Source organism: Streptomyces sp. NPDC017056, assembly GCF_044332485.1.
Classification (GTDB): Bacteria; Actinomycetota; Actinomycetes; order Streptomycetales; family Streptomycetaceae; genus Streptomyces.
In genome coordinates this window covers 112,622-169,079 of the sequence record NZ_JBIRPD010000019.1, presented here as the reverse complement: position 1 = coordinate 169,079, position 56,458 = coordinate 112,622, and the positions used below count along the sequence as shown (strand labels likewise).

The following is a 56,458-nucleotide window of genomic DNA, read 5'->3' as shown; positions in this document are numbered from 1 at the left end:
GGGACGCCGCGCACGTGCCCAACGCCCAGTTGCGCAGCCGCGCGGCGACGACCTCGGCCGTCACGTCCGGTGTGCTCGCGCTGGAGCTGCGGGCCGCGAAGCTGGCGCTCCTGGAGGCTGGCGGCGACGAACCGAAGCGGCGGCTGCGACTGCCGCCGCCACCGCACCGGTACCTGGCCGTGGTCTGGCGCGACCTGCTGACGCTGCTGCGCACGCCCGGCCGGCTGGGGCGGGCGTGCGCCTGGACGGCCGCGGCCGCCGCGGCAGCGGGCCTCGGCGCCGGACCGGTCGCCGAACAGCGCGTGACCGGCCTGGTCGTGGGGCTGCTGTGCGGGTACGCCGCGGTCGGCGCCCTCGCCGAACCGGCGCGCCTGGAGACGGACAACGTACGGCGCGCGGCCTGGTCGCCGTTCCGGCTGCGGACGCTGATGCTGCACCACGCGATCGTCCCCGCGGTGCTCGGCGCGCTGCTGGGCCTGCTCGCCGCGGTGCCGTACGCGCTGGCCGGCGCGGCGTGGGCGCTGCTGCTGATGCCGCTGTGCGCGGTGCCGTTCGCGGCGGCCGCGGTGTTCGGCGCCTGCCGCGGTCCGGCGCGCACGGACCTGCTGTTCCTCGGCGGCGCGACCCCGATGGGCGGGCCGGGCCCGTTCCTGTTCGCCGCGTGGTACGCGGCCGGCCCGCTGGTCTCGGTCACCGGCCTGACCCTCGTACTGAACACGCCACTCGCCCACGGCCCCGGCGCCCGGTCCGTACTCCCCGTGGCCGTCATGGCGGCACTCCTCACGACCGGCCTCCTGCTCTTCGCCGCCCGCTCGGCGGACCGACTCCTGAGGCACTGAGCCCCGGGCCGGACGAAAACCGGCTGCCGCGCGCGGCGCGACCTGCGACGGTGCTCGTATGAACGCACCTGACCACCACCCCGTCGTCCGCGCGGCCGCCCCCGGCGACCTCCCCGCGCTGCGCGCCGTCGAGCGCGCGGCCGGGGAGGTTTTCCGCACCCTGGGCATGGACTCCATCGCGGACGACGAACCGCCGTCGCTGACGGAACTGGCCCGGTACCAGCGGGCGGGCCGCGCCCTGGTCGCCTGCGACCGGACGCGGGACGGTGCGCCGCTCGCGTACCTGCTCTGGGAACCGGTCGACGGCTGCGCCCACGTCGAGCAGGTCTCGGTCCACCCGGCCGCCGCACGCCGCGGCCTCGGGCGCGCGCTGATCGAGCGGGCGTGGCAGGACAGCGGCCTGCCGTCGCTGACCCTCACCACCTTCGCCGGCGTCCCGTGGAACGCCCCGTACTACGCCCGTCTCGGCTTCCGCGTCCTGCCGGACGCCGAATTCACCCCGGGCCTCCGGGAGATCCGCCACCGGGAACGGGAACTGGGGCTGGACCGGTGGGAGCGGGTGTGCATGCGGCGGGACGGTGGCCTGGTCGGGTGACCTCTGGGGCGCCCCGCTTGCCCGGTCTCCGGCCGCCGGGGACCATCGCCGGATGAACCCACCTCAACCGGCTTCCCAACCCGCCCCCGGCCCCGCCGTGACGGGGGCCGGCGACGAGGCGCCCGGTGCGGACGCGGCGCCCGCACGCCGATGGTCCGTCCGCCGGGTGTGCGCCGTGTTCGCAGCCGCCTGCGTCGCGGCTCTCGTACCGCTCCTCGGCACCGGGCTGGCGGTGGACGAGTCGGCCGAGATCCGATTACCCGGGGACGGGGGCGCCGCTTTTCTGCGGGCGGTGTTGGTTGCCGCGTTGTGTGTGCATGTGGGTGAGTTGGCCGGGGTGCGGCTCGCGCGGCGGGTGGGGGGTGCTTCGGCGGGGTTGCCGCGGGGCTGGGCCGTGCGGGCGGCGTGGCTCGGGGTGGTGGCGGCGGTGGGGCAGTTGTTGCTGGTGGCGGGGAGCGGGTCGCCGGTGGCCGGGGTGTCGGGGCCGGCGCTCGCCGCCGCGTACGGGACCCGGCCCGGCCTGCTGGCCTTGCTGGAGGCGAACGCGTTCGTGCTGGCCGCTCTGTGTGCCGCGTCAAGGCGGCCGGTGCTGGCCCTCGTTCCGCTGGCCGGTGTCGTGTTCGGGGAGGCGTTGCGGGCCCACCCCGAGGCCGGTACGCCGGAGGTCGGCGTCGCGCTCACTCTCGTGCATCTGACGGCGACGGCGCTGTGGGCGGGTGGCCTGGTGCACGTGCTGCGGACCCGGTGGCGGTGGCGGCACGACGCGGTGGCGGGGCGGGAGTTGCTGGTGCGGTACGCGCGGCCGGCGGCGCTGCTGTTCGCCGCGATCGCGGTGACCGGTGTGTGCAGTACGCTGCGCCGGCTGCCGCTCGGAGACGCGTTCGGCACGGCGTACGGGCGTGTGCTGGTGGCCAAGCTGGTGCTCGTCCTGGTCGTGGGCGGGCTGGCGCTGGCCGCCCGCGGACGGTTGCGGCGGGAGGCGGGGGTGCCGGGGGCGGCCACCGGGCCGGCCCGCGCCGAGGTGGTGGCGCTGGCGGCCGTGGTGGTGGTGTCCGCCGTGCTGACCGCCGTACCGCTGCCGCCCGCGCCGGGGTGAGAGCCGGTATGCGCTCGCGCGCGATAATGCCCGTATGTTCGATGCGAAGCGGCTGCGGGCCGTCTGCCTGGACTTCAACGGGGCGTTCGAGGAGTTCCCGTTCCCCGGGAACCGGGAGGTGGCCACGTTCAAGGTCGGCGGGAAGATCTTCGCGCTGAGCAGCCTGGACGCCGCGCCGCTGAGCGTGAGTCTCAAGTGCGACCCCGATCTGGCGGAGCGGCTGCGCGCCGCGCACCCGGAGATCGTGCCGGGCTACCACCTCAACAAGCGGCACTGGAACACCGTTTCGCTGGCGGGCGCGCTGGACGACCGGCTCGTCCTGGACATGATCGAGGATTCGTACGATCTCGTCGTGTCGCGGCTGCCGCGCGCGCAGCAGCTGGTGCTGGACTGGCCGGGCCGCGCCTGATCCCACGGCGCGCGACCCGGCCGTGGCGTTACGTCTGGGCCGCTTCGACGGGCCCGGTCTGCCCCGGCGTCGCGGCCGGCGGCTCCTGCCGCGCCGCCGCCAGCTGCGCGGCCAGCCGTTCCCGCAGTTCGACCTTCCTGACCTTGCCGCTGACGGTCATCGGGAAGGCGTCGAGGAGGTGCACGTACCGCGGCACCTTGTAGTGGGCCAGCCGTGAGCGGCAGTACCGTGCCAGCTCGTCGCGGGTGAGCCCGTCGGCGGGGTCGCGCAGGATGACGCAGGCGGCGATCTCCTCGCCGTACTTGGCGTCCGGGACGCCGACCACCTGTACGTCGGCGATCTTGGGATGGGTGTAGAGGAACTCCTCGATCTCCCGCGGATAGACGTTCTCGCCGCCCCTGATGATCATGTCTTTGATGCGGCCGACGATCCGCAGGTAGCCGTCGTCGTTCATCACCGCGAGGTCGCCGGTGTGCATCCACCGGTCCGCGTCGATGGCCTCGTCCGTGCGCTCCGGCTCCTCCCAGTAGCCCAGCATCACGCTGTAGCCGCGGGTGCACAGCTCGCCCGGCTCGCCGCGCGGTACCGTCGCGCCGGTCGCCGGGTCCACCACCTTGACCTCGATGTGCGGCAGTACGCGGCCCACCGTGCCGGTGCGGTGCGCCAGGTCGTCGTCGCGCCGCGTCTGGGTGGAGACCGGCGAGGTCTCGGTCATGCCGTAGCAGATGGAGACCTCGGCCATGTGCATCTCGGAGACGACCCGCCGCATCACCTCCTCCGGGCACGGCGAGCCCGCCATGATCCCGGTGCGCAGGGAGGTCAGGTCGTACGTGGCGAAGTCCGGGTGGTCCAGCTCGGCGATGAACATCGTCGGTACGCCGTACAGGGAGGTGCAGCGCTCCTCCTGGACGGCCCGGAGGGTGGCGGCGGCGTCGAAGGCGGGGGCCGGGATGACGATGCAGGCGCCGTGCGAGGTGGCGCCGAGGTTGCCCATCACCATGCCGAAGCAGTGGTAGAAGGGCACCGGCAGGCAGACCCGGTCGTGTTCGGTGTAGCCGACCGTCTCGCCCACCCAGAAGCCGTTGTTGAGGATGTTGTGGTGGGAGAGGGTGGCGCCCTTCGGGAAGCCGGTGGTCCCGGAGGTGTACTGGATGTTGACCGGGTCGTGCGCCGACAGTTCCTTCGCGACGTCGGTGAGCTTGGCGTACGGCACGCCGGCGCCGGCCGCCAGCAGGCCGTCCCAGGTGGGGTCGTCGATGTAGATCACATCGCGCAGTGCCTGGCTCTCGGCGCGCACCTGCTCGATCATCCGCCGGTAGTCGCTGGTCTTGTGGGCGACGGCGGAGACCAGGACGCTCATGCCGGCCTGCTTGAGCACATACGCCAATTCGTGCACACGGTAGGCCGGATTGATGTTGACCATGACGGCGCCGATGCGGGCGGTGGCGTACTGCACCAGGACCCATTCCGGGCAGTTGGGCGCCCAGATGCCGACCCGGTCACCCTTTCGCACGCCCTTGGCGAGCAGCCCGAGGGCCACCTCGTCCACCGCCCGGCCCAGCTCCGCGTACGTCCAGCGGCGGCCGCCCGCCACGTCGACCAGCGCCTCGCGGTCGCCGAAGAGCCGGATCGCGCGCTCCAGGTCGGCGCCGATGGTGCGGACGAGCAGCGGCTCGTCGGTGGCTCCGCGCGCGTACGACAGCCGTTCGCTCTGCACGGCGTCCTCCCTGGGTCCCGGTGGGTGGCCCGGCGGCCTGCTCATGTCGGTCATCGGTGGTCTTCCTCTCGGTACTCGGCGGCCCCGCCGCCCTCGGCGGCGGTGCGTTCGCGCAGTTCCACGCGACGGATCTTGCCCGAGACCGTCTTGGGCAGTTCCGCGAACTCCAGCCGCCTGACGCGCTTGTACGGGGCGAGCACCGCGCGGGAGTGCGCGAAGAGCACCGCGGCGGTCTCCGGTCCAGGCTCCCAGCCGGCGGCCAGCACCACGTACGCCTTGGGAACCGCCAGCCGGACGGGGTCGGGCGCCGGGACCACGGCGGCCTCGGCGACCGCCTCGTGCTCCAGCAGGGCGCTCTCCAGCTCGAAGGGTGAGATCTTGTAGTCGGAGGCTTTGAAGACGTCGTCGGCGCGGCCGACGTAGGTCAGGTAGCCGTCGCCGTCTCGACTGCCGATGTCGCCGGTGCGGTAGTACCCGCCGGCCATCGCCTCCGCGGTGCGCTCCGGGTCGCCGTGGTAGCCGGTGGTCAGGCCCACGGGGCGCGCCGACAGGTCGAGGGCGATCTCCCCCTCGTCGGCGGGCCGGCCGCTCACCGGGTCCAGCAGGACGACCTCGAAGCCCGGGGTGGGGCGGCCCATGGAGCCGGGCTTGAGGGGCTGGCCCGGGGTGTTGGCGACCTGGACGGCGGTCTCGGTCTGGCCGAAGCCGTCCCGGATGGTGACGCCCCACGCCTCCCGCACCCGTTCGATGATCTCCGGGTTGAGCGGCTCGCCGGCCGCGACGATCTCGCGCGGCGGGTTCCGCAACATCGTCAGGTCGGCCTGGATGAGCATCCGCCACACGGTGGGTGGCGCGCAGAAGCTGGTGACGCCCGCCCGGTCCATCTCCGCCATCAGCCGGGCCGCGTCGAAGCGGGTGTAGTTGTGGATGAAGACGGTGGCCTCGGCGTTCCAGGGGGCGAAGAGGTTGGACCAGGCGTGCTTGGCCCAGCCGGGTGAGGAGATGTTGAGGTGGACGTCGCCGGGTTTGAGGCCGATCCAGTACATCGTCGCCAAGTGGCCGACGGGGTAGGAGGTGTGGGTGTGTTCCACCAGCTTGGGGCGGGCCGTGGTGCCGGAGGTGAAGTAGAGCATCAGGGGGTCGTCCGCCCGGGTGGGTCCCGTGGGCTCGTACGTTTCGGGGGCGGTGTACGCGTCCTCGTAGGCGAGCCAGCCCGCGGCGGCCGTCGCGGCGTCGCCGCCGACCGCGATGCGGGTGTAGTCGCCCGCGACGTCCGCGAACTTGCCGGTGTCCGAGGCCCGTACGAGCACGTGCCGGGCCCGGCCGCGCGCGACGCGGTCGGCCAGGTCGAGCGGGCCGAGCAGCGGGGTGGCGGGGATGACGACGGCGCGCAGCTTCATGGCGGCGAGGGCGGTCTCCCACAGCTCGGCCTGGTTGCCGAGCATGACCACGATCCGGTCGCCGGCCCGTACGCCCTGTGCGGCCAGCCAGTTGGCAGCCCGGTTCGAGACGCGGCGCAGCTCGTCGAAGGTGCGGCGGGTGTGGGTGCCGTCCTCCTCGACGATGTGCAGGGCGGTGCGGTCGTTGCCCTCGGCGATGTGGTCGAACCAGTCCAGCGCCCAGTTGAAGTGCTCGGGGCGCGGCCAGACGAAGCCCTCGCGCACGCTGTCGTAGTCCTCGCGGTGGCGCAGGAGGAAGTCGCGTGCGGTGCGGAACTCCGTGGTGGGGTCCGGGGACGTCGCCGCACCCGGCACTTCCGTAACACCAGCAATCCCGCCCATACCGTCCGTACCGCCCGCCGCATCTGTCTCGCGCGTGTCCGCCATGTGTCCTCCTCATTGCCGCACCGCCTACCGCCATCGTGTAATCAGTGACGCAGGTCTCACCACCCCCGAACGGGGGGAAGCGGAGGTTTCGACGTGCGGGTCGAGTCAGAGTCCGGCGGGTCCGTGGACGTACGGGCGGCGCTGTTGCGGCTGCGGCGGGCCAGCGGCCTGCCCGTGGCGTTCGGGGGACTGCGGTCCGGCCCCGGCCGCTACCGCATCAGCGAGCTGACGGGCGCCAGAACCGGCTCGCTGCACGGGCTGGCCATCCGGCACGGCAACGGCCTCGGCGGCAAGGCGGCGGCGCTCACCCGCCCCTTCGCGGTGACCGACTACCGCTCCTCCCCCGTGATCAGCCACGAGTACGACGCGGCCGTGGCCGCCGAGGGGCTGTGCTCCGTACTCGCGGTGCCGGTGGTGGTGCGGCGGCGGGTGCGCGGGGTCCTGTACGGGGCGCTGCGCGACCCGGTGCGGATCGGCGACCGCCCGCTGTCGGCCGCGATGGAGGCCGCCCGCGAACTGGAGCAGGCGCTGCTGCTCCAGGACGAGGCGCAACGGCTGCTGTCGGTCGCCCGGCAGCCGACGGCCGCCGATCCGGCGATGTGGGAGGAGGTCCGGGAGGCGCACGGCGATCTGCGGGCGCTGGCCCAGCGGGTCGCCGACCCGGTGCTGCGCCAGGAGATGCTGGCGGCGTGCGGGCGGCTGGCGGCGGCGTCCGCTCCCGGGGGCGGCGCGGCGGACGGGACCGTGCTGGCGCCGCGTGAGGTGGACGTCCTGGCGTGCGTGGCCTCGGGCGCGACGAACGCGTCGGCGGCGGAACGGCTGGGACTGCGCCCGGAGACGGTCAAGAGCTACCTGCGGTCCGCCATGCGCAAGCTGGGCGCGCACTCACGGCTGCAGGCCGTGGTGGCGGCACGCCGGGCGGGGCTGCTGCCGTAGCGGCGCGCGGGCCGGGGCACCGGCGCCGGCGGGCGGGGCCGGTGCCCCGCCCGCCGGGCGTGGTGTCACTTGTGGTGCGGCTGGTAGTACGTGCCGAGCTGCTGGTGGTAGTCCGGGTTGCCGAGGTGCTTCTCCTTGTCGAACTCCGGGGAGTTCTTGATCTCCTCCTTGGTGCGGGAGACGTAGATCTTGCGCTCGGCGGTGTCCACCGAGGCGATGACGCCGGCGGGCAGCAGCACCTGCTTGCCGAAGATCCAGACACCGGTGTCGACCACGATCCAGGCGGCGCCCACCTCGTCGGAGTGCTTGTCGACCTTGCCGATGCCGCCGTCCGTGGCCTCGACCTTGAACCCGACGAGGTCCGTGCCCGCCGTGTGGCCGGCGGCGGCCGGGTAGCCCCAGATGTCGCTCATCGAACGCTCCTTCGCGCGATCGGGTCATCGGAACACGGCGCCGGGTGCCCGGCCGCACCGCACCCAAACGGCGGCACGGCCCGGCCCGGCCGCTTCCGGCCACGGAGACGGCAGTCCGCGCCGCCGAACGCGACGCCCACCCCCGTGAAAGGCACTCCCGCGGTGTGGCGCGGGGCCGTTCGTCAGTAGTCCTCGCCGGTGAACGGCAGGTACTCCGTCTCCAGGGCGGCGTCCAGCAGGCGGGCCGCGCCCGGCGTACGCTCCTCGGCCAGCCCTGCCCGCACCAGCCGGCGCAGCCGGGTGCCGCCGAGGTAGCAGGCCGCCAGTTCCCTGACGTCCAGCGCCAGGTCGGCCGGGGCGCCGGTGGGCTCGTACACGGCGCCGGACGGGCCCGCCACCAGCCGGAAGCGGCCCGCGTTGGCGGGCAGCGCGCGGTCGCGTACGTCCAGTACGAGGTCGGCCGGCGCGGCCCACGAGCGGGCGGTCAGGGCGGCGGCCACGTCCACCAGCCGCAGCCACAGCGCCGGCCACTGGCCGGTGACCCGCACCCGGTCGCGGTCGGCGGCGAAGAGCAGCAGCGGGTCGTCGGCGGGCACCGCCCAGGCGCGCACCTTGCGCGTCAGGTCGATGGACGCGAGGTAGGTCCAGAGGGCCGCTGCGGCCGGCGCGTCGGCCGCCTCCATCTCCTGGACGTTCACCGTGCCCTTGTCGCCTACCTGGTAGAGGGCGTAGCCGGCGGCCGGCGCGCCCTTCCCGCCGAGGACGACGACGCACGGAGGGCCGCCGCCGTCGCTGTCGCCGTCCTCGTCGTCGGCGAGCACCGAGCGCCGCCACCACGCCTCGTCGCGGGCGAGCCGGCCGCCGCGCCGTGCCCGGCCCGCCTCGTACAGCGGCCCGATCACGGGCACGGCGTCCTTCGGGTCCAGCAGCCGCAGCGGGCGGCCGTCGGGCGTGATGCGCAGGTCCAGCGGGCGGGTGGAGTCGATCTCGACGGTGTACGCCTCGGTGGCGGTGCCGAAGCCGAAACGGCCGTAGATCGCGTCCTCCGACGCCCACAGGCAGGCCAGCGGCTGTCCGGCGGCGGCGCAGCGGCGCCACAGTGCGCCCATCATGCCGGTCAGGGCGCCGCGCCGCCGGTGGGTGGGCGCCACCGACACGAAGTCCAGCCCGGCGGCGGGCAGTTCGCCGCCCGGTACGGAGAGGCGCAGCCGGTGCGCCGCGGTGAACCCGACGAGGTCCTCGCCGTCGTACGCGCCCAGCCGGTCGCAGTCCAGCATCGCTTCGCGGTGGCGCTTGCGGGTCGCGTCGCCGGCCTTTGCGTGGAAGGCGAGATAGGAGAGGTCGAGCGCCCGGTCGACATGTGCTTCGGGGAGGTCCCGGATGTCTGTCGTCACCTGTGGAAGCTAACCCGGGCCCCGCCCGCCGTCATCCGGTTTATTTCACACCCCGGCGGCGCCCGGCGCCCGGGCGCGGGCCGTCGTAGTCCTCCTCGGCGCCGTCCGGGTTGTTCACGACGGTCCAGCTCACGGCCGACACCGCGGGCTCCAGCGACAGCCTGCTGACGGCCTCTTCGAGCAGGCTGTCGTCGCGCCGCTCGGTGGTCAGCTCCGCGGCGACGGTGACCTTCGGCGCCGCCTCGCCGTCCCGTCCCGCGGCCCCGTCGTCCCGGCTGTGCACCGCCCGCAGCCGGAAGCCCGGCCGGCTGACGGCCTGGACGACCAGTGCCCGGATGTGCGCCTCCTCGGGTTCGGCGCACACCGCCTCGAAGTAGTAGTCGGTCGCCACTTCCGCGCCGCCGCCCGGCTCCCGGTCCATGCGCCGGCCCAGCGGCCGCAGCACCAGGTTGGCGCCGACCACGCCGGCCGTGCCCAGCGCCGCGACCACGTACAGCCCGGTCCCCGCCAGGGCGCCGACCGCGGCCGAGCACCACAGCGTCGCCGCGGTGTTCAGGCCGCGCACGCTCAGTCCGTCGCGCATGATGACGCCGGCGCCGAGGAAGCCGATGCCGGAGACGATCTGCGCGGCGACCCGAGAGCCGTCGTAGCCGGTGGTGCTGGTCGCGGCCGCGAAGCCGTACTGCGACAGCAGGACGAAGAGCGCGGCACCGGCGGCGACCAGCGCGTTGGTCCGCAGCCCCGCCATCCGGGCGCGCCACTGCCGCTCCAGGCCGATGACCGCCCCGAAACCCAGCCCTGCGGCGATGTTGCCCGCCAGCTGCCACTCGTTCACCATGATCCGCGCTCCTCCTCGATGCGCCGGTGCGGGGGCCGCCCGGGGCGGCCCCTCTCCATCGGCGGTTCACAGCCAGGTGTTGAACCGGCGGATGTACCAGGTCTTCACGCCCTGGGTCAGCAGGCAGTACGCCAGCAGCGTCCCGGCCAGCCACGGGAAGTAGCTCACCGGCAGTGCCGTCAGGCCGAGGGCCGGGGCCAGCGGTGAGAAGGGCAGCGCGATGCCGAAGGCCATGACCAGGCCGGTCATCAGCAGCACCGGCCAGGTGGCGCGGGACCGCAGGAACGGGATCTTGCGGGTGCGCAGCATGTGCACCACGAGCGTCTGCGTCAGCAGTCCCTCGACGAACCAGCCGGACTGGAACAGCGCCTGGTGCGCCTCGCCGTCCGCCCCGAAGACGTGCCACATCAGCAGGAAGGTGGTGATGTCGAAGACCGAGCTGGTCGGGCCCAGGACCAGCATGAAGCGCCCGATGCCCCGGGCGTCCCAGGTCCGCGGCTTGCGCACGTACTCCTCGTCCATCCGGTCCCAGGGCGTGGCGAGCTGCGAGATGTCGTAGCAGAGGTTCTGTACGAGCAGCTGGGTGGCCAGCATCGGCTGGAACGGCAGGAAGGCGGAGGCGGCCAGGACCGAGAAGACGTTCCCGAAGTTCGAGGAGGCCGTCATCTTGATGTACTTGATGGTGTTGCCGAAGGTCCGGCGGCCCTGGAGGACGCCCTGTCCGAGGACGGTCAGGTCCTTCTCCAGCAGGATGATGTCCGCGGACTCCTTGGCGATGTCGACGGCGGTGTCCACCGAGACGCCGACGTCCGCCTCGCGCAGCGCCGCGGCGTCGTTGATGCCGTCGCCGAGGAAGCCGACGGTGTGCCCCGCGCCCTGGAGCGCGCGGACGATCCGGGCCTTCTGCACGGGGTTGACCTTGGCGAACACGGTCGTCGTACGGACCAGCGCGGCCAGCTCCGCCTCGTCGAGGAGGTCGAGGTACGGCCCGGTGACGACGGTGCCCACCTCGATGCCGACCTCGTCGCACACCCGCGCCGCGACCAGCTCGTTGTCGCCGGTGACGACCTTGACGGCGATGCCGCTGCCGGCCAGCGCCCGCAGCGCCTCGGCGGCGTCCCGCTTCGGCGGGTCGAGGAAGGCGAGGAAGCCCCGCAGGGTCAGCCCGGTCTCGTCGCCGACCCCGTACGTCTCGCGGGTGGCGGGCAGCGTACGGGTCGCCACCGCCAGGACCCGCAGTCCCTGCCGGTTGTGGTTCTCGGCGGTCAGGGTGACCTGCCGGCGCAGCGCGTCGGTCAGCTCCACGCGCTGCCCGCCGTCGACGAGGTGGGTGCACAGCGCCAGGACCTCTTCCACGGCCCCCTTGGTGACGAGGAGGTGTTCCGGGGCCGGCCCTTCGAGGTCGTTGCGCCGCAGCACCACCGACATCCGGCGCCGCGCGAAGTCGAAGGGGACCTCGTCGACCAGCGTGAACCGCGCGTCGACGACCACCTCCTCGGCCTCGTGCACCCGGTCGACGACGGCCTGGTCCATGAGGTTGCGCAGCCCCGTCTGGAAGTGGCTGTTGAGGTAGGCGTACTCCAGTACCTCGCCGTCCTCGTGGCCGCGTACGTCGAGGTAGCGGTCCAGGACGACGCGGTCCTCGGTCAGGGTGCCGGTCTTGTCCGTGCACAGCACGTCCATCGCGCCGAGGTTCTGGATGGCGTTCAGGCGCTTGACGACGACCTTGCGCTTCGCCATGGCGACCGCGCCGCGCGCCAGGTTGGTGGTGACCACCATCGGCAGCATCTCGGGCGTCAGGCCGACCGCGACGGCCACACCGAAGGTGAACGCCTCGGCCCAGTCGCCCTTGGTGAGGCCGTTGACGGCGAACACCAGCGGCACCATCACCAGCATGAAGCGGATCAGCAGGAAGCTGACCTTCTTCACCCCCGCGTCGAAGCCGGTCTCGGGGCGCTCGCCCGCCAGCGAACCGGCCATCGAACCGAAGTAGGTGTCCGAGCCGGTGGCCACGACCACTCCGGCCGCGGTACCGGAGGTGACGGACGTGCCCGCCAGCACCAGATTGCCGGCCTCCACCGGGTCGGCGGTCGCGTGCCGGCCGTCGTCCTCGGCCCGGGTGTCGGCCTTGGCGACGGGCAGCGACTCGCCGGTCAGCGCGGCCTGGGCGACCATGAGGTCCTTGGCGGACAGCAGCCGCAGGTCGGCCGGTACGAGGTCGCCGGCGGCCAGCTTGACGATGTCGCCGCGCGCGACGTCCGCCACGGGGATCTCGACGGTGGTCGGCGCCTGCGCCCGACCGGCCCGGCGCTGTACGGCGGTGGTCGTGGTGACCAGGGCGCGCAGCGCGGCGGCTGAGCTGCCCGAGCGGTACTCCTGCCAGAACCGCAGCAGTGCGCTGATCAGCACCATCGCGCCGAGGATCGGGATCTTCGGGTCGAAGGGCTCCTCGTCGGCGACCTGGAGCCACTGCGCGTACATGACGGCCGCCAGGGCGGTGAGCACGAGGATGAACGGGTTCCAGAACGCCTTGGCCAGCTGCACGTACCAGCGCGGCGGGCGCTCGTGCGCGATGACGTTGGGCCCGTAGCGCTCCAGGCGGGCCACGGCGTTCTCGTGCAGCAGGCCGTCGCGGCCGGTGTGCAGGTCCTGGAGGACCCGGGACGCCGGGCGTGCGCTGATCGCGGCCAGGTTCTCGGCGACGGCGCGGGTACGGGCTGCCAGCTCGGCGGCCTTCCGCTCCCGGCGGCGGCCCGGCGGCGCGAGCTTCTCGGGGGTGAGCAGTTCGGTCATGGCAGAACCTCCCTCCGTACGAGGGCTCGGCGGCACCGGGGCATGACGGCATGAAGGCATGGCGGCACGACCCGGTGGCGCGGGGCCCCGGCACAAAGAAATTTCGTTTATCCGTGACGTGGAATCACGAGAAAGGGAAAAAGAAAGCACGCCGATATGCGTCACGGCACAGCCGTGCGCATTTCCGCGCGCGGCGGGTCGGGCGCGACGCACGGAAAAGAGCACGGAAAGACGGAACGCGGAGAAGAAACGGCCGGGGCGGCGGACGCCCGGTGGTTCTCAGCGGTATCGGCACACAGCGTGGCGGTACACCGGCCCCTGCGGGGCGCCGGTGTCAGCTCACGGTGAAATCAGCAGTCAGCACACTGCAACGCTGCGGCAAGGACTTCCTTCGGGACTCATCCCGATCACCTCCTTGCTCGCGCGGACACAAACCCGGGCGCCGCGCGTTCCGGCGCCCGCACCACCGAATAATGCCATACCCGGCCCGCCGACCCCTGCCTCTTTGGGCCAAGAATTCCCCAAACACCGGTGTGATCCGCCTCGCACCCACCGGCCGGTACGGCATCATCGCCCTATGGTGACGGGAAATGCCGCGGCCGCCGCGACCGGTACGGCACCACGACGGCGGCGGGCGGCCGTAACCGTCGCGTCCGCACTTCTCCTCGTCGCCACCGTTCCGCTCGTCTTCCGCGCCGCCGGTTCGGACGGCGTGACGCCCGTACCGCAACTGCTCGCCTTCCTGCCCTGGCTGCTGGTGCCCGCCGGGCTCGGCCTGGTCCTGTCCCTCGCGGCGCGCTGGCGGCCCGGCCTGTTCTGGGCCGCCGCCGTGCTGCTCGGTCTGACGGCGTTCGTCCGTCCGTACGGCGGCGACGGCCCCGCACCGCACGGTCCGCCCCTCGCCCGCCTCCGCGTCCTCACCGCGAACCTCGAATTCGGCCGGGCCACGGACGGGTTACTGGCCGCGCTGCGCCGGGAGCGTCCCGACCTCGTCGCGGTCCAGGAGTGCGATCCGGAGCGCTGCGCCGCTGCCCTGGCCTCCCCTGCCGTACGCGCCGCCTACCCCTTCCGCATCCTCGCCGGGCACGGCGCGTCCGAGGGCTCCGCCGTGCTGAGCCGGTTCCCGCTGCGTCCGGACGGCGCGGTGCCGGGCGAACTCGCCATGCCCCGCGCGGCCGTCACCGTCTCAGGCCGCCGCCTGCGCTTCCAGGTCGCCCACCCCATGCCCCCGCTGCCCGGTTCCCTGCACGCCTGGCGCACCGAACTGGGGCGCCTCCGCGACCTCGCCGCGTCCCGCGGCGCCGAACCGCTCGTCATGGCGGGCGACTTCAACTCCTCGCAGGACCACGCCGCCTTCCGGTCCGTCCTGCACACCGGCCTGCGCGACAGCGCCGCCGCGACGGGCAGTCCCCGGACCCCGACCTGGCCCGCCCGCACCGCTCCCGTACTGGGCGCCCAGATCGACCACATCCTGGTCGGCGACGCTCTGCGTCCGCGCACGGCCCGCTTCCTGGATCTGCCGGGCTCGGATCACCGGGGGCTGGTCGCGGACTTGGAACTGTATGCGGCACGCTGAGGTGTCCGCCCCTCCTCAGCCCTCGCCTTGCCCCTGGTCCCGTTCGCGGCTGTCGTACGCGGCGCGCGCCTCGGCGATCTCCCCCTGGTGCTCCTCGGTCCAGGTGACCAGCGCCTGGATGGTGTCGTGCAGGGTCGCGCCCAGCGGCGTCAGCTCGTAGTCGACCCGGGGCGGGACGACGGCGTGCACGGTGCGGCGCACGAGCCCGTCGCGTTCGAGCTGGCGCAGGGTGACCGTCAGCATCCGCTGGCTGATGCCGTCGATCTCGCGGCGCAGTGCGGTGAAGCGCAGCGTGCGGCGGTCCAGCAGCGCGATGACGAGCAACGACCACTTGTCGGCGACCCGGTCGAGGATCTGCCGGACCTCGCAGCCCTCCCGTACGTCCCACTGCCGGGCGTCGTAGTCGCAGTCGGTTACTTCCCCGTGCCCGGGTGACTTCAAAGTGCCTTCTTCCACGGTTGTCCACAGTGCCGCACGATGTGGTCGGTAACAAGAGGTAACCGACCAACGGCAGGGGAACCGAGCCATGCATCCGGACTCCGCGGGCCCACCGGGCACCGGCGAGCGCATGAGCGGCCGCGCCTGGGGCGTGCTGCTCGTGCTGTGCGGCGCGATCTTCCTGGAAGGCGCCGACGTCGCCATGCTGAGCGTGGCGCTGCCGTCGATCCGGGCCGGTCTCGGGCTGACCACCGGCGAGTTGCAGTGGGTGATGAGCGCGTACGTCCTCGGCTACGGCGGCTTCATGCTGCTCGGCGGGCGGGCGGCCGACCTGTTCGGACGGCGGCGGATGTTCCTGCTGCCCCTCGCGGTCTTCCTCGTCTTCTCCGGCCTGGGCGGCCTCGCGGGCGACGGCTGGACGCTCGTCCTCGCCCGCTTCGTGACGGGCGCGTGCGCCGCATTCATGACACCCGCCGGGCTGTCCGTCATCACCACCGGCTTCCCCGCGGGACGGCAGCGCACCAAGGCCCTGCTGGTCTACTCGGGCACCGCGGGCGGCGGCTTCTCGGCCGGCCTGGTCGTCGGCGGCCTGCTCGCGGCGGCCGGCTGGCGCTGGGTGTTCTTCGCCCCGGTCGTCGTGGCGGCGCTGGTCCTCGCCGCGGGGCTGCCGCTCATCCCCCGCACGCGGGGGCCGCGCCCGGCGCGTACGGGCCTGGACCTGTCCGGCGCGCTCACCGTGACCGGCGGCCTCCTCCTCTGCGTCCTGGCTGTCGAACGCGCCACGCACGCCCCGCTCGCGCAGACCCTGGCCACCCTCACCGCCTCCCTCGCCCTCCTGTTCGCCTTCGTACGGATCGAACGCCGGTCGCCGGCCCCGCTGGTGCGGCCCGGCATCCTCCGTACGCCCTCACTGGTCCGCGCCAATCTCACCGGGCTGCTGTTCTCCGCCGGGTTCTTCGGCTTCCAGTTCATCGCCGTGCTCTACCTGCGCGAACTGCGCGGCTGGTCCACACTGCACACCAGCTTGGCGATGCTGGCGATGGGCGCCGACGCGGTCCTCGCGCCCGTCCTCACGCCCCGGCTGGTGCGGAGGTTCGGCAACACGCGGGTGATCCTCGGTGGCCTGCTGCTGACGGTCGTCGCGTACGCCGCGTTCCTGCCGCTCGGCACGGACCGCGCGTACGCGGCGATGTTCCCCAGCCTCCTGCTGATCGGCGTCGCCTTCGCGCTGGTCCACGGGCCGCTGACCATCGTCGCCACGGACGGTATCGCCGCCCGCGAACAGGGCGTGGCCGGCGGGCTCCTGTACACGTCCTTCCAGTTCGGCGCGGCGCTCGGGCTGTCGGCGGCCACCGCGGTCGCCACGGCCGCCACGGGCGGCGGTGACCTGCTCGGCGCCTACCGGACCGCGCTCCTGGTCCCGCTCCTGGCCGCCGTGCTCGCCACCCTCGTGGCCCCCCGGAACCGCCCCCGCCGCGCCGCCCCGGAGCCCCGGGGCCTCACGCCACCGAAGCCGGCCCTATGCGGTCCAGGGACGCGGGCGCGTCGTGGTGGATGGGGGTGTGGGCGCCGGTGAGGGGGGCGCCGGTGCCGCCGCGGCGGTTGGCGACGATCTCGGCGGCGATGGACAGGGCCGTCTCCTCGGGGGTGCGGGCGCCGAGGTCGAGGCCGATCGGCGAGCGCAGGCGGTTGAGTTCGAGTTCGGTCAGACCGACGGCGCGGAGGCGGTCCAGGCGGTCCAGGTGGGTGCGGCGGGAGCCCATGGCGCCGACGTAGGCGACGGGGAGGCGCAGGGCGCGTTCCAGGAGGGGGACGTCGAACTTGGCGTCGTGGGTGAGGACGCACAGCACCGTGCGGGCGTCCAGGTCCTGGGTTTCGAGGTAGCGGTGCGGCCAGTCGACGACGATCTCGTCCGCGTCGGGGAAGCGGGCGCGGGTGGCGAAGACGGGGCGGGCGTCGCAGACGGTGACGTGGTGGCCGAGGAACTTTCCGGCGCGTACGAGGGCGGCGGCGAAGTCGATGGCACCGAAGACGATCATGCGGGGGGCGGGGACGGCGGACTCGACGAGGAGGAGCACGGGCTCGCCGCAGCGGGAGCCGTCCGCGCCGATCTCGACGGTGGCGGTGCGGCCCGCGTCCAGGAGGGCGCGGGTTTCGTGGACGGCGGTGCGGTCCAGTTCCGGGGGGCCGCCGAGGGTGCCGGTGACGCTGCCGTCGGGGCGTACGAGCAGCGCGCGGCCGAGGAGGTGCGCCGGGCCGCGGACGACCCGGGCCAGTGCCGCCGCCTCTTCCGAGGCGGCGGCGGCCAGGGCGGCGGTGACGGCCGCGGCGGCGTCCGCTTCCCGCCGTACCGGAGTGATCAGGATGTCGAGGACGCCGCCGCAGGTCAGGCCGACCGCGAAGGCGTCCTCGTCGCTGTAGCCGAAGCGTTCGAGGAACGTTTCCCCGGTGCGGAGCGCTTCCTGGCACAGTTCGTAGACCGCGCCTTCGACGCAGCCGCCGGAGACCGACCCGACCGCCGTGCCGTCGCTGTCGACGGCCAGTGCGGCGCCCGGCTGGCGGGGCGCGCTGCCGCTGGTGGCCACGACGGTGGCCACCGCGAAGGGTCGTCCCTGCCGGGCCCACCGGTGCAGCTCGTCGGCGATGTCCAGCATGTCGGTCTCCTTACGGGTGGATGCGGGAGGGGCGGGTGTTACTTGACGCCCAACCAGTTCTCGATGGGGTGCAGCGCGAAGTAGCCGAGGAAGATCAGAGCGAGTACCCACATGAAGGCGCCGACCTCCCGCCACTTGCCCTGCGCGGTCTTGATGGCGGTGTAGGCGATGACACCCGCACCGACCCCCGCGGTGATGTTGTACGTGAACGGCATCAGCGCCACGGTGAGGAACACCGGGATGGACACCGATCGGTCGCCCCAGTCCACGTGCTTGGCGGCACTCATCATCATCGAGCCGATGACGACGAGGGCGGCCGCCGCGACCTGGGCGGGCACGAGCTGGGTGAGCGGGGTGAAGAAGAGGCAGGCGGCGAAGAACAAGCCGGTGACGACCGAGGACAGGCCGGTACGGGCGCCCTCGCCGACGCCGCTGGCCGACTCGATGAACACGGTCTGTCCCGAGGCGCCCGCGACACCGCCGATCGCGCCGCCCGCGCCGTCGACGAACAGCGCCTTGGACAGGCCCGGCATCCGGCCCTTGTCGTCGGCGAGCTTGGCTTCCGTACCGACGCCGATGATGGTGGCCATGGCGTCGAAGAACCCGGCGAGCACCAGGGTGAAGACGATCATGCCGACGGTGATCGCGCCGATCCGGTCCCAGCCGCCGAACTCCACGTGTCCGAAGAGCCCGAAGTCGGGCCTGGCGACGGCGCTGCCGTGCAGCTCGGGCGAGGTGCCGCCCCAGTCCTTGTCGGTCAGGCCGCCGAGGGTGGTGGCGAGCACGGACAGGATGGTGCCGACGACGATGCCGATGAGGATGGCGCCGGGGACGTTGCGGGCCTGGAGCATGAAGATCAGCAGCAGGGTGACGGCGAAGAAGAGGACCGGCCAGCCGGCGAGCTCGCCGGTCGGGCCGAGCTGTACGGGGCCGCCGGTGCCTTTGCCGACGAAGCCGGCCTTCACCAGGCCGAGCAGGGCGACGAACATGCCGATGCCCATGGTGATGGCGTGCTTGAGGGCCAGCGGAATGGCGTTCATGATCATCTCGCGCAGCCCGGTGACCACCAGGAGCATGATGACCACGCCGTACAGCACGCACATCCCCATGGCCTGCGGCCACGTCATGTACGGCACGACCTGCGAGGTCAGCGCCGCCGAGACGTTCAGCCCGGCGGCCAGGGCCAGCGGCACCTTGCCGACGAAGCCCATCAGCAGGGTGCAGACCGCCGCGCCGAACGCCGTGGCCGTCACCACCCCGGCGCTCGCCAGAGTGTGCTTCTCCACGTCCGGCGTGGCCAGGATGAGGGGGTTGAGCAGGAGGATGTAACACATCGCCATGAAGGTGGTGATGCCGCCGCGCACCTCGCGCGCGACCGTCGACCCTCTGTCGGATATGTGGAAGTACCGGTCGAGCCAGGACCGGCCGGCGGGCTGGCGCGTGCCGGGGCCCGCGTCTTCCGCCGTGGTCTTCGGCTCCAGGGACTGCTGGGTCATGGTGCCTTACTCCCAAGGTTCATAGGGGCCCTCGCGTCACGCGCGCACCGCGCCGCGAGATTTGGGATGGAACGTCGGCTGCACGACCCGGGGGACGGCCCAGGTAGCGGCGGCGGGGCGGCGGTACGGCGGTGGGTGCACCGCGTACGGCCGCTCCGCCGGCGCGGCTATGTGCCGGTCAGGTGCTCCGGGCGGACCGGAGTCTTGTTCAGTTCCAGCCCGGTCGCGTTCCGGATCGCCGCGAGGACAGCCGGGGTGGACGACAGGGTGGGGGCCTCGCCGATGCCGCGCAGCCCGTACGGGGCGTGCTCGTCGGCGAGTTCGAGCACGTCGACCGGGATGGTCGGCGTGTCGAGGATGGTGGGGATCAGGTAGTCCGTGAAGGAGGGATTGCGCACCTTCGCGGTCTTCGGGTCGACGATGATCTCCTCCATCACCGCGACGCCGAGGCCCTGCGTCGTGCCGCCCTGGATCTGGCCGACGACGGAGAGCGGGTTGAGCGCCTTGCCGACGTCCTGAGCACACGCCAGTTCGACGACCTTGACCAGGCCGAGCCCGGTGTCCACCTCGACGACCGCGCGGTGCGCGGCGAAGGAGTACTGGACGTGGCCGTTGCCCTGGCCGGTGCGCAGGTCGAACGGCTCGGTGGGGCGGTGCCGCCACTCCAGCTCCAGGTCGACCGCCTCGTCCTCCAGGACGTCCGCCAGGTCGGCGAGCACCTCGCCGCCGTCGGTGACGACCTTGCCGCCCTCCAGCAGGAGTTCGGCGGTGGCCCACGCCGGGTGGTAGGTGCCGAACTTGCGGCGGCCCAGCTCCAGAACCTGTTCGCGCACGTGCTCGCAGGTGTTCTTCACCGCGCCGCCGGTGACGTAGGTCTGCCGGGAGGCGGAGGTGGAGCCCGCCGAGCCGACCCGGGTGTCGGCGGGGTGGATGGTGACCTGCTCGACGCCCAGTTCCGTACGGGCGATCTGCGCGTGGACGGTGACGCCGCCCTGGCCGACCTCCGCCATCGCGGTGTGCACGGTCGCGACCGCCTCGCCGCCGACGACCTCCATGCGGACGCGGGCGGTGGAGTAGTCGTCGAAGCCCTCGGAGAAGCCGACGTTCTTGATGCCGACGGCGTAGCCGACGCCCCGTACGACGTCCTCGCCGTGCGTGGTGTTGGACAGTCCGCCGGGCAGCGCGCGGACGTCGGCGCCCTCGGTGGTCTCCCACTGGTTCTCCGGCGGCAGCGGCATCGCCTTGACGCGGCGCAGCAGTTCGGCGACCGGCGCCGGGGAGTCGACCACCTGCCCGGTCGGCAGCAGGGTGCCCTGCTCCATGGCGTTGAGCTGCCGGAACTCGACCGGGTCCAGGCCCAGTTTCGCGGCGAGCTTGTCCATCTGTGCCTCGTACGCGAAGCACGCCTGGACGGCGCCGAAGCCGCGCATCGCGCCGCAGGGCGGATTGTTCGTGTAGAGGGCGATGGCCTCGATGTCCACGTCCTCGACCACGTACGGGCCGACGGACAGGGAGGAGGCGTTGCCGACGACGGCCGGGGAGGCGGACGCGAAGGCGCCGCCGTCCAGCACGATGCGGCACTTCAGGTGGGTGAGCTTGCCGTCCTTGGTGGCGCCGTGCTCGTACCAGAGCCTGGCGGGGTGCCGGTGGACGTGGCCGAAGAACGACTCGAACCGGTTGTAGACGATCTTGACGGGCTTGCCGGTGCGCAGCGCCAGCAGGCAGGCGTGGATCTGCATCGACAGGTCCTCGCGGCCGCCGAAGGCGCCGCCGACGCCGGAGAGCGTCATGCGGACCTTGTCCTCGGGCAGGCCGAGGACCGGCGCGATCTGGCGCAGGTCGGAGTGCAGCCACTGGGTGGCCACGTACAGGTCGACGCCGCCGTCCTCGCCGGGCACCGCGAGCCCGGACTCCGGGCCCAGGAACGCCTGGTCCTGCATGCCGAAGACGTACTCGCCGGTGACGATCACATCGGCGCGGCGGGCGGCCGCCTCGGCGTCGCCGCGCACGATGGGCTGGCGGTGCACGATGTTCGGATGCGGTACGTGCCCGGCATGGTGGTCGGTGCGGTGCTCATGGACCAGGGGGGCGCCCTCGCGGGTCGCGGACTCCTCGTCGGTGACCACCGGCAGCTCGGCGTACTCGATCCTGATCTTGGCGGCGGCACGGCGGGCGGTCTCCGGGTGGTCGGCGGCGACCAGCGCGACCGGCTCGCCGTGGTGGCGGACCTTGCCGTGCGCCAGTACGGGCGTGTCCTGGATCTCCAGCCCGTAGTTCTTCACGTCCGTGGGCAGGTCGTCGTAGGTGAGGACCGCGTACACGCCGGACTGGGCGAGCGCCTCGGAGGTGTCGATGGAGACGATCTCGGCGTGCGCGACGGTGGAGCGCAGGGTGAAGCCCCACAGCATGTCCTCGTGCCACAGGTCCGAGGAGTACGCGAACTCGCCGGTCACCTTGAGAGTGCCGTCCGGGCGGAGCGTGGAGGCGCCGATGCCCGCGTCGGCCTTGCCGCCCTGCGTCAGGTGGGTGGGTGTGCGGGTGACTCCCGTCATGGTCAGGCCCCCGTTCCGGTGGTCCGCGCGTCGCCGCGGGCGGCGGCGAGCCGTACCGCGTCGAGGATCTTCTCGTAGCCCGTGCAGCGGCACAGGTTGCCGGACAGCGCCTCGCGGATGTCCGCGTCCGACGGCTGGGCGTTGCGCTCCAGCAGCTCGTCGGCGGCGACCAGCAGGCCGGGCGTGCAGAAGCCGCACTGGACGGCGCCCGCGTCGATGAACGCCCGCTGGATCGGCGACAGTTTGACCTGCTCGCCGGTCTGCCCGTCGGCGCCGGCCGGCTTGGCCTGCCAGCGCTGCGCGGCGTCCACGCTCGTACCGGCGCCGCATGCGCCGGTGGCGCAGCCGCCGTGCTGCGCGCGCTGCTCGGCGTAGTCCGCCAGGCCCTCGACCGTGACGACCTCGCGGCCCTCGGCCTGGCCGGCCGCGACCAGGCAGGAGCACACCGGCACGCCGTCCAGGCGGACCGTGCAGGAGCCGCATTCGCCCTGCTCGCAGGCGTTCTTCGAGCCGGGCAGGCCCATCCGCTCGCGCAGTACGTACAGCAGGCTCTCGCCTTCCCATACGTCGTCGGCCTGCTGTTCGCGGCCGTTGACGGTGAAGTTCACGCGCACTGGGCGCTCCTCTCGTTGCCGCGGTAGGACTCCCAGGTCCAGCCGAGGGTGCGGCGCGCCATGATCCCTACTGCGTGGCGCCGGTACTTCGCGCTGCCGCGCACGTCGTCGATCGGGTTGCAGGCGCCGGCGGCCAGCTCGGCGAACTGCTTGGCCACGGATGGCGGAACGGGCCGCCCCGACTCCCAGAAGCCGCCCTCCTCCAGGGCCGCCGTCAGGAATTCCTCGGCGGCCCTGGCCCGTACGGGCGTGGGCGCGGCCGAGCCGATGCCGGTGCGTACCGTCCGGGTCCGCGGGTGCAGCGCGAGGCCGAAGGCGCACACCGCGATGACCATGGCGTTGCGGGTGCCGACCTTGGAGAACTGCTGCGGCCCGTCCGCCTTGGGCAGGTGCACCGCGCGGATCAGCTCGTCCGGCTCCAGGGCGTTGCGCTTGACGCCCAGGTAGAAGTCGTCGATCGGGATCATGCGGCGGCCGCGTACGGATTCCGCCTCGACCTCGCCGCCGGAGGCGAGCAGCGCCGGGTGTGCGTCGCCGGCCGGGGAGGCGGTGCCCAGGTTGCCGCCGACGCCGCCGCGGTTGCGGATCTGCGGGGAGGCGACGGTGTGCGAGGCGAGCGCCAGGCCCGGCAGCTCGGCGCGCAGGTTCTCCATGATCTGCGTGTACGGCACGGACGCGCCCAGCCGTACGGTCTCCTCGCCCACCTCCCACTCCCGCAGGTCGTCGATGCGGTTGAGGTCGAGCAGGTGCGCGGGGCGACGGTGGTCGAAGTTGATCTCGACCATCACGTCCGTGCCGCCCGCGATCGGCACAGCGGTGGGGTGCTCGGCCTTGGCGGCGAGCGCCTCCTCCCAGCTGGCGGGGCGAAGGAAGTCCATTCGAGGCTCTCTTCTGTGAATCTCCGGTGCGCCGGAGCGCCGGGGCGCCGGCTGCTGCGAAATCAGGTCGTCCGCCGCCTGCGGCAGGGACCGACGGCCCTCGGCCCGAGGGGGCTGTTCATGTCTTGTTCATGCGGTGGGGCCCAGTGAACGCGCCCCGTACCCACCGGGTGCAGTCACCGAAACCATGAAGCGGTTGGCTGGCCACGGCGCATGTCTTGTAGATTCGAACGAAAGGCGGGGCCCAGAAACCTCGCGGCATTCCACCGGCAACACAAGACAGCAAAGATCGGCGGGCGAGGTCATGCGGCTCCGCGCACTTTTGGACACCGGCACGCTCGGCCTGCGCCTGCTGGGCGGCGACGAGGAACTGGACCGCACGGTGCGCGGCGTGATGACCACCGACCTGCGCGACCCCAGCCGCTACCTGTCCGGCGGCGAGCTGGTGCTGACCGGGCTGGCCTGGCGCCGCGAGCCGGAGGACTCCGAGCGCTTCGTGCGCATCCTGGCCTCGGCCGGGGTGGCCGGTCTGGCCGCGGGCGAGGCGGAGCTGGGCTCGGTGCCCGACGATCTCGTTGTGGCATGCTCCCGTCATCGCCTCCCGCTCTTCTCCGTCGTCGAGGACGTCTCCTTCGCCTCCATCACCGAATACGTCGTGCGCCAGGTCTCCGGCGAGCGGGCCGGCGACCTGGCCGCCGTGGTCGACCGGCACCGCCGTCTGATGACCTCGGGCCCCGCCGGCGGCGGCCCCGAAGTGGTCCTCGACCTGCTCGGCTCCGACCTGGACCTGCGCGCCTGGGTGCTGTCCCCCACCGGCCGCCAGATCGCCGGTTCCACCCTGGCGGGCGCCGGCCCCGAACTGCCCGCCGACACCGCGGCCCGGCTGGCCGGCGAGCACCTGGCGGCCTCCCGCACCGGCCGCCGCGGGCCCTGCCGGGTCACCCTCGGCGGCACCACGTACTCCCTGTTCCCCATCCGCGGCAGCGGCCGGGACCTGCGCGAGACGGTGCTCTCCGACTGGCTGCTGGCCGTCGAGGCGGACGCGGGCGACTGGGCCGCGGAGCGCCTGGACCTGCTGCACGGCGTCACCCAGCTCATCGCCGTCGAACGCGACCGGCGCGACGCGGCCCGCACGGTGCGCAGACGCCTCGCACAGGAAGTCCTCGAACTGGTCCAGACGGGCGCCGCGCCCGCCGAGATCGCGGCCCGCCTGCGGGTGGCCGCGCCGGTACTGCTGCCGGGGCTGGGCACGGCGCCGCACTGGCAGGTCGTCGTCGCCCGCGTCGAGTGGTCGGGCGGGGACGTACCCGGCGGGCCGGTCGCCCAGACGCTCCTGGAAGAGGTCCTGGTCGACCCCGGCACGTTCGGACCCGACCCCTCCGACCGGATCGCCGTCGCGCACACCGGCGACGAGGCGGTGGCCCTGGTCCCGCTGCCTGCCGTACCGGACGACGACGGCGCGCGGGACGCCCGTGACGCGCCCGCCACCGGCCTCCAGGCCGACACCCTGCTGTCCGTCGTCCGCGAACCGCTGACCCGGGGACTGGCCGACGACGGCCGCCTGACCATCGGCGTCAGCGCCTCCGTGCACTCCGCCGAGGGCCTGCGCGGCGCCCTGGAGGAGGCGCGGCACGCGCGCCGGGTCGCCGCCGCCCGCTCCGGCCGGGTCTGCGCCGCGGGCCACGAGGAACTCGCCTCGCACGTCCTGCTCCTGCCGTTCGTGCCGGACGACGTGCGCCGCGCCTTCACCGCCCGCCTCCTGGACCCGCTGCGCGACTACGACCGCCGCCACCGCGCCGAGCTGATCCCCACCCTGGAGGCCTTCCTCGACTGCGACGGCTCCTGGACCCGCTGCGCCACCCGCCTCCACCTGCACGTCAACACCCTGCGCTACCGCGTCGGCCGCATCGAGCAGCTCACCGGCCGCGACCTGTCCCGCCTGGAGGACAAGCTCGACTTCTTCCTGGCGCTGCGGATGAGCTGAGCCGCGGACCGGTGCGCATCCGGCCACGATGGGATGGCCGGTTCGCGCCGCCCGCCGCCCGTGCGGTCAACGCGCCGCCGTGGTACGTGTGCTGACCGGGCGTCAGCACCGCAGCGGCCGCCCCCGGCAATTCCCGTACCGGCGTCACCCGTTCGGGCGTATCCCGGCGGCACGGCCCACCGGCGTACGGACCGCTCCGCCTCCCCCGGGGACGCCGTACGCCGCCCGTGCCAGGCCACGGCACCGGCCGTCCGGGCCGCCGGAGAGATTGTGAAATCATTCACCTTCCCCCTTGGCCGCGCCGTGTGATTCGTGCTGAGATGCGCGCACTGCTTCCAGTTCCAGCTCAATGGCGCGCTCGGGGAGGGCAATGTGGCGGACACCGCCATGTCAAGGGCAGCAGACTCCGCGGATCCCGCGGAACCGGCGCCGGATGTTCCGGCGCCCAGATCAGCGGCCGGGGCGGACGCCCTGGACCGGGCCGTGTGGCGGCTGCGCTCGCGCGGCTGCTGGGACGACGCGGCGGCCCTGCTGGAACCACACGCGGCGGGCCACCCCCCGTACGCGATCCACCGCGCCGCGCTCCTGGTGGAGCGCTGCATGTTCACCGCCACCGGCTGGGCAGCGGCCGAGGACGCGCTGCGCGCCGCCGAGGCCGTGGCGGGCGACAACGACGAACGGGGCGCGGCGGCCTGCGAACGCGGCCACCTCGCGTACGCCGCCACGGTCCTGGGCGTACGCGACCGCGCCGACGAGGCCCGCTCCGCACTCGGCAGGGCCGCCGCGCTGCTGGACCCCGCGGCACCCGGCCGCGCGCTGCTGGACTTCCGGCGCGGGCTGATGGCCGAACACGTCGCCGACAGCCCGGAGTCCGCCCGCGCCGCCTACCGGCGCGCCCACGCGGGCGCCACCGCGCACGGTGACGCCCTGCTCCTGTCCTTCACCTGGCGCCACCTCGCCGGACTCGCCCTGCGCGACGGCGAACTGGCCGAGGCCCGGCACGGGTTCGGCGAATCCCTGCGCATCAGGGAAGAGCTGGGGTACCTGATCGGCACGGCCCCGGCGCTGGCCGCCCTCGCCGACGCGGCGCCCGCCGAGGAGGCGCCCGGGCTGCGCGCCGAGGCCGCCCGCCTGCTGCGCCTCATGGGCGGCGTACCGTCCTGGCTGGCCGGGCACCTCACCCAGGCGGCCGCGTCGCCCGCGCCTTCGTAGCCGGCCCGGACGCGGCCCGCCGCACCCGCCGGCGGGCCGCGGGGACACAGCCTCTTACCCGCCCCACGCACCCCGAATTTGGCCTCAAGTCGCACTGTTTGGCGCCTACTTGGCGCTGGATCCTGGTGCGGTCGACTCCCGACCTACGGCAGCGCCTTTCAGGAGGCCACACCTTGGCAGCAGGAGCACCGCACACATCGGCCGGTTCCGACTGGGGAAAGGCGGACTTCGAGGACATCTACGACTGCCCCGATCCACGCACGTACTTCCGGACGCTGCGCCCGCTCGACTACCAGATCCCGCACCACGGGCAGCTCGTCTTCCGCACACTGACCGAGTCCCTGCAACGGCGCCGCCCCGGCCCCCCGCCGCTCCGGGTCCTCGACCTGTGCTGTTCCTACGGCGTCAACGCCGCCCTGCTCAACCACAAGCTGAGCCTCGCCGACCTGTACGAACGGTACACCGACGCACCGGACGCCACCGGTATGACGACCCAGCGGCTGGCGGCCGAGGACCGCACGTTCTTCGACGAACTGCGGCGGCCGGAAGCCGTGCGGACGGTCGGCCTCGACGCGGCCCGGCACGCGGTCGGCTACGCGGAGGCCGTCGGGCTCCTCGACGCCGGGTTCGCCGAGAACCTGGAGGCCGCCGAGCCGACCGAACGGCTGCGGCGCACCCTGGCCGGCACCGACCTGGTCACCGTGACCGGCGGGGTGGGCTACATCTCCGCCACGACCTTCGGCCGGCTGCTCGCCTGTATGCCCACCGCACCCTGGATCGCCGCGTTCGTGCTGCGGACCGTGTCCTACGAGCCGGTCGCCCGACTCCTCGCCGGAAAGGGCCTGGTGACGGAACAGCTGCCCGCGCGCACCTTCCGCCAGCGCAGGTTCGCCGACCTCGCCGAACGCCGGGCGGCCTTCGGCGCCCTCCAGGCGCGGGGGCTGGAGACCACGGGCAAGGAGTCGGACGGCTTCTACCACGCGGACCTGTACCTCTCCCGCCCCGCCGCCGACGTCGCGGCGCTCCCCCTGGAGCGGCTGCTCCCCTGAGGCGGCACGGCGTGCCCCTCCGCTCGCGGTCCGCCGCCGGCTCAGTGCGGGCGGCGGGCCGGGGACAGGTGGTCGCGGGCGATCCGCTCCACGATCGCGTACTCCCGCGCCATCAGGGCGTCCAGCAGCGCCGTGTGCTCGGACGCGGCGGCGAGCAGCTCGGCCGTGCGGGCCGCGCTGCCGCCGGTGACCGGCCACTGCGTACGGCGGTGCACGTCGCCGGCGACCTGTACGAGCCGCCGGTTGCCGGTCAGGGCCATCAGCGCGTGGTGGAAGGCGCGGTCCGCCTCCGCGTAACCGGCCCGGTCGCCGTGGGCGGCGGCCGCGACGCCCGCGGCGGCCAGCGGGCGCAGCTCCTCCCACCGCTCGGCGGGCAGCGCCCTGGCCAGCCGGAGCAGCGCCGGCACCTCCAGCATCGCGCGCACCTCGGCCAGCTCGGCGAGGTCACGGTGGGTGCGCTCGGCGACGCGGAAGCCGCGGTTCGGCGCGACCTCGACCGCGCCCTCGCCGGCGAGGATCTGCATGGCCTCCCGTACCGGGGTGGCGGAGACGCCGTACCGCGCGGCGAGCGCGGGCGCCGAATAGACCTCGCCGGGGACCAGTTCGCCGGACATCAGGGCCTCGCGCAGCGCGGCCAGCACCTGGCCCCGGACGGAGTGCCGCTGCGGCTGCCGGGGCGGTACGGCGATGTCCCGAGGGGGCACGGGCACGAACGCGGTGGCAGGGTCCGGTACGGCGGGCCGGTGCTCGTACGCGCCGTCGGGCGGTGCGGCGGCCCCGGCGTGCCCGCCGGAGCGCCCCCCCGGCCCGTCGTGGCCGGCGTGCCCGCCCCGCACGGGCTGCGAGCCGCCCTGTGCGGGCACCTGCGCCCGCAGCCGCGGCGCCGGTTCCGCTCTGCCCTGCTCCATGCGCATTCCTCCTCACGTTTTCCAGCACCATAGGCGCACCCCGTGGCAGTTCAAACCCGGCAATGATCGGGTAAGGTAAGGCTTACCTGCTAACGATCGCGATACGGTGGTGTCCCGCATGCCTCCCCTGCTCGCCGCCCGGCCGCGCGTGGAGCCGGTGGCCGGCGCCTACGCCCGGCTCACCGAGGTCTACCCCGGACTGCGGGTGTCGGAGTGGGAGACGGCACCCCCGCGCGAGGCCGGCTGGGTGACCGCGGCCGCCCTGGCCACCGAAGCCGCGGCCCGCGACGCCTTCCTGGCCTGGGACGACGCCCAGGTACTGCGGGACTACGGACAGCGGGCCCGCGCCGACGTCGTCGCCGCCTTCGCCCTGCACCGCTACGCCTGGCCCGCCTGCCTGCTGATCACCGTCCCCTGGTTCCTGCACCGCCGGGTGCCGCGGCTGCCCGTCCAGGACGTGGCCCACCACCGCGGGCTGGGCCGGATGGCGGTACGGGTCCGCTCGTTCGCCTGCCTGCCCGGCGACCCGGCGGCGGAGCTGCCCGGCGCCCGGGTCGTACCGGACGAGGAGGCCCTGCGCGGCGAGGTGCGCAGCGCGGTCGCCGAGCACCTCGGGCCGGTGCTGGACGGATTCAGGCCCCTGCTGCGGCGCGGCCCGCGCGCCCTGTGGGGCATGGCGGCTGACGAGATCGTCGAGGGCCTGTGGTACGTGGGCCACCTGCTGGGCGAGGAGACGCGCGCGACGGCCGAGCTGGCACGGCTGCTGCCGGGCGGCACGGCCCCGTACGCGGGTGGCGCCGCCTTCCGCGAGCTGACCGGCCCGGACGGCGCGGCGCTCGCCACGCGGGACCGGGCGAGCTGCTGCATGTTCTACACGCTGCGCCCCGAGGACACCTGTGTGACGTGCCCCCGGACGTGCGACGCGGATCGCATCAAGCGCCTCACCGCAACCACCTGACCCCCACACCACCCTTTCGGGTAGCCGAATTCGAACCCAACCCCGCCTCTCCTGAGGGGAGTTCGAACCGAACACACCTATCCGTAGGCCCCCATGCCTCCCTTGGCGTTCTCTTGGGCAATAACCCCCGGCGGAGCGGTCGGATTCCGCCAGGATGTCGCGCGAAACCGCGTACGCCGAGGCAAGGGGCCCCAGGATGAGAATGACCGATATATCGCTGAATTGGCTGGTTCCGGGGGTCCTGCTGCTCTTCGGCATCCTCGCCGCCGTGGTCGTGATCCGGCGCGGCAAGCACGCGGCCGAACCGGCGGCGGGCGAGGACTCCTGGGAGCGCACCGAGGAACGCCGGCGCCGCAAGGAGGCCGTCTACGGCACCGCCTCGTACCTGCTGCTGTTCTGCTGCGCCGCGGTCGCCGCCGCGCTCTCCTTCCACGGCCTGGTCGGCTTCGGCGTGACCAACCTCAACCTCACCGGAGGCTGGGAGTACCTGGTGCCCTTCGGGCTCGACGGCGCGGCGATGTTCTGCTCCGTGCTCGCCGTGCGCGAGGCCAGCCACGGCGACGCGGCGCTCGGCTCGCGGCTGCTCGTCTGGCTGTTCGCGGGCGCCGCCGCCTGGTTCAACTGGGTGCACGCGCCCAGGGGCTTCGGCCACGACGGTGCCCCGCAGTTCTTCGCGGGGATGTCACTGTCGGCGGCGGTCCTCTTCGACCGGGCGCTCAAGCAGACCCGCCGGGCCGCGCTGCGCGAACAGGGCCTGGTGCCGCGCCCGTTGCCGCAGATCCGCGTCGTACGGTGGCTGCGGGCCCCCCGGGAGACCTTCGGGGCCTGGTCGCTGATGCTGCTGGAAGGCGTACGGACGCTGGACGAGGCAGTCGAAGAAGTACGCGACGACCGGCGGCAGAAGGAGCAGAACCGTCACCGCAGGCGCGAGCAGGACAAACTCGACCGGGCCCGCATCAAGGCGATCAACCGCCAGCACCGGCACTGGACCCGCGGGCGCGGCGGACGGCAGCTGCCGCTGACGACGGGCACGCCGACGGCACACGGCGCCCCCGCCGCCGCCCAGCAGGCCGGCGCGGAACCCGCCATAGCCGCCGACCCGGAAACCCTGCCGCCCGGATCGTTCTCCGCGGGGTCCGACCCCCTGCACCCCGCCAACACCCGTCCGGCGCTGAAAGCCGTGCACGCCCCCGGCGCTGAGACCGCGGCCCCGTACCAGCGCACGGTGGACCTGACCGCCGAGGACGACACCCAGGCGCTCCCCCGGCTGGACTCGCTGGAGGAAAAACTGGCCCAGATCGAAAAGCAGTTCGGCTGACCACCGGCGGACCGAGCCCGCACCCCCGGCCCTAGGCCCTGTCGTCAAATTCCCGCCTGCCGTGCGACTCCCCCAGCTACCGCTGGGGGGACCCCCAGCACGCACGCTCGCCGCGTTGCCCTAGTAGCTCCGCTACGAGGACATCGCTGCGCCTTGCGATCGGCTCGGCTTCCGAAGGATGGATCGAAGAGCCGAGACGGAGCGCAGCGGAGTGCACCAGACGCCGCGCGGCCCGCCCTCCGGGCGGAACGACGGGATTTTGACGACAGGGCCTAGGCCGGTCCGCCGCCCAGCTCGAACCACACGCACTTGCCCACGCCGTGGGCCTTGACCCCCCACGCGTCCGCGAGGGAGTGCACCAGCATCAGCCCCCTTCCCGAGGTGCCGTCCGATGTCGGCGGGCGCAGTCTGGGGCGCCGCCCGACGAAGTCCCGTACCTCCACACGCAGCCGGTCGGTGACCGTGGCGGTCACGACGGCGCCCCCGTTCGTGTGCACGAGGGCGTTGGTGACCAGCTCGCTGATGAGCAGCTCCGCTATGTCGGTGTCTTCGGGTTCCCCCCACTGGCACATCAACTGGCGCAGCTCCGCGCGGACCGCGGCCACCGCCGTCAGGTCCGCGTGCCGCAGTTTGCGTTCCATCGTCCCGGGCAACCGGGTCCCGTTGCGGACGCCCTCGCGCCCGGCGGCCGGCCCGCCTCTGTCGTCGCGCCGCACAGACTGACGCTTCATCCTCCCCGCCCCGTACGCTTTCCGGTCCCTCTCCCTCGAACAGCTTCACGGTCATGCATGCCCACCGGACCCAAGGCCATGCGCCGGCCCGCGAGGCTGCGGGCACCCGTGCGAAGGGGTGTGCCACCGGCTCAGATTCGGGGAATATTCCGGAGGTTGGAGCGGGCCATCTGGAGCATCCGGCCGACGCCGCCGTCCAGGACGATCTTGCCGGCGGAGAGCGCGAAGCCCTGGACCATGTCCTTGCTGATCTTCGGCGGCATGGACAGCGCGTTGGGGTCGGTGACGATGTCGACCAGGGCGGGCCCCTTGTGCTTGAAGGCGTCGCGCAGGGCCCCGCGCACTTCCTTGGGCTTCTCGACCCGTACGCCGTGCGCCCCGGCCGCCCGCGCGATGGCGGCGAAATCCGGGTTGTGGTTGGTGGTCCCGTACGACGGGAGGCCGGCCACCATCATCTCCAGCTCCACCATGCCCAGCGAGGAGTTGTTGAACAGGACCACCTTCACCGGCAGGTCGTACTGGACGAGGGTGAGGAAGTCGCCCATCAGCATGGAGAAGCCGCCGTCGCCCGACATCGAGACGACCTGGCGGCGGCGGTCGGTGAACTGTGCGCCGATGGCCTGCGGCAGCGCGTTGGCCATCGAGCCGTGGGTGAACGAACCGATCACCCTGCGGCGGCCGTTGGGGCTGATGTAGCGGGCCGCCCAGACGTTGCACATCCCGGTGTCGACCGTGAAGGCCGCGTCGTCCGCGGCCTCCTCGTCCAGTACGGAGGCGACGTATTCGGGGTGGATCGGCGTGTGCTTGTCCACCTTGCGGGTGTACGCCTTGACGACGCCTTCGAGGGCGTCGGCGTGCTTTTTCAGCATCCGGTCGAGGAACTTGCGGCTCTTCTTGGGGGTGACGCGCGGGTTGAGGCAGCGCAGCGTCTCGCGGACGTCGCCCCAGACGGCGAGGTCCAGCTTGGAGCGGCGGCCGAGCCGTTCGGGGCGTACGTCGACCTGGACGATCTTGACGTTGTCCGGCAGGAAGGCGTTGTACGGGAAGTCCGTGCCCAGCAGGATCAGCAGGTCGCACTCGTGGGTGGCCTCGTAGGCGGCGCCGTAGCCGAGCAGGCCGCTCATGCCGACGTCGTACGGGTTGTCGTACTGGATCCACTCCTTGCCGCGCAGCGCGTGGCCCACCGGGGCCTTGAGGCGCTCGGCGAACTCCATCACCTCGGCGTGCGCCCCCGCGGTGCCGCTGCCGCAGAAGAGCGTGACCTTGCCGGCGTCCTCGATCATCCGGACCAGCTGGTCGATCTCCGCGTCCCCGGGGCGTACGGAGGGGCGCGAGGTGACCAGCGCGGTCTCGATGGAGCGCTCGGGCGCCTCCTCGTCGGCGATGTCGCCGGGCAGCGAGACGACCGCGACGCCGCTGAGCCCGATGGCGTTCTGGACGGCGGTCTGGAGCACCCGCGGCATCTGGTCCCGGCTGGAGATCATCTCGCTGTAGTGGCTGCATTCGGTGAACAGCCGGTCCGGGTGGGTCTCCTGGAAGAAACCGGTGCCGATCTCGCTGGAGGGGATGTGGGAGGCGAGCGCGAGCACCGGGACCATCGAGCGGTGGGCGTCGAAGAGGCCGTTGATCAGGTGCAGGTTGCCGGGGCCGCAGGAGCCGGCGCAGGCCGCCAGCCGCCCGGTGATCTGGGCCTCGGCGCCCGCCGCGAAGGCGGCGACCTCTTCGTGGCGGACCTGGACCCAGTCGATCGCGGCGGTGCGGCGGACCGCGTCCACGACGGGGTTGAGGCTGTCGCCGACGACTCCGTAGAGCCGCCGTACCCCGGCCCGCACCAGGATGTCGACGAACTGCTCCGCCACCGTCTGTTTCGCCATGTCGCTGTCGCTCCTCCGCTGCGGGGCCGGGGAGCGCGATGTCCGGGTCCGGCCCGCTTTGTGACATTCCTTCCGGTTCTACCACTCCCGCGGGCCCGTGTCCGGCCGGACTACGCCTGCCGGTCCGCCCCCTCCGCCGCGTCGGTGCCCTCCCACACGGCCACGGCCGTACGGTCCTGCCCGTAGCCCTCCGCCCCCAGCCGGACGTCGGCCAGGAAGTCCGCGAGTCCCGGCGGTCCGGCGTCCGCCCAGCGCTCCGCCAGCCGCCCCGCGAACCCGGCGGCACCGGTCAGCGGCCCGGCGAGCCCGGCGCTGCACAGCAGCAGCGTGTCGCCGGGCCTGGCGACGCAGGCCCGGAAGCGGAACGGCTCCGGCCACGTGCACGGCTCGGCCGTGTACAGGCCACCGCCGGCCTCGCCGCCCGGTGGCCCGGCACCGAATCCGGCGACCGGGCCGTCCGACGCGTCCTCCTCGGGCGGTACGGGCTCCAGGTCCTGCCAGACGCCGTTGCGCAGCCGGAACAGCCCACCCGCGCCGACGCCGAAGAACACGCGCGTACGGCATGCGGGGTCGGCGGGCAGCAGCAGGCAGCGCAGCGCAACCGTGTACCGGCCGGGCTCCGGGCCGTGCTCGCCCACGTACGCACGGAGCGTGCCGTAGCTGCGGTCGGTGAGGCGTTGCAGGCCCGATTTGAGGGCGCCGCGGTTGCCCGTGCGCACGTCCTCGGCCAGCCGGGGGTAACTGCGGCCCACCGCGCCGCCGATCCGGTGACAGGCGTCGCGGGCGGCACGGTGGGCGGTGCCCGCGCCCGTGGGCGTGCCGTCCGCCTCGCGGGCTCCGGTGGCCACCGCGACCAGGACCAGCGCGTGCCGCCCGGCCCCGAACCGGGCGGTGAGCAGGGCGTCCCCGCGCGGCTCGGCCCGCCGGCGGGCGGTCTCGCCGCGCAGCGAGGCGGCGCGCAGGGTCAGGGCGCCGTAGCCGGCGCCGTCCAGCTCCGTGTCGGCGACGAGGCCGTCGAGCGCGGCCGGATCGGCGGCGGGCAGCTCCATCGGCTCGGGGTCGGGCGGCGTTCCCCGACCCGGGTCCGGGTCCGGCGGCGCGGGGCCCACCGTGCGGAGGGCGGAGGCCACCCGGTCGTCGAGCGAGTCCAGGGCCGTCGCCGGCCCGGTGTCCCGTACCGCCGCGCCGCCGTCCTCGTACAACTGCCGCCACCAGTCGTCCTCATGGCCACGCCGATCCCCCAGTGGGTCCATGGGGCGCATTGTCCATCGGCGGACGGCCGGGAAACAGGGCGCGGGAGCGCACCGGCGGGCCGCCCGGCCGGTACGCGCCGAGGGGCGCGCCGGTGCCGCTTCCGGCACGCTGGGGCCATGGGCGTGTGGCAGTTGCTCGCGGTCGGTCTCGTCTTGCTGCTCGGCCTGCTCGGCGTGCTGGTCCCGGGGGTGCCGGGGCCGGCGATCGTGTGGGCGGGCGTGCTGTGGTGGTCGATGACCGAGCGGACCGGCCCGGCCTGGTACGTCCTCATCGGCACCACCGCCGTCCTGCTCCTGAGCCAGGTCGTCACCTGGCTGCTGCCGCCCCGTGACGCGCGGGCCGCCGGCGCCCCGTACCGCACGCTGTTCCTGTCGGGCGTCGCGGGCATCGCCGGGTTCTTCGTGGTCCCGGTCGTGGGGGTCGTGCTGGGCTCGGTCGGCGGGCTCTACCTGCTGGAGCGGACGCGGCTGGGCAGCCACGGCGACGCGTGGGCCGCCACCCGTACGGTCATGCGGTCCGTCGGGACGAGTGTGCTGGCCGAGCTGTCCGCCTGCCTGCTGGCGGCCGGTTCCTGGGCGGGTGTCGTCGCCGCCGGCTGGTCTTCGTGACGCCGGGCGCCCGCCGCGTGGCGCAGGTGGTGGAACGCGTACGACCGCCACGGCCGCCAGGCGTCCCAGGACGCCGCTTCCCGGCCGCCGTCCGCCACCGGACCCACGTCCGGGTCCCCCAGCGCCCGCATCCGGATGTACGCGGCGGCGGCCTGGCCCACTCCCGGCAGCGTGCTCAGCGCGCGTTCGGCCGCGTCCCGGTCCGCGCCCGCGTCCAGGAGGACGGCGCCGTCGGCGAGCGCTGCGCACAGCGCGCGCACCACGTCCGGCACCCCGTCGCCGGTCAGCGCCGCGGGCTCGGGGAAGAGGTGGGTCAGCGTGCCGTCCGCGGCGTCCAGCGGCTTGCCGTACGCCCGTACCAGCTCGGCGGCGCGCTCCGGAGGCCCGCCGAGGACGACCCGCACGGCCAGCTCCTCGGGGTCCGCCGCGCCCGGTGAGCGCAGGCCGGCGCGTGCCGCGACCAGCGGCCCGAGCCGCGGGTCGGCGCCCAGCCGCTCGGCGACGGCGAACGGGTCGGCGTCCAGGTCGAACAGGCGGCGCATCCGCTGTACGGCGGTGGACAGGTCCCGCAGGTCGGTCAGGTGCAGCCGGCACTCCAGCCAGCCGCCGTCCGCGCCCCTGGAGGCCGGGCACACGAGTCCGGCGCGCGGGCGGCGCCGCGATCGCGCCCCCGCGTGCTCGTCGACCTCGGCGACGCCGCTGCCGTGTGCCAGGCGCAGCGTCCGGCGGTACGTGCGGGCGCCCCGCGCGCCGCGTATCTCCTCCACGCCGGGCACCGCGCGCTCCTGGAGGAAGTCGAAGATCTCGGCGGCCGCGTACGGGCCCCGGTAGGCGAGCCGCAGCGGGACCCCGGCGGGCGCGCCGTGCCGCGCGGCGCCGGACGGGCCGGCAGCCGCCTTGTCGCGGGTCCCCGCCGCCGCGCGCAGCTCGCTCGGCGTACTGGCGTAGATCTCCCGCATCGTGTCGTTGAACTGCCGGATGCTGGCGAACCCGGAGGCGAAGGCCAGGTCGGTGACCGGCAGGCCGGTGGTCTGGAGCAGCAGCCGCGCGGTGTGCGCGCGGCGGGCCCGCGCCAGGGCCACCGGGCCGGCGCCCAGCTCGGCCGTGAGCTGCCGCTGCACCTGCCGCGCGCTGTAGCCCAGCCGCCGCGCGAGGCCGGCGACGCCCTCCCGGTCGATCACGCCGTCGCCGATGAAGCGCATGGCGCGGCCCACCAGGTCGGCGCGCGCGTTCCACTCGGCGGAGCCCGGCACGGCGTCCGGGCGGCAGCGGCGGCAGGCCCGGAAACCGGCGCCCTGCGCGGCCGCCGCCGACGCGTAGAACCGTACGTTCGCGCGCTTCGGGGTGACGGCCGGGCAGCTCGGCCGGCAGTAGATGCCGGTCGTCACGACGGCGAAGAAGAACTCGCCGTCGAAGCGCGCGTCACGGCTGGTCACCGCCTCGTACCTGGCCTCGTCGTCCATCACGTGCCCAGTGTGCGCCACCGGGGGACCGCTCACTGGCGGATATCGGACGCGACGTTCGGAGCGGCCAGAGGGGCGGGGCGCCGGGCGGCCCCGCCCCTTCCGTGGAGCGCCGCTCAGCCCCGGAGTCCGCGCTTCCTCTCCACCATGTACCGGCCCAGGGCCTGCTTCTGCTTCCAATCCCTGCGGATCTCCGCCCGCAGCCGGGCGTCGGTCTTCGCCACGATCCACTCGTTCTCGCGCAGCAGCTTGCGGTAGCTCTCCAGCCGCCGCTGCGGAAGGTCTCCGCGGTCGATGGCGGCCAGCACGGCGCACCCGGGCTCCGTGTGGTGCCCGCAGTCGTGGAAGCGGCACTCGGCGGCCAGTTCCTCGATGTCCGAGAAGGTACGCGCCAGCCCGGCGTCGGCGTCCCACATGCCGACGCCCCGCAGGCCCGGGGTGTCGATGACCACCCCGCCGCCGGGCAGCACCAGCAGGTCCCGGGTGGTCGTGGTGTGCCGGCCCTTGCCGTCGCGGTCCCTGGCGGCCCGTACGTCCTGGACGTCCTCGCCCAGCAGCGCGTTGGCCAGCGTGGACTTGCCCGCGCCGGACTGCCCGAGCAGCACGGACGTGCCGCCGGCGAGCACCGCGGCGAGCGCGTCCAGCCCCTCTCCGGTGGTCGCGCTGACCGCCAGGACCTGGACCCCCGGCGCGGCGGTCCGCGCGTCCGCGAGCAGGTGGGCCACCGCGTCCGGGCCGCCGCCGAGGTCGGCCTTGGTCAGTACGAGCAGTGGCTGTGCCCCGCTCTCCCAGCCCAGGGAGACGAAGCGTTCGACACGTCCGAGGTCCAGTTCCACGGCGAGCGAGACCGCGATCACGGCGTGGTCCACGTTCGCGGCCAGTACCTGGCCCTCGGACCGCTTGGACGAGGCCGACCGCGTGAACGCGGTGCGCCGCGGCAGCAGCGCCCGTACGGCGGCGTCCCGGCCGGTGCCGACCTCGCCGAGGTCGATCACCGCCCAGTCGCCGGTGCACGGCACCCGCATGGGGTCGCCGGTGGCCACCAGAGCGGTGTCGGCCAGCACGGTCCGTACGCCGTCGGCCTCGGGGACCACGGCGTCCACGCGCCCCCGGTCCACTCGGACGATCCGGCCGGGCAGGTAGCCCCGCCCGGCGTAGGCCAGAAAACTCTCCGCGAATCCGTCGTCCCAGCCGTAGGCGGTCAGCGGGCACGGCGAAGCGGATGAAGCGGAAGACGAATGCAAGGGAAACCCTTCACAAGGGTGGTCCCGGCCCCACGCGCCCGGCGCGCGGGAAGAAGTGAGATGAGGTCAGCCGGAGACCACGGAAGCGGAACTGATGGTCTGGTGGATGCGGGCAGCGCCCATCGCAAAGACAGCCATCGGGTCACACCTCCTGTTTCTCGCACGGCCGGACGCGGCGGCCGGCGGCCACCGCGAGGAACGGGTTCACCCTAGCCCGGGCGTGAAATCCCGCGCCACCGTATTTTCGCGTCGGCGGAGGCAGGGCCCGAAGGCGGCGTCCGGAGGTGGCGTGGCGGCGCCGAGCGGGCGTGGACAGGGGGTTTGACTCCTGCCACGATGGGGGCCATGTCCTTACAGACAGACCGGTCTCCCCTGGCCGGTCCGGACGCCCTCGGGGTCCGTACCCGGCTGTTCGGCTCCTCCGCCGTCCTGACCGTCCGGGGAGAGATCGACTACGGCACCGTCCCGGTCCTCGACGAGGCCGTCGAAGCGCTGCCGTCCGGCCTCGGGAGCGTGGTGCTCGAAATGGCGGGCGTCACGTTCATGGACGCCGCCGGCCTGCACTTCCTGCGGCGGCTGGACGTGTACGGGCGGCAGTGCGGTGTTCCGGTGTGTGCGCTCAACTGGCGGCGGCAGCCGCGCCGCGTGCTGGAGCTGGCCCGTTCCTGGCCGGGCACGCCGGCCGCGGCGGGCAAGTTCTTCGGCTGTGCGGCGCCGGCCGGTGTGGTGCCGGTGGCCGGCGAGGCGCTGTGAGCCGGCGCGCCCTACGGGTGCTCAGTCCCCGAGCTGCGGCAGCACCTTGGTGCGGTAGAAGTCGAAGAAGCCCCGCTGGTCCGGGCCGATCTGGTTGACGTAGACGGTGTCGAAGCCCGCCTCGGCGTAGGCGTGTGCCGCCGCGACGTGCGCGTCCACGTCGTCTCCGCAGGTGACGGCCTCCGCGACCCGCTCGCGGGTGACCAGCTGCGACGCCTGCTCGAAGTGGCGCGGGGTGGGGAGGATCTGCGGCAGTTCGCCGGGGAGCTGTTCGTTGGCCCACAGGCGGTGCGCGGTGGCGAGCGCCTCGTCGCGGTCCGGTCCGTAGCAGACCTTGAGGCCGCCCTGTACGGGTTTGTTGCCGCCGCCGCCCCGCCGGAAGCGTTCGACGGCGTCGGCGTCCGGTGACATGGTCACGAAGCCGTCGCCGACGCGGGCGGCCAGTTCGGTGGCGTTGGGCCCGAACGCGGACACGTCGATCGGCACCGGCTCGTCGGGCACGGTGTAGAGCCGGGCGTTCTCCACGGTGTAGTGCTTGCCGTGGTGGCTGACCTCGCCGCCCTCGAAGAGCTGCCGCATCACCTGGACCGCTTCCTCCAGCATCTCCAGACGCACCGAGGTCTGCGGCCAGTAGCCGCCCAGCACGTGTTCGTTGAGGGCCTCGCCGCTGCCCACGCCGAGCCGGAATCGGCCGTCCAGGAGCACTCCGCTGGTGGCGGCGGCCTGGGCCGTGACCACCGGGTGCAGCCGCATGATGGGGCAGGTCACCGCGGTCTCCACCGGCAGCGAGGTGACCTGGGAGAGGGCCCCGATCACCGACCACACGAACGGGCTCTGGCCCTGCTCGGCGTTCCACGGGTGGAAGTGGTCGGAGATCCACAGTTTGCTGAAGCCGGCCTGTTCGGCCATGCGGGCCTGCTCGACCAGCTCGGCGGGACGGTGCTCCTCGCAGGACAGGAAGTATCCGTAGTCGGTCATCGGGGCTCCGTGCGGTCTCGACGGCCCGCTGCGGGGCCGGGTGGGGTGGCTGTGGGTCGCCCCCTCGGGTGCTGCGGCGGGTAACCGCTTTCCCGGCGGGGGAAACCCGGCGTCCCGGCGTGCGGGAAACGATTCGGGCCGGGCGATGCGGGTACTGGAGCTGCCACGGCAAAGAACACCGCTTTAGACATCAAAGCGGCATTTGGGTCGGTATGGCCGGTCGGCCTTGCCCACGGCCCGGTCGCCGCGTCCGGGCGGCGGAAGGCCGCCACCGGCAGGAAGAGGAGATCCCCGATGCGAGCGACGGTCTGGCACGGCAAGCGCGACGTCCGTGTGGAACACGTCCCCGACCCGAAGATCCAGAAGCCGACCGACGCGATCGTACGGATCACGTCCAGCGGGCTGTGCGGCTCGGACCTGCACCTGTACGAGGTCCTGACGCCCTTCATGACACCCGGCGACGTCCTCGGGCACGAGCCGATGGGCATCGTCGAGGAGACCGGCTCCGAAGTACCGGGCCTGAGCCCAGGCGACCGGGTGGTGATCCCGTTCCAGATCGCCTGCGGCACCTGCCGGATGTGCGGGGACGGCCTCCAGACGCAGTGCGAGACCACGCAGGTCCGCGAGCAGGGGATGGGCGCGCCGCTGTTCGGCTACACCAAGCTCTACGGCCGGGTGCCCGGCGCGCAGGCCGAGTACCTGCGCGTACCGCAGGCCCAGTACGGGCCGATCAAGGTCCCGCACGGGCCGGCCGACGACCGCTTCGTCTACCTGTCGGACGTGCTGCCCACCGCCTGGCAGGCCGTGCAGTACGCGAACGTGCCCAAGGGCGGCAGCGTCGCCGTCCTGGGGCTCGGGCCGATCGGCGCGATGGCCTGCCGGATCGCCCGGCACCTGGGCGCCGAACAGGTCATCGGCATCGACCACGTACCCGAGCGGCTGGCGCGGGCGCGCCGGGACGGGGCCACCGTCCTGGACCTGGACGGCTTCGACAGCGAGGACGAGCTGCTCACCGCCGTGAAGGACCAGACCCACGGCCGCGGCCCGGATTCCGTCATCGACGCGGTGGGCACCGAGGCGCACGGCAGCCCGGCCGGCCGCCTCGCGCAGCAGGCCGCCGGGCTGATGCCGTCGCGCTGGGCCGAGAAGCTGATGAGCAAGGCCGGCGTCGACCGGCTGAGCGCGCTGCACCTGGCCATCTCCCTGGCGCGCCGCGGCGGCACGATCTCCATCAGCGGCGTGTACGGCGGCATGACGGACCCGATGCCGATGCTGGTGATGTTCGACAAGCAGCTCACGTTCCGGATGGGCCAGGCCAACGTCCGGAACTGGTCCGACGCCATCCTGCCGCTGCTCACCGACGACGACCCGCTGGGCGTGGACGACTTCGCCACGCACCGGCTGCCGCTCGACAAGGCGCCCGACGCGTACGAGATGTTCCAGAAGAAGACGGACGGCGCGATCAAGGTGCTGTTCACCCCGTGACGGGGCGGCCGGCGGCGCGCCGGTGGACGAGGGAACCGAAGTGAAGGGAGCCGGCATGCCGCATCTCGCATCCGCACCGCCGATCGCGGGGCTGTCCGCCCTGGTGACCGGGGGGTCGCGCGGGCTGGGCCTGCTGATGGCACGTCAGCTGGTGGCGCGGGGCTGCCGGGTGACCATCCTGGCCCGGGACGCGGAGGAACTGGCCGAGGCGGCCCGGTCGCTGCGGCGCCCCGGGGGACCGCCGGCCGGCACCGTGGTGTGCGACGTACGGGACCGGGCGGCGGTCGAGGCCGCCGTCGCGGACGTCGCGGCGCGCGAGGGCGGGCTGGACATCGTCATCGGCAACGCCGGCGTCATCCAGGTGGGACCGTCGGCGTCGCTGGGCCACGAGGCGTTCCACGACGCCATGCAATCGATCTTCGAGGGCGCCCTCAACACGGCCCTGGCGACCCTCCCCCACCTGCGGCGCAGCCCGTCCGGTGGGCGGCTGGCGCTGATCGGTTCGGTCGGCGGCCTGCTGGCCGTGCCGCACCTGCTGCCGTACTCCTGCGCGAAGTCCGCCGTGGGCGCGCTGGCCGAGGGGCTGCATGCGGAGGAGGGCGCGTACGGGGTGACGGTGACGGCGGTGCACCCGGGCCTGATGCGCACCGGGTCCCATCTGCACGCGCAGTTCGGCGGGGACGCGCCGCGCGAGTTCGCCTGGTTCTCGGCGCTGGCGGGCACGCCCGTGCTGTCGATGAACGCCGAACGCGCCGCGGAACGCATCGTCACGGGGGTGCAGCGGCGGCGCCCCCGCATCGTCCTGACGCCCGCCGCCCGCCTGGCGGACAAGGCGCACGGGCTGGCGCCCGCGACCACCACCCGGCTCTCGTCGGTCCTCGCGCGGGTGCTGCCGCGGGACGCCGTCGGCGCGCCGGGCGTGACCGAGGGCGCCGCGGTGCAGGAGGGCGGCCGGGTGGCGGGCTCGCGGGTGCGCAAGGTGCTCAGCGCCCTCAACGACCGGGCCGCCGGACGCTTCAACCAGCGCGGACGGGCAGCGCCGCCCGCCCGCGGCTAGGGCGGGTCTTTGGGATCGTGCCGGGCCGGCCCCGGCGGGCGACAGGACAACACGGCCGGATCCGTACGGGAGCGGCCCTCGCGGAAGGAAACACGGTGAGCGCACGCGGAGCCGCACTCTTCGACGTCGACGGAACGCTGGTCGACAGCACCTATCTGCACGCCGTCACCTGGTGGGAGGCGTTCCGGCAGTCCGGCCACCAGGTGGCCATGGCGGAGATCCACCGGGCCATCGGCATGGGCTCCGACCATCTGCTGGACCATCTGCTCAGCGGCGACCGGGACCGCGCGGGGGACGAGACGATCCGCACGGCGCACGGCACGCTCTTCGCGGAGTACTGGGAGCGGCTGGCCCCGCTCGACGGCGCGGCCGAGTTGCTGCGGGCGTGCGCGAAGCGCGGCTGGACGGTGGTGCTGGCGAGTTCGGCGCACGGCCCCGAGCTGGCGGCGATGCGCCGGGCGCTGGACGCGGAGGACGTGATCACGGCGGTCACCAGCTCCGACGACGTGTCGGCGAGCAAGCCGGCGCCCGACCTGGTGGAGGCCGCCCTCCGGCACGGCGGGGTCACCGCCGACGAGGCGGTCTTCGTCGGCGACACCGTCTGGGACGTCCGGGCGAGCCACCGGGCCGGAGTGCCCTGCTTGGCGGTTCTCAGCGGCGGCTATCCGGAGCACGACCTGCGGGAGGCGGGCGCGCACGAGGTGTACGACGGTCCTGCGGACCTGGCGGAGCGGCTGGACAGCAGCCTGCTCGCGGCGCCGGAACGGCGATGACGGCGGGGCCGGACGACGGCGGGCGCGCCCCGGCACGGTGGCCGGAGGCGCGTACCGCGGAGCTGGCGGCGGCGCTGCGCGAACGCGTGGACGGCGAGGTGCGGTTCGACGCGGGCAGCCGGGGCGCGTACGCCACGGACGGGTCGAACTACCGGCAGGTGCCGATCGGCGTGGTCGTGCCGCGGAGCACCGAAGCGGGCGCGGCGGCGGTCGCGGTGTGCGCCGGGTTCGGGGCGCCGGTGCTGTCCCGTGGCGGCGGGACGAGCCTGGGCGGCCAGTGCACGAACACCGCCGTGGTCGTCGACTGGACCAAGTACTGCAACGCGTTGCTGTCCGTGGACCCCGACCGCCGTACGTGTGTGGTGGAGCCCGGCATCGTCCTGGACGAGCTGAACCGCCTGCTGGCCCCGCACGGCTTGAAGTTCGGGCCCAAGCCTTCGACGCACAGCCACTGCGCGCTGGGCGGCATGATCGGCAACAATTCGTGCGGCGCGTCCGCCCAGGCGTACGGGAAGACCGCGGACAACGTCCGGCGGCTGGAGATCCTGACGTACGACGGGCTGCGCTGCTGGGTCGGCCCGACCTCCGAGGACGCGTACGAGGAGACGGTTGCCGGGGGCGGGCGCAAGGGGCAGCTCTACGAGGGGCTGCGCGGCATCGCCACGCGCTACATGGCCGATGTGCGCCGCGGCTTTCCCGACATTCCCCGGCGGGTCTCCGGATACAACCTGGACGCGCTCCTGCCGGAGCATGGCTTCAACCTCGCCCGCGCGCTGGTGGGCAGCGAAGGCACCCTGGTCACCGTCCTGCGCGCGGAGCTGGAGCTCGTCCCCGTACAGCCCTTCGAGGCGATGCTCGTCCTCGGCTACCCGGACATCTGCGCGGCCGCCGACGACGTGCCGCGGCTCCTGGAGCACGGCGATCCCACGCAGTTGGAGGCCATCGACGGCCGGATGGCGCAGCTGATGCGGGAGGAAGGCGCCTACCTGGACTCGCTGGAGCGCTTCCCGGCGGGCGACAGCTGGCTGCTGTTGCAGTTCAGCGGCGACAGCCGGGAGGAGGTGGACGCGCAGTGCCAGGGCATGCTGGACGGGATCGGCCGGACCCAGGACGACGCGTCGGTGGCCTTCTCCGACGATCCGGTGCGCGAGCAGCAGATGCTCAAGGCGCGGGAGGCGGGGCTCGGCGTGACCGCTCGGCCGCCGGGCGGGCGGGAGACCTGGGAGGGCTGGGAGGACTCCGCGGTGCTGCCGGACCGGCTCGGCGACTACCTGCGGGACCTGCGCGCCCTGTTCGCCGAGTTCGGGTACGACCACGCGGCGCTGTACGGGCACTTCGGGCAGGGCTGTGTGCACACCCGCATCCCGTTCGACCTCAAGAGCGCCGAGGGCGTCGCGGACTTCCGCGCGTTCCTCTTCCGCGCCGCCGACCTGGTCGCGTCCTACGGCGGGTCGCTGTCCGGCGAGCACGGCGACGGGCAGGCCCGCGGCGAGCTGCTGCCGCGGATGTTCGGCGAGCGGCTGGTGACGGCGTTCGAGGAGGTCAAGGCGCTGTTCGACCCGGACGGGCGGATGAACCCCGGCAAGGTCGTCCACCCGGCGGCGGTCGACGGGAATCTGCGCCTGGGTGCCCGGTGGCGGCCGCGGAGCCCGGAGACGCGCTTCGCCTACCCCGACGACGACCACAACTTCACGCAGGCGGTGATGCGCTGCGTCGGTGTCGGCAACTGCCGTACGCGGTCCGGGGGCGTGATGTGCCCCTCGTACCGGGCGACGGGCGAGGAGGAGCACTCCACCCGCGGCCGGGCCCGGCTGCTGTTCGAGATGCTGGAAGGGCACGCGGACTCCCCCGTCACCGGCGGCTGGCGCTCCACCGAGGTGCGCGACGCGCTGGACCTGTGCCTGGCGTGCAAGGGCTGCAAGTCGGACTGCCCGGTCGGTGTCGACATGGCGACGTACAAGGCGGAGTTCCTGTCCCACCACTACGCGGGACGGCTGCGGCCCGCCGCGCACTACTCGATGGGCTGGCTGCCGCTCTGGGCCCGGCTCTCCCGGCTCGCGCCGGGGCTGGTCAACGCCGCGCTGAGCGCCCCCGGGCTGGCCCGGATCGGCAAGCGGGTGGCCGGGGTGGCGGCGGAGCGGGCCGCGCCGGTCCTCGCGCCGGAGTCGTTCGTGCAGTGGTGGCGGGCGCGCGGCACCGCGGAGCCCGATCCGGCGGACCCGCGCACGGTCGTGCTGTGGCCCGACACGTTCAGTACGTACTTCCACCCGGGCGTGGCCAAGGCGGCGGTGCGGGTGCTGGAGGACGCCGGGTTCCGGGTCGCCGTGCCGGAGCGCGCGGTGTGCTGCGGGCTGACGTGGATCTCCACCGGCCAGCTGGACACCGCCGGGCGGGTGCTGCGGCGGACCCTGGACGTGCTGCGGCCGTGGATCGGGGCCGGTACCCCCGTCATCGGGCTGGAGCCGTCCTGCACCGCCGTCTTCCGCGCCGACGCGCCCGGGCTGATGCCGGACGACGAGGACGTGCAGCGGCTGGCGCGGCAGTTCCGCACCTTCTCCGAGCAGCTCGTCAACCACGCCCCCGAGGGCTGGCGGCCCCCGCGCGTGGACCGGTCGGCGACCGTGCAGACGCACTGCCACCAGCACGCGGTGCTCGCGTTCGACGCCGACCGGGAGCTGATGCGCCGGGCCGGGGTGGACGCCGACGTGCTGGACGCCGGGTGCTGCGGGCTCGCCGGGAACTTCGGCTTCGAGCGCGGGCACCACGGCCTGTCCAAGGCCATCGCGGAACAGGGTGTGCTGCCCGCCGTACGGGACACGGCGCCCGGCGCGCTGGTACTGGCCGACGGATTCAGCTGCCGTACGCAGATCGAGCAGGGCGGCACCGGACGGCGCCCTGTACACCTGGCCGAGGCCCTGGCCCTGGGGCTCGACCGGCGGCTGCCCGCCGACCGCCCGGAGCGGACCGCGGACCGGCCGGCGCCGCCCGCCGCGGGCACCGGCCGCCTGGTGACCGCGGCCGTGGCGGGCGGCGGCGCGCTGAGCGCCGGGCTCCTGGCCCTGCTCCGCAGGCTGCGCCGCTGACCGGCGGCCCTGGGGCGTACGCCCGTCCGGAATCCGTACGGCCCCGCCGTGCATCCGCCGGGCCTGGACGGGCACACGGAACACCGGTCGGCCACCCGCCACCGAGATCGTGAGAGGAAGAACCGCATGTCCACCAAAGTCTCCGACTACGTACTCCAGCGCCTGCGCGAATGGGACGTCGACCATGTCTTCTCCTACGCGGGGGACGGGATCAACGGTCTGCTCGCCGCCTGGGGGCGGGCGGACAACCGGCCGAAGTTCGTGCAGGCGCGGCACGAGGAGATGGCGGCGTTCGAGGCCGTGGGGTACGCCAAGTTCTCCGGTAAGGCGGGCGTGTGCGCGGCGACGTCCGGGCCCGGCGCGATCCACCTGCTGAACGGGCTCTACGACGCGAAGCTGGACCACGTACCGGTGGTGGCCATCGTGGGCCAGACCGCGCGCAGCGCGATGGGCGGCTCCTACCAGCAGGAAGTCGACCTGCTGAGCCTGTACAAGGACGTCGCTTCCGAATTCTGCGAGATGGTGACCGTTCCCGAGCAGCTGCCGAACGTCATCGACCGGGCGATGCGCACCGCGTACGCCAAGCGCACCGTCACCGCGGTCATCATCCCCGGGGACGTGCAGGAGCTGGAGTACAGCGCGCCGACCCACGAGTTCAAGATGGTGCCGTCCAGCCTGGGCGTGTCGCAGTACGCGCCGGTGCCGGCCGACGAGGACCTGCGGCGCGCCGCCGAGGTGCTCAACGCGGGCGAGAAGGTGGCCATCCTGGTCGGGCAGGGCGCCCGGGGCGCCCGCGAGCGGGTCGAGGAGACCGCCGAACTGCTCGGCGCCGGGGTGGCCAAGGCGCTGCTGGGCAAGGACGCGCTGTCCGACGAGCTGCCGTACGTGACCGGCGCCATCGGGCTGCTGGGCACCCGGCCCAGTTACGAGCTGATGCAGGAGTGCGACACGCTGCTGGTGATCGGCTCCAGCTTCCCGTACTCCCAGTTCCTGCCCGAGTACGGGAAGGCCCGCGCCGTGCAGATCGACATCGACCCGTTCATGGTGGGGCTGCGCTACCCCTTCGAGGTCAACCTCGTGGGGGACGCCTCGGCGACGCTGGAGCGGCTGCTGCCGCTGCTCAAGCGCAAGAAGGCGCGCAAGTGGCGCGAGGAGATCGAGTCGAACGTCAAGCGCTGGTGGACGGTCATGGAGCGGCGCGCCGCCGTGGAGGCCGACCCCGTCAACCCGGAGTACGTGGTGCACGCGCTGGACGCGCTGCTGCCCGACGACGTGATCCTGGCGGCGGACTCCGGCTCGGCGGCCAACTGGTACGCGCGGCACCTGCGGCTGCGCGGCTCGATGCGCGGTTCGCTGTCCGGGACGCTGGCCACCATGGGGCCTGGCGTGCCGTACGTCATCGGCGCCAAGTTCGCCCACCCGGAGCGGCCCGCGCTGGCCATCGTCGGTGACGGGGCGATGCAGATGAACGGCATGGCGGAGCTGATCACCGCCGCCAAGTACTGGCGGGAGTGGAGCGACCCGCGGATGGTCGTCGCGGTGCTGAACAACGAGGACCTCAACCAGGTGACGTGGGAGATGCGGGCCATGTCGGGGGCCCCGCAGTTCGAGGAGTCGCAGCGCATCCCGGACGTGCCCTACGCCGACTTCGCCCGCTCGATCGGGCTGGACGGCGTCCGGGTCGAGCGGCCCGACGAGGTGGAGAGCGCGTGGCGGCAGGCGCTCGCCGCCGACCGGCCGTTCGTCGTCGACTTCCGCACCGACCCCAACGTGCCGCCGATCCCGCCGCACGCCACGCTGGACCAGATCGAGGCGGCCGCCACCGCCATCCTCAAGGGCGACCCGGAGACGGCCGGCGTGCTCAAGCAGGGCGTCAAGGCGAAGATCCAGGAGTTCCTGCCGGGCGGCAAGCACCGCGGGGAGAGCCAGGACTGACCGCCGCTCCCGGCCCCGTGACCCGCTCGCGGGGCCGGGCGGCGGAGGACCCGACCGACCGACACAAGGAGGCCCCGTGGCCAGGTTGACGGCATTGAAGGACTGGCGGCACTGGCGGCGGGGGGAGGCCCTGCGGCCCTCCCCCGGCGCCGACGACGTGGAGAACGCGGCCCAGCGCGTCCTGATGTACGGCGTACTGCCCATGTGGTTCGTACCGGCCGTCGCCGACTGGGTGATGCACCGGCGCACGCACATCGAGAAGACCACCGGCGTGAAGGAATCCGCGATCCACGCGGTGATGATGGCCGAGGCCGGGGTGCCGGTGCTGGCCGGGCTGCTCGCGAAGGTCAACCCGCTGGTACTGACGATGATGGGCGGGGCCGCCGCCGCGCACAGCGCCACCGCGATCTGGGACGTGACCGTGGCCACCGAGGACCGCGAGGTACGCCCGGTGGAGCAGCACATCCACAGTTTCCTGGAGGTGCTGCCGCTGGCGGCGGTGGCCTTCACCGCATGCCTGCACTGGGAGTCCGTACGGGATCTCGCGCACGGCGGCCGGCGCCCCGGCGCCTGGAAACTGCTGCCCAAGGAACGCCCACTGCCCGCGAAATACCTCGCCGGTATCGCGGCCGGGGTGGGTGCGTGCGTCGCCCTGCCGTACGCGGAGGAATTCATCCGGTGCCTGCGGGCCCGCAAGTGACGCGCGTGATCGTTACAGTCCGGAATTCACGGGTATCCGTAGAGCCGGAAACGGAATAAGGAGGGACACCATGCCCGCAGGATCGAACGCCAAGCGTGAGCGCCAGTACGAGCACATCAAGGAAGGCGCCCAGAAGCGCGGCACGTCCACCGGCCGGGCCAAGGAGATCGCGGCCCGCACCGTGAACAAGGAACGCGCCCGCTCCGGCGAGTCGAAGACCGCCAGCAAGTCGTCGACCAAGGACCGCAAGTCGGCGCCCGAGCGCGGCGGCCAGCGCTCCGGCAACCGCACCGGGCCCAAGGGCCCCACCCGCGACCAGCTGTACAACGAGGCCAAGCAGCGCGGCGTGGAAGGCCGGTCGAACATGAACAAGGACCAGCTGGCCAAGGCGCTCGGCCGCTGACGGCGGGAGCGTCCATGAGCAAGGGGCCGCTGCGCACCTACCTCTCCAAGCGGCATTTCGACCGGACGTCGGAACCGCGGGGCGGTTCCGGTGCCGACCCTTCCGGTAAGCCGCGCTTCGTGGTGCAGATCCACGACGCGAGCACCCTGCATTTCGACTTCCGGCTGGAGGTCGACGGGGTGCTCAAGTCGTGGTCCGTACCCAAGGGACCGTCCACCGACCCCAAGGACAAACGGCTGGCGATGCCCACCGAGGACCACCCTCTCGACTACCGGGATTTCGAAGGCGTCATTCCGGCGGGTGAATACGGGGGCGGCACGGTCATCGTGTGGGACCAGGGTCATTACCGCCCGATGTCACACGACAAGAAGGGCCGCGAGGTACCGTTCGCCGAATCGCTGGAAAAGGGCCATGCCCGGTTCTGGATGGAGGGGAAGAAACTGCACGGCGGTTATGCCCTCACCCGGTTCCGCGGCGGCAAGGACAGCGACGAGCGGGAATCCTGGCTGCTGGTGAAGACGGACGACGAGCACGCGGACGGCCGGGGCACACCCGACCCCCGCCGCGCGCGCTCGGCGCTGAGCGGGCACACGCTCAAGCAGGTGGCCGAGGACGTGGCGGCGGAGTCCGGCGAGGACGGCGAGCGGCGGCCGGGGTGAGTCACGGCAGGCCCGTGTAGTTCTCGGCCAGCTCGGCGGCGGCGTGCGGGGAGGCCGCTATGCGGTCCAGCCGGGCGATCTGCAGCCGGGTGTCGAAGGCGCTCTGGCCGGGTTCGGTGTGCAGCGCCGTCGTCATGGAGTACGAGAAGTGTTCGGCGCGCCACACCCGGCGCAGGCAGCTGTCGGACCAGGCGTCCAGCTGCCGCGTGGAACCGGTGTCCTTCAAGTGGGCGAAGGCGCCGGCCAGTGCGGTGACGTCGGAAACGGCCAGGTTCAGCCCTTTGGCACCGGTCGGCGGGACGATGTGCGCGGCGTCCCCGGCGAGCAGCACCCGCCCGTACCGCATGGGCTCGGTGACCACACTGCGCATCGGCAGCACGGACTTGGCGGTGATCGGTCCGCGCACCGGCTGCCGACCGCCCTCGGTGGCGGACCGGGCGCCGAGTTCGTCCCAGATCCGGTCGTCCGGCCAGTCGGCAGGGTCGGTTCCGTTGGGCACCTGAAGGTAGAGCCGGCTGACCGTGGGCGAGCGCATGCTGAACAGCGCGAAGCCGCGTTCGGAATGGGCGTACACCAACTCCTCGCAGGCCGGTGGCGCTTCGGCGAGCACACCGAGCCAGGAGTACGGGTAGCCGCGTTCGTACGTGCGCCGCGCGCCCGCCGGCACCGCGTCGCGGGTGATGCCGTGGAAGCCGTCGCAGCCGACGACGTAGTCGCAGGCGAGGGTGTGCTCGCGGCCCCGGTGCGCGTAGCGGATCACGGGCCGGCCGGTGTCCGCGCCCTCGACCGCGAGCGCCCGCGCCCCGAACAGCAGCGGCCCGCCGTCGGACAGCTGGAGCGCTATGAGGTCCTTGACCACTTCGGTCTGCGCGTAGACCAGTACGCTGCGGCCGCCGGTCAGGGAGGGGAAGTCCACGCGGTGGGAACGCCCGTCGTAGTGGAGCCGGATGCCGTGGTGGACCAGGCCCTCCCGGTCCAGGCGCTCCCCGGCGCCGCAGCCGCGCAGGGTGTCGGCGGTGCCCTGCTCCAGGATGCCGGCTCGTTGCCGCTGCTCGACGTAGGCGCGGTCGCGGCTCTCCAGGACGACGCTGTCGATGCCGGAGCGGTGCAGCAGCCGGGCCAGGAGCAGTCCTGCCGGGCCGCCGCCGACGATGCCGACGGTGGTGGCGGGGCCGGCGCCCGTCGTGCGCATCGGGGTCACTTCCCTTCCCGGTGTTCGGCGATGACGCGGTCGGCCAGCGCGAACGCGGAGTTCGCCGCCGGTACGCCGCAGTAGACGGCCGACTGCAACAGGACCTCCTGGATGTCCTCGGCGGTGAGCCCGTTGCGCAGGGCGGCCCGCAGGTGCAGGGCCAGTTCGTCGTGGTGGCCGCGGGCCACCAGCGCGGTGATCGTGACGCAGCTGCGGGTGTGCCGGGACAGTCCGGAGCGCGTCCAGATCTCTCCCCACGCGTAGCGGGTGATGAAGTCCTGGAAGACCGCGGTGAAGGCGGTGGTGCGGTCGGCCGCGCGGTCGACGTGGGCGTCGCCGAGGACCGCGCGGCGGACGGCCGTGCCGGCGGCGCGCCGCGCGTGGTCGTCGGCGGGGGCACCGTCGTACGCGGGCGGGTGGGCCGCGAGGTGGCCGAGGAGCGCGGCCAGCACCGGCGCGGGCCGTTCGGCGTTGGCCAGGTGGGCGGCGCCGGCCAGTTCGGTGAGGCTCGCGCCCGGGATGCCGTCGGCGAGTTCGCGGGCGTGCGCGGGCGGCGTCGCGGGGTCGGCGCGGCCCGCGACGACCAGGGTGGGCGCGCCGATCGTGCCGAGTTCCGCGCGCAGGTCGTACGCGGCGAGCGCGTCGCAGCAGGCCGCGTAGCCCTCGGGGGCCACGGTCCGCAGCCCGGCCAGGAGGCGGTCCGCCGCCGGGGAGCCGGCGAACGCCGGGGTGAACCAGCGTTCCGCGGTGGCGTCGGCGACCGGCCCGATGCCCTGCTCCCGTACGAGGGCGGCCCTTTCGCGCCATCCGGCGGGCTCGCCGAAGCGGGCCGAGGAGCAGACCAGCGCGAGGGACGCGACGCGCTCGGGGTGGCGGGCCGCGAGCCAGGCGCCGACGGCGCCGCCCAGGGAGATGCCCGCGTATGCGAACCGGTCGATGCCGAGGGAGTCTGCGAGCGCGAGCACGAGCCCGCCGAGTCCGGCAACGGTGCAGGGCCCGTCCGTACGGCCCCCGAGCACGTCGTACGGTGTCCCGCCGTGCCCCGGCAGGTCCCAGCGGACGACGCGGAACCGGCGCGCCAGCGTGTCGAGTTGCGGCTCCCACACGTCGAGCGAGGTGCCCAGGGACGGCCCCAGGAGGAGCGGGGGCGCCCCTGCCGGGCCGTCCACACGATGGTGCGGGACCGGGTGGGAGCCGCGGCCGGTGGTCGGTGTGGTCATGCGCTCTCCTGCGGATTCTGTGCGGTACGGCGGGCGGTACGGCGCAGGGCGCGGTCGACGAGCGCTCCGGCCGCACCCAGGTAGGCGGCCGGGTCGGCCAGCTCCCGCAGCCGCTCCGCCGGGAAGGCCGCCGCGGCGGCGGGGTGTGCCGCGCGCAGCTCCCGGCCCAACTCCTCGTCCAGGCCGGTGCCGTCCGCCGCGGCCCGGCGTGCCACCTCGGTGAGCAGGCCCTTGGCGGTACCGCGCCCGAGCACGGCGCCGAGCACGGCCGCCAGGCGTTCGGTGACGACCAGCCCGCCGGTCGCGGCGAGGTTCGCGCGCATCCGCCGCGGGTGCGCCCGCAGCCCGGCGGCCAGTTCCGCGGCGTTCCCGGCCGCGCCGCCGACCAGCCGCAGCGCGTCCCGCAGCGGCTGCCACTCCGCGTGCCAGGCACCGGCCGGCCGTTCGTCCTCGGCGGCCAGCGCCCCGTACAGCACCCCGGCCAGGGCCGGTACCTGCCGGGCCGCGGCCGCGATCAGCGTCGCCCGTACCGGGTTGGCCTTGTGGGGCATGGCGGAGGAGCCGCCGCCGCTGCCCTCGGCGAGTTCGCCGGTCTCCGTACGGGAGAGGACCAGCACGTCGGCGGCGACCTTCCCGAGGGCGCCCGCCGTGTGCGCCAGGGCGCCCGCGAGGTCGGCGACGGGCGTGCGCAAGGCGTGCCAGGGCAGGTCCGGCTCGGCGAGGCCGGTCTCTTCGGCGTACGCGGCGAGCAGCCGGAGCCCGAGGTCGTCCGCCGCCGCTTGCCCCGCCCCGGCCTCCGCGTACGCGTGGAACGCCGCGAGGGTGCCCGCCGCGCCGCCCAACTGCACGGGCAGCGCGTCCCGTACGGCGGCGAGCCGGTCCCGCGCGTCCAGGACGAGCGAGCGCCACCCGGCGGCCTTGAGGCCGAACGTGGTCGGCACCGCGTGCTGTGTCAGCGTGCGGCCCGCCATCGGGGTGTCGCGGTGCGCGGCCGCCAGCCGGTCCAGGGCGGCCGCGGTGGCGTCCAGATCGGCCAGGACGGCTTCCAGGGCGCGTACGCAGACCAGCATGGTGGCCGTGTCGAGGATGTCCTGACTGGTGGCGCCGCGGTGGACGTACGCGGCCGCCGCGGCATCGCGCCCGGCCACGGCGGACGTGAGGTCGGCGACCAGGGGGATCACCGGGTTGCCGCCGGAGCGGGCACGTAGCGCGAGCGCGCGGGCGTCGTGGCGGACGTGGTCGGACGCGGCGGCGGTGACCGCTTCGGCAGCCTCCGCCGGTGCCAGGCCAAGCGCCGCCTGGGCGCGTGTCAGGGCCGCTTCCGCATCCAACAGGGCGCGTACGTACGCCGCGTCACCGGTGGCGGCCTCGACGGCCGAACCGGCCCAGGCGGGCGCCAGCAAGCCCGTGTCGGCCGCGTCCGGCGCCGCGGCCGCGGCTTCGGCCCGGGGCTCAGCGGAACTCAAGGAAAACCGTCTCCTCGCACTCCTCGCCGTCCTCCTCCGCACCGCTCGGCGCGGCGGCCTGGAGGCGGATGTCGAAGCGGTACCGGCGCTCGCCGTCGGCCCGCGCCACCAGCGTGCGCGCCCGGTGCGCGGGAAGCCGGGACAACAGCGGGTCGGCCGCGTGGGCCGCCGTGTCGCCGGGAAAGTAGACCCGGGTGAACAGGTGGTGCAGCAGCCCCCTGGCGAAGACGCACACCGCGATGTACGGCGCCGCGTCCGGCCGGCCCGCCGGGGCGGTGGCGGGCAGCGTGCGCAGGACGTAGCGGCCGTCGGCGTCGGTGGGGACCCGGCCGAAGCCGGTGAAGTCCACGCCGTTGCGGCCGGCGTCCGCACCGGTCACCGGGTCGCGGCGCATCGACCCCGGCGCGCCGCGCAGGCTCCCGTCCGGACCGGCCTGCCAGAACTCCAGCAGCGCGTCCGGCACCGGCTCGCCCGCGCCGTCCACGACGCGGCCGTGCAGGGTCAGCGTGCCGGCGTGCCCGGCCGGGGCGATCTGCCCGCCGCCGGCGAACGGCAGCGCGTACCCGAAGAACGGGCCGATGGTCTGGGAGGGCGTGGGAAGCAGCTCCCCGTCCGCCTCCTCCGCCGCGGCGGGCTGCCGCGGTACGCCGTCGTGCGGCAGCTCGGTCATCGGCGGCCCTCCTCGGTCCAGGTGGCGGCCGGGCCGTCCAGCACGATGTCCCAGCGGTAGCCGAGCGAGAACTCCGGCCGGGTGAGCCCGGGGTCGTACGCGCAGACCAGCCGCGCACGGGCCAGCGGGTCCGTGCACGAGGCGAGGATCGGGTCGTACGGGAAAAGCGGGTCGCCCGGGAAGTACATCTGGGTGACGAGCCGCTGGGTGAAGGCGGTGCCGAAGAGCGAGAAGTGGATGTGAGCCGGGCGCCAGGCGTTGCCGTGGTTGCGCCACGGGTAGGCGCCGGGCCTGACCGTGGTGAACGCGTAGCGGCCCTCATCGTCGGTCAGGCAGCGGCCCGCGCCGGTGAAGTTCGGGTCGAGCGGCGCCGGGTGCCCGTCGGCCCGGTGCGCGTACCGGCCGGCGGCGTTGGCCTGCCAGATCTCGACGAGCTGGCCGCGCACCGGGCGCCCGGCGCGGTCCCGTACCCGGCCGGTGACGGTGATCCGTTCGCCGAGCGGCTCCCCGGCGTGCTGCCGGGTGAGGTCGGCGTCGAGGGCGGTCACGTCGGTGCCGCCGAAAGCCGGCCCGGCCAGTTCGACGGCCTCCGGGTCGCGCCGCACGTCGATCGAGGCGAGCGGCCTGCGGGGGTGGCGGAGCCGGGTGCTGCGGTACGGGGCGAAGTCGCGGGCGGGGTGCGCGCGTACGGGGCCGCCCGCCGTGCGCTCGCGGGCGGCGGCGGTGTGCAGGGCGGCGATCTCGCGGTCGATGACGGACTGCGGTTCGGAGCCCGGCGGGGGCGGGGCCGGGTCCGGGGCCGCGGGGGCGTTCGGGGCGGGAGGTGCGGGTGCGGCGGATGCGCTCGGTGGAGTCATCGGGGCTTCTCCAGACGTGGGGCCTTCGGTGTCTTCCGCGGTCCTTCGATGTCTTCCGCGTTTCTTCGGCGATCTCCGCACGGGGCGGGTGGCGGTGGCCGGGTGCACGGGTGTCCGGATGTCCGGGTGCACGGGCCAGCCTCGCCGATCCGCGGCCGGATACCCAGGGCGCCGCGGCGCTCACGCCGTTTTGTCCCCCTCGCTCTCCTTGCCCCCGGCTGCTTTCAGCGCGCGCAGGGCCGACAGTTCGGCCTCGGTCGGCGCCTCGGTGGTCGTGAGGTCCGGTGCCGTGCGCAGGTCCCAGCCGGTGGCCGCACGGGCCTGACCAGGAGTCACGCCCGGGTGCACGGCGGTCAGTACGAGCTCGGCGGTGGCCGGGTCGGGGCGCAGGACGCCGAGGTCGGTGATGACGGCGGTGGGCCCGGCGCCGCGCATGCCGAGCGCCGCGCGGTCGCCTGGCCCCGCGCCGTGTCCGACGGTGGTGACGAAGTCGAGCGCGGGCACGAGGTTGCGGCGGGTGTGGCGCAGTACGACGAGCACCCGGCCGCAGTTCGCGGCGATCTCGGGGGCGCCGCCCGCACCGGGCAGCCGGCCTTCGGGCCGGTCCGGGCCGCGGTCCACGACGGTGGTGTTGATGTTGGCGAACCGGTCCAGCTGGGCGGCCCCGAGGAAGCCCACGTCGATCCGGCCGCCCTGCAGCCAGTAGTTGAAGATCTCCGGCACGGACACCACCGCGTCGGCCGTGTCGGCCAGTTCGCCGTCGCCGATCGACAGCGGCAGCCGCGTCGGCCGGGAGCCGATGGTGCCCGACTCGTACACCAGGACCAGGCCCGGGTTGACGGTACGGCGCGCCAGGTTGGCGGCCGTGCTGGGCAGCCCGATGCCGACGAAGCAGCTCTTCGCGCCGGCCAGCGCGCGGGCCGCGTTGACCTCCATCAGCTCGTCGCGTCCACAACGCGCGGCGCCCGCCGCACCGCCCACCGGGCTCTCCGCGCCGCCCACCGCACTCTCCGTACCACTCACCGGGCTCATCGGGCCCCTCCCCTCACGTGCTCGTCGATCCATCGCGAGAAGGTGTCCCGGTCGCGGGAGACCGCGTCCCACGCCTGGTAGAAGTCGTTGTCGCGGACCGAATAGCCGGCCGCGTACGAGGGGTGGGCGCCGCCGGGCACCTCCGCGACCGCGTCGATCACCCACCCGGGCAGCACCACCGCGCCGGGCCGGGGCTCCAGGTCCCCTCCGACGATCTCCTCGACGGTGACCAGCACCCGCCCCGCGGCCAGCACCGCTTCCTTCTGCACTCCGGCCAGGCCCCACAGCTGGACGTTGCCGTCCCGGTCGGCCTGCTGGGCGTGGACGACCGTGACGTCCGGGTTGAGGGCGGCCACGGCGGCCAGCTCCTCGCCGGTGAACGGGCAGGTGACGGTGGAGATCGTGTCCGTACGGGCGGGCAGGCCGCTGCCGCGGTAGCCGCGCAGCACCGCGAACGGCAGCCCGGACGCGCCGGCGACGTAGCGGTTGGCCATGCCGGCGTGGCTGTGCTCGTCCAGTTCCAGCGGG

General features: G+C 73.8%; 47 protein-coding genes and 1 pseudogene (2 of these 48 cut by a window edge). 22 read left to right on the top strand and 26 right to left on the bottom strand.

The window, feature by feature from the left end:
• The 4 genes in view from ACH4OW_RS30255 to ACH4OW_RS30240 are tightly spaced (at most 58 nt apart) and all read left to right on the top strand, a layout consistent with a single transcriptional unit that may run on beyond the window.
• Positions 1 to 839, top strand: the 3' portion of a protein-coding gene (locus ACH4OW_RS30255) for a DUF6297 family protein (RefSeq protein WP_398030950.1). Its footprint begins 886 nt before the window's first position; only the last 839 of its 1,725 coding nucleotides appear in the window; its start codon lies beyond the left edge, outside the window; the stop codon is at positions 837 to 839.
• A gap of 58 nt (positions 840 to 897) precedes the next feature.
• Positions 898 to 1,434, top strand: a complete 537-nt coding sequence (locus ACH4OW_RS30250; RefSeq protein ID WP_398030948.1) for a GNAT family N-acetyltransferase — start codon at positions 898 to 900, stop codon at positions 1,432 to 1,434.
• A gap of 52 nt (positions 1,435 to 1,486) precedes the next feature.
• On the top strand, positions 1,487 to 2,530 hold the full coding sequence (locus ACH4OW_RS30245; protein WP_360139780.1) for a CopD family protein: 1,044 nt from the start codon (positions 1,487 to 1,489) through the stop codon (positions 2,528 to 2,530).
• A 34-nt stretch (positions 2,531 to 2,564) separates the two neighbouring features.
• Positions 2,565 to 2,939: an MmcQ/YjbR family DNA-binding protein gene (locus ACH4OW_RS30240; RefSeq protein ID WP_398030946.1), complete on the top strand. Its 375-nt coding sequence runs from the start codon at positions 2,565 to 2,567 to the stop codon at positions 2,937 to 2,939.
• A gap of 28 nt (positions 2,940 to 2,967) precedes the next feature.
• Here ACH4OW_RS30240 and ACH4OW_RS30235 read toward each other — a convergent pair whose 3' ends face one another.
• On the bottom strand, positions 2,968 to 4,701 hold the full coding sequence (locus ACH4OW_RS30235) for an AMP-binding protein (protein WP_398030975.1): 1,734 nt from the start codon (positions 4,699 to 4,701) through the stop codon (positions 2,968 to 2,970).
• Positions 4,702 to 4,706: 5 nt separating this feature from the next.
• Positions 4,707 to 6,437, bottom strand: coding sequence for an AMP-binding protein (locus tag ACH4OW_RS30230; protein ID WP_398030974.1), 1,731 nt, complete (start codon positions 6,435 to 6,437; stop codon positions 4,707 to 4,709).
• A 138-nt stretch (positions 6,438 to 6,575) separates the two neighbouring features.
• On the opposite strand from ACH4OW_RS30230, the gene ACH4OW_RS30225 reads away from it, so the two are divergent.
• Positions 6,576 to 7,418 (top strand): LuxR C-terminal-related transcriptional regulator, encoded by an 843-nt coding sequence (locus ACH4OW_RS30225; protein ID WP_360139786.1) that lies wholly within the window; start codon positions 6,576 to 6,578, stop codon positions 7,416 to 7,418.
• 65 nt (positions 7,419 to 7,483) lie between these two features.
• Here ACH4OW_RS30225 and ACH4OW_RS30220 read toward each other — a convergent pair whose 3' ends face one another.
• The 4 genes from ACH4OW_RS30220 to mgtA form a co-directional block, all read right to left on the bottom strand.
• Positions 7,484 to 7,831, bottom strand: a complete 348-nt coding sequence (locus ACH4OW_RS30220) for a PRC-barrel domain-containing protein (RefSeq protein ID WP_360139789.1) — start codon at positions 7,829 to 7,831, stop codon at positions 7,484 to 7,486.
• A gap of 182 nt (positions 7,832 to 8,013) precedes the next feature.
• Entirely contained in the window at positions 8,014 to 9,225 is a 1,212-nt protein-coding gene (locus tag ACH4OW_RS30215) for a GNAT family N-acetyltransferase (RefSeq protein ID WP_360139792.1), read from the bottom strand.
• Between the two features lie 40 nt (positions 9,226 to 9,265).
• Positions 9,266 to 10,063, bottom strand: coding sequence for an MgtC/SapB family protein (locus ACH4OW_RS30210; protein WP_360139795.1), 798 nt, complete (start codon positions 10,061 to 10,063; stop codon positions 9,266 to 9,268).
• Positions 10,064 to 10,129: 66 nt separating this feature from the next.
• Positions 10,130 to 12,856, bottom strand: coding sequence for a magnesium-translocating P-type ATPase (mgtA, locus tag ACH4OW_RS30205; protein WP_398030943.1), 2,727 nt, complete (start codon positions 12,854 to 12,856; stop codon positions 10,130 to 10,132).
• A gap of 577 nt (positions 12,857 to 13,433) precedes the next feature.
• Here mgtA and ACH4OW_RS30200 point away from each other — a divergent pair.
• Positions 13,434 to 14,432, top strand: a complete 999-nt coding sequence (locus ACH4OW_RS30200; protein WP_398030941.1) for an endonuclease/exonuclease/phosphatase family protein — start codon at positions 13,434 to 13,436, stop codon at positions 14,430 to 14,432.
• Between the two features lie 15 nt (positions 14,433 to 14,447).
• Here the strand turns inward: ACH4OW_RS30200 and ACH4OW_RS30195 are convergent, their stop codons facing one another.
• Entirely contained in the window at positions 14,448 to 14,888 is a 441-nt protein-coding gene (locus ACH4OW_RS30195; RefSeq protein ID WP_398030940.1) for a winged helix-turn-helix transcriptional regulator, read from the bottom strand.
• Between the two features lie 112 nt (positions 14,889 to 15,000).
• On the opposite strand from ACH4OW_RS30195, the gene ACH4OW_RS30190 reads away from it, so the two are divergent.
• Entirely contained in the window at positions 15,001 to 16,446 is a 1,446-nt protein-coding gene (locus ACH4OW_RS30190; RefSeq protein ID WP_398030972.1) for an MFS transporter, read from the top strand.
• On the opposite strand, the gene ACH4OW_RS30185 is transcribed toward ACH4OW_RS30190, so the two are convergent.
• From ACH4OW_RS30185 to ACH4OW_RS30165, 5 genes are all read right to left on the bottom strand, one after another.
• Positions 16,370 to 17,524, bottom strand: coding sequence for an XdhC family protein (locus tag ACH4OW_RS30185; RefSeq protein WP_398030938.1), 1,155 nt, complete (start codon positions 17,522 to 17,524; stop codon positions 16,370 to 16,372). The genes ACH4OW_RS30190 and ACH4OW_RS30185 overlap by 77 nt on opposite strands.
• A gap of 38 nt (positions 17,525 to 17,562) precedes the next feature.
• Positions 17,563 to 19,020 carry an NCS2 family permease gene (locus tag ACH4OW_RS30180; RefSeq protein WP_398030936.1) on the bottom strand — a complete coding sequence of 486 codons (1,458 nt, stop codon included), beginning with the start codon at positions 19,018 to 19,020 and terminating at the stop codon, positions 17,563 to 17,565.
• Between the two features lie 167 nt (positions 19,021 to 19,187).
• The gene (locus ACH4OW_RS30175; protein WP_398030934.1) at positions 19,188 to 21,572 is read right to left on the bottom strand and encodes a xanthine dehydrogenase family protein molybdopterin-binding subunit; all 2,385 of its coding nucleotides are present in this window, start codon (positions 21,570 to 21,572) and stop codon (positions 19,188 to 19,190) included.
• A 2-nt stretch (positions 21,573 to 21,574) separates the two neighbouring features.
• Positions 21,575 to 22,186, bottom strand: coding sequence for a (2Fe-2S)-binding protein (locus tag ACH4OW_RS30170; protein ID WP_360139816.1), 612 nt, complete (start codon positions 22,184 to 22,186; stop codon positions 21,575 to 21,577).
• Positions 22,177 to 23,064, bottom strand: coding sequence for an FAD binding domain-containing protein (locus ACH4OW_RS30165; RefSeq protein WP_398030932.1), 888 nt, complete (start codon positions 23,062 to 23,064; stop codon positions 22,177 to 22,179). The genes ACH4OW_RS30170 and ACH4OW_RS30165 overlap by 10 nt, the downstream gene beginning before the upstream one ends.
• A 304-nt stretch (positions 23,065 to 23,368) precedes the next feature.
• Between ACH4OW_RS30165 and ACH4OW_RS30160 the strand changes: the two genes are divergently transcribed.
• From ACH4OW_RS30160 to ACH4OW_RS30150, 3 genes are all read left to right on the top strand, one after another.
• A complete protein-coding gene (locus ACH4OW_RS30160; protein WP_360139822.1) occupies positions 23,369 to 25,048 on the top strand; it encodes a PucR family transcriptional regulator ligand-binding domain-containing protein in 1,680 nt (559 codons plus the stop codon).
• 387 nt (positions 25,049 to 25,435) lie between these two features.
• The gene (locus tag ACH4OW_RS30155) at positions 25,436 to 26,260 is read left to right on the top strand and encodes a hypothetical protein (protein ID WP_360139825.1); all 825 of its coding nucleotides are present in this window, start codon (positions 25,436 to 25,438) and stop codon (positions 26,258 to 26,260) included.
• 173 nt (positions 26,261 to 26,433) lie between these two features.
• Entirely contained in the window at positions 26,434 to 27,309 is an 876-nt protein-coding gene (locus ACH4OW_RS30150; protein ID WP_398030930.1) for a hypothetical protein, read from the top strand.
• Positions 27,310 to 27,350: 41 nt separating this feature from the next.
• Here the strand turns inward: ACH4OW_RS30150 and ACH4OW_RS30145 are convergent, their stop codons facing one another.
• Complete coding sequence (locus ACH4OW_RS30145; RefSeq protein ID WP_398030928.1) at positions 27,351 to 28,217, bottom strand: GntR family transcriptional regulator; 867 nt, start codon at positions 28,215 to 28,217, stop codon at positions 27,351 to 27,353.
• A 118-nt stretch (positions 28,218 to 28,335) separates the two neighbouring features.
• Between ACH4OW_RS30145 and ACH4OW_RS30140 the strand changes: the two genes are divergently transcribed.
• Positions 28,336 to 29,175, top strand: a complete 840-nt coding sequence (locus ACH4OW_RS30140) for a (2Fe-2S)-binding protein (RefSeq protein ID WP_398030927.1) — start codon at positions 28,336 to 28,338, stop codon at positions 29,173 to 29,175.
• A gap of 196 nt (positions 29,176 to 29,371) precedes the next feature.
• Positions 29,372 to 30,493, top strand: coding sequence for a DUF2637 domain-containing protein (locus ACH4OW_RS30135; RefSeq protein WP_398030926.1), 1,122 nt, complete (start codon positions 29,372 to 29,374; stop codon positions 30,491 to 30,493).
• Between the two features lie 272 nt (positions 30,494 to 30,765).
• Here ACH4OW_RS30135 and ACH4OW_RS30130 read toward each other — a convergent pair whose 3' ends face one another.
• From ACH4OW_RS30130 to ACH4OW_RS30120, 3 genes are all read right to left on the bottom strand, one after another.
• Positions 30,766 to 31,224 (bottom strand): ATP-binding protein, encoded by a 459-nt coding sequence (locus tag ACH4OW_RS30130; RefSeq protein WP_398030924.1) that lies wholly within the window; start codon positions 31,222 to 31,224, stop codon positions 30,766 to 30,768.
• 131 nt (positions 31,225 to 31,355) lie between these two features.
• On the bottom strand, positions 31,356 to 33,098 hold the full coding sequence (locus ACH4OW_RS30125; protein ID WP_398030923.1) for a pyruvate dehydrogenase: 1,743 nt from the start codon (positions 33,096 to 33,098) through the stop codon (positions 31,356 to 31,358).
• Positions 33,099 to 33,208: 110 nt separating this feature from the next.
• A complete protein-coding gene (locus tag ACH4OW_RS30120) occupies positions 33,209 to 34,351 on the bottom strand; it encodes a protein phosphatase 2C domain-containing protein (RefSeq protein WP_398030921.1) in 1,143 nt (380 codons plus the stop codon).
• On the opposite strand from ACH4OW_RS30120, the pseudogene ACH4OW_RS30115 reads away from it, so the two are divergent.
• Positions 34,322 to 34,873 (top strand): annotated as a pseudogene (locus ACH4OW_RS30115) (DUF456 domain-containing protein); the annotation flags it as partial. The gene ACH4OW_RS30120 and the pseudogene ACH4OW_RS30115 overlap by 30 nt on opposite strands.
• Here the strand turns inward: ACH4OW_RS30115 and ACH4OW_RS30110 are convergent.
• Together ACH4OW_RS30110 and rsgA are read right to left on the bottom strand one after the other, a co-directional pair.
• Entirely contained in the window at positions 34,798 to 36,423 is a 1,626-nt protein-coding gene (locus ACH4OW_RS30110) for an AlkA N-terminal domain-containing protein (RefSeq protein ID WP_398030971.1), read from the bottom strand. The pseudogene ACH4OW_RS30115 and the gene ACH4OW_RS30110 sit on opposite strands and share 76 nt — an antisense overlap.
• 116 nt (positions 36,424 to 36,539) lie before the next feature.
• Positions 36,540 to 37,667, bottom strand: a complete 1,128-nt coding sequence (rsgA, locus tag ACH4OW_RS30105) for a ribosome small subunit-dependent GTPase A (protein WP_398030919.1) — start codon at positions 37,665 to 37,667, stop codon at positions 36,540 to 36,542.
• A gap of 345 nt (positions 37,668 to 38,012) precedes the next feature.
• Between rsgA and ACH4OW_RS30100 the strand changes: the two genes are divergently transcribed.
• Entirely contained in the window at positions 38,013 to 38,420 is a 408-nt protein-coding gene (locus ACH4OW_RS30100; protein WP_360131711.1) for an STAS domain-containing protein, read from the top strand.
• A gap of 21 nt (positions 38,421 to 38,441) precedes the next feature.
• Here the strand turns inward: ACH4OW_RS30100 and ACH4OW_RS30095 are convergent, their stop codons facing one another.
• Positions 38,442 to 39,398, bottom strand: coding sequence for an LLM class F420-dependent oxidoreductase (locus tag ACH4OW_RS30095; RefSeq protein ID WP_360131708.1), 957 nt, complete (start codon positions 39,396 to 39,398; stop codon positions 38,442 to 38,444).
• A 294-nt stretch (positions 39,399 to 39,692) separates the two neighbouring features.
• On the opposite strand from ACH4OW_RS30095, the gene ACH4OW_RS30090 reads away from it, so the two are divergent.
• From ACH4OW_RS30090 to ACH4OW_RS30055, 8 genes are all read left to right on the top strand, one after another.
• On the top strand, positions 39,693 to 40,883 hold the full coding sequence (locus ACH4OW_RS30090; protein ID WP_398030917.1) for a zinc-dependent alcohol dehydrogenase: 1,191 nt from the start codon (positions 39,693 to 39,695) through the stop codon (positions 40,881 to 40,883).
• 55 nt (positions 40,884 to 40,938) lie between these two features.
• Entirely contained in the window at positions 40,939 to 41,940 is a 1,002-nt protein-coding gene (locus tag ACH4OW_RS30085) for an SDR family oxidoreductase (protein WP_360131702.1), read from the top strand.
• Positions 41,941 to 42,035: 95 nt separating this feature from the next.
• Positions 42,036 to 42,713: an HAD family hydrolase gene (locus ACH4OW_RS30080; RefSeq protein WP_360131699.1), complete on the top strand. Its 678-nt coding sequence runs from the start codon at positions 42,036 to 42,038 to the stop codon at positions 42,711 to 42,713.
• Positions 42,710 to 45,796 carry an FAD-binding and (Fe-S)-binding domain-containing protein gene (locus ACH4OW_RS30075; RefSeq protein WP_398030915.1) on the top strand — a complete coding sequence of 1,029 codons (3,087 nt, stop codon included), beginning with the start codon at positions 42,710 to 42,712 and terminating at the stop codon, positions 45,794 to 45,796. Before ACH4OW_RS30080 ends, ACH4OW_RS30075 begins: the two co-directional genes overlap by 4 nt.
• A 126-nt stretch (positions 45,797 to 45,922) precedes the next feature.
• Positions 45,923 to 47,731 carry a thiamine pyrophosphate-requiring protein gene (locus ACH4OW_RS30070; RefSeq protein WP_398030913.1) on the top strand — a complete coding sequence of 603 codons (1,809 nt, stop codon included), beginning with the start codon at positions 45,923 to 45,925 and terminating at the stop codon, positions 47,729 to 47,731.
• Between the two features lie 76 nt (positions 47,732 to 47,807).
• Positions 47,808 to 48,431, top strand: a complete 624-nt coding sequence (locus ACH4OW_RS30065) for a diguanylate cyclase (RefSeq protein ID WP_360131690.1) — start codon at positions 47,808 to 47,810, stop codon at positions 48,429 to 48,431.
• 70 nt (positions 48,432 to 48,501) lie between these two features.
• Entirely contained in the window at positions 48,502 to 48,834 is a 333-nt protein-coding gene (locus tag ACH4OW_RS30060; RefSeq protein ID WP_360131687.1) for a plasmid stabilization protein, read from the top strand.
• A 14-nt stretch (positions 48,835 to 48,848) separates the two neighbouring features.
• Positions 48,849 to 49,493, top strand: coding sequence for a DNA polymerase ligase N-terminal domain-containing protein (locus ACH4OW_RS30055; protein WP_360131684.1), 645 nt, complete (start codon positions 48,849 to 48,851; stop codon positions 49,491 to 49,493).
• 1 nt (position 49,494) lies between these two features.
• Here ACH4OW_RS30055 and ACH4OW_RS30050 read toward each other — a convergent pair whose 3' ends face one another.
• The 7 genes from ACH4OW_RS30050 to ACH4OW_RS30020 form a co-directional block, all read right to left on the bottom strand.
• Positions 49,495 to 50,685: a 4-hydroxybenzoate 3-monooxygenase gene (locus ACH4OW_RS30050; protein WP_398030912.1), complete on the bottom strand. Its 1,191-nt coding sequence runs from the start codon at positions 50,683 to 50,685 to the stop codon at positions 49,495 to 49,497.
• A gap of 5 nt (positions 50,686 to 50,690) precedes the next feature.
• Positions 50,691 to 51,905 carry a 3-oxoadipate enol-lactonase gene (pcaD, locus tag ACH4OW_RS30045; RefSeq protein WP_398030911.1) on the bottom strand — a complete coding sequence of 405 codons (1,215 nt, stop codon included), beginning with the start codon at positions 51,903 to 51,905 and terminating at the stop codon, positions 50,691 to 50,693.
• Positions 51,902 to 53,371 carry a 3-carboxy-cis,cis-muconate cycloisomerase gene (pcaB, locus tag ACH4OW_RS30040; protein WP_398030909.1) on the bottom strand — a complete coding sequence of 490 codons (1,470 nt, stop codon included), beginning with the start codon at positions 53,369 to 53,371 and terminating at the stop codon, positions 51,902 to 51,904. The genes pcaD and pcaB overlap by 4 nt, the downstream gene beginning before the upstream one ends.
• Positions 53,358 to 54,041: a protocatechuate 3,4-dioxygenase subunit alpha gene (pcaG, locus tag ACH4OW_RS30035; protein ID WP_398030907.1), complete on the bottom strand. Its 684-nt coding sequence runs from the start codon at positions 54,039 to 54,041 to the stop codon at positions 53,358 to 53,360. Before pcaG ends, pcaB begins: the two co-directional genes overlap by 14 nt.
• Positions 54,038 to 54,898: a protocatechuate 3,4-dioxygenase subunit beta gene (pcaH, locus tag ACH4OW_RS30030; RefSeq protein ID WP_398030905.1), complete on the bottom strand. Its 861-nt coding sequence runs from the start codon at positions 54,896 to 54,898 to the stop codon at positions 54,038 to 54,040. Before pcaH ends, pcaG begins: the two co-directional genes overlap by 4 nt.
• A 180-nt stretch (positions 54,899 to 55,078) precedes the next feature.
• The gene (locus ACH4OW_RS30025) at positions 55,079 to 55,834 is read right to left on the bottom strand and encodes a CoA-transferase (protein WP_360131746.1); all 756 of its coding nucleotides are present in this window, start codon (positions 55,832 to 55,834) and stop codon (positions 55,079 to 55,081) included.
• Between the two features lie 92 nt (positions 55,835 to 55,926).
• On the bottom strand, positions 55,927 to 56,458 hold the 3' portion of the coding sequence (locus tag ACH4OW_RS30020) for a CoA transferase subunit A (RefSeq protein WP_398030904.1). Its footprint extends 284 nt past the window's final position; the window shows 532 of its 816 coding nt (coding positions 285-816); its start codon lies beyond the right edge, outside the window; it ends in the stop codon at positions 55,927 to 55,929.

Excerpts from the sequence above, each read along its gene's own strand:
- ACH4OW_RS30250 (WP_398030948.1), top strand. The coding sequence starts at position 898 with ATGAACGCACCTGACCACCACCCCGTCGTCCGCGCGGCCGCCCCCGGC.
- ACH4OW_RS30245 (WP_360139780.1), top strand. The coding sequence starts at position 1,487 with ATGAACCCACCTCAACCGGCTTCCCAACCCGCCCCCGGCCCCGCCGTG.
- ACH4OW_RS30240 (WP_398030946.1), top strand. The coding sequence starts at position 2,565 with ATGTTCGATGCGAAGCGGCTGCGGGCCGTCTGCCTGGACTTCAACGGG.
- ACH4OW_RS30235 (WP_398030975.1), bottom strand. The coding sequence starts at position 4,701 with ATGAGCAGGCCGCCGGGCCACCCACCGGGACCCAGGGAGGACGCCGTG.
- ACH4OW_RS30230 (WP_398030974.1), bottom strand. The coding sequence starts at position 6,437 with ATGGGCGGGATTGCTGGTGTTACGGAAGTGCCGGGTGCGGCGACGTCC.
- ACH4OW_RS30220 (WP_360139789.1), bottom strand. The coding sequence starts at position 7,831 with ATGAGCGACATCTGGGGCTACCCGGCCGCCGCCGGCCACACGGCGGGC.
- ACH4OW_RS30210 (WP_360139795.1), bottom strand. The coding sequence starts at position 10,063 with ATGGTGAACGAGTGGCAGCTGGCGGGCAACATCGCCGCAGGGCTGGGT.
- mgtA (WP_398030943.1), bottom strand. The coding sequence starts at position 12,856 with ATGACCGAACTGCTCACCCCCGAGAAGCTCGCGCCGCCGGGCCGCCGC.
- ACH4OW_RS30200 (WP_398030941.1), top strand. The coding sequence starts at position 13,434 with ATGGTGACGGGAAATGCCGCGGCCGCCGCGACCGGTACGGCACCACGA.
- ACH4OW_RS30190 (WP_398030972.1), top strand. The coding sequence starts at position 15,001 with ATGAGCGGCCGCGCCTGGGGCGTGCTGCTCGTGCTGTGCGGCGCGATC.
- ACH4OW_RS30185 (WP_398030938.1), bottom strand. The coding sequence starts at position 17,524 with ATGCTGGACATCGCCGACGAGCTGCACCGGTGGGCCCGGCAGGGACGA.
- ACH4OW_RS30180 (WP_398030936.1), bottom strand. The coding sequence starts at position 19,020 with ATGACCCAGCAGTCCCTGGAGCCGAAGACCACGGCGGAAGACGCGGGC.
- ACH4OW_RS30175 (WP_398030934.1), bottom strand. The coding sequence starts at position 21,572 with ATGACGGGAGTCACCCGCACACCCACCCACCTGACGCAGGGCGGCAAG.
- ACH4OW_RS30165 (WP_398030932.1), bottom strand. The coding sequence starts at position 23,064 with ATGGACTTCCTTCGCCCCGCCAGCTGGGAGGAGGCGCTCGCCGCCAAG.
- ACH4OW_RS30160 (WP_360139822.1), top strand. The coding sequence starts at position 23,369 with ATGCGGCTCCGCGCACTTTTGGACACCGGCACGCTCGGCCTGCGCCTG.
- ACH4OW_RS30155 (WP_360139825.1), top strand. The coding sequence starts at position 25,436 with ATGTCAAGGGCAGCAGACTCCGCGGATCCCGCGGAACCGGCGCCGGAT.
- ACH4OW_RS30145 (WP_398030928.1), bottom strand. The coding sequence starts at position 28,217 with ATGGAGCAGGGCAGAGCGGAACCGGCGCCGCGGCTGCGGGCGCAGGTG.
- ACH4OW_RS30140 (WP_398030927.1), top strand. The coding sequence starts at position 28,336 with ATGCCTCCCCTGCTCGCCGCCCGGCCGCGCGTGGAGCCGGTGGCCGGC.
- ACH4OW_RS30135 (WP_398030926.1), top strand. The coding sequence starts at position 29,372 with ATGAGAATGACCGATATATCGCTGAATTGGCTGGTTCCGGGGGTCCTG.
- ACH4OW_RS30130 (WP_398030924.1), bottom strand. The coding sequence starts at position 31,224 with ATGAAGCGTCAGTCTGTGCGGCGCGACGACAGAGGCGGGCCGGCCGCC.
- ACH4OW_RS30125 (WP_398030923.1), bottom strand. The coding sequence starts at position 33,098 with ATGGCGAAACAGACGGTGGCGGAGCAGTTCGTCGACATCCTGGTGCGG.
- ACH4OW_RS30120 (WP_398030921.1), bottom strand. The coding sequence starts at position 34,351 with ATGGACCCACTGGGGGATCGGCGTGGCCATGAGGACGACTGGTGGCGG.
- ACH4OW_RS30110 (WP_398030971.1), bottom strand. The coding sequence starts at position 36,423 with ATGGACGACGAGGCCAGGTACGAGGCGGTGACCAGCCGTGACGCGCGC.
- ACH4OW_RS30100 (WP_360131711.1), top strand. The coding sequence starts at position 38,013 with ATGTCCTTACAGACAGACCGGTCTCCCCTGGCCGGTCCGGACGCCCTC.
- ACH4OW_RS30095 (WP_360131708.1), bottom strand. The coding sequence starts at position 39,398 with ATGACCGACTACGGATACTTCCTGTCCTGCGAGGAGCACCGTCCCGCC.
- ACH4OW_RS30090 (WP_398030917.1), top strand. The coding sequence starts at position 39,693 with ATGCGAGCGACGGTCTGGCACGGCAAGCGCGACGTCCGTGTGGAACAC.
- ACH4OW_RS30085 (WP_360131702.1), top strand. The coding sequence starts at position 40,939 with ATGCCGCATCTCGCATCCGCACCGCCGATCGCGGGGCTGTCCGCCCTG.
- ACH4OW_RS30075 (WP_398030915.1), top strand. The coding sequence starts at position 42,710 with ATGACGGCGGGGCCGGACGACGGCGGGCGCGCCCCGGCACGGTGGCCG.
- ACH4OW_RS30070 (WP_398030913.1), top strand. The coding sequence starts at position 45,923 with ATGTCCACCAAAGTCTCCGACTACGTACTCCAGCGCCTGCGCGAATGG.
- ACH4OW_RS30060 (WP_360131687.1), top strand. The coding sequence starts at position 48,502 with ATGCCCGCAGGATCGAACGCCAAGCGTGAGCGCCAGTACGAGCACATC.
- ACH4OW_RS30055 (WP_360131684.1), top strand. The coding sequence starts at position 48,849 with ATGAGCAAGGGGCCGCTGCGCACCTACCTCTCCAAGCGGCATTTCGAC.
- ACH4OW_RS30050 (WP_398030912.1), bottom strand. The coding sequence starts at position 50,685 with ATGCGCACGACGGGCGCCGGCCCCGCCACCACCGTCGGCATCGTCGGC.
- pcaD (WP_398030911.1), bottom strand. The coding sequence starts at position 51,905 with ATGACCACACCGACCACCGGCCGCGGCTCCCACCCGGTCCCGCACCAT.
- pcaG (WP_398030907.1), bottom strand. The coding sequence starts at position 54,041 with ATGACCGAGCTGCCGCACGACGGCGTACCGCGGCAGCCCGCCGCGGCG.
- pcaH (WP_398030905.1), bottom strand. The coding sequence starts at position 54,898 with ATGACTCCACCGAGCGCATCCGCCGCACCCGCACCTCCCGCCCCGAAC.
- ACH4OW_RS30025 (WP_360131746.1), bottom strand. The coding sequence starts at position 55,834 with ATGGAGGTCAACGCGGCCCGCGCGCTGGCCGGCGCGAAGAGCTGCTTC.